The sequence below is a fragment of the Streptomyces sp. NPDC034111 genome (assembly GCF_055575375.1).
Genome location: NZ_JBVIST010000017.1, coordinates 1 through 57,671 on the forward strand (window position 1 = coordinate 1; position 57,671 = coordinate 57,671).

The window sequence follows — 57,671 nt, forward strand, 5'->3', positions numbered from 1 at the left end:
TTATCGGTTCTGATTGACTCAGTACCGGGCTCTCCGGGCGCTTCCCTTCGGTCTTGCGTTTCCGACTCTATCAGATCCTTGCGGTTCCGATTTTCACCGGTGCGATTCGGCCTTTCGGCTTCTTCGCGCTTCCGACTTTAGCAGATCCGATTCTTGCCGTATCCGGTTCGAATTCGGTCCGATTGCCCGTCGGAGGGGGTTTGCCTTTCGGCTGATCCGACTTTATCAGATTGCTCTGGGCCGGAATTCCGCCCGGCTTGGGAGGCGCCCCGTACGCACAGGCGTGCGGCGCTTCCCGTTCAGGCGGAGCCGTAAACGTACTGGAGCGGGGCGCCTGGATGCAAATCCGGGCGCCCCGCTCCGACTTGAGTACGTTCGTACGGCTCTGTGCGTCAGACCTCGACGACCACGGGGAGGATCATCGGGCGGCGGCGGTAGTTGTCCGACACCCACTTGCCGACCGATCGGCGGACCAGCTGCTGGAGCTGGTGAGGCTCCGCGATGCCGTCCTGGGCCGACTTGGCCAGCGCCTCTTCGATCTTCGGGGCCACGGCCGACAGGGCGGCGTCGTCGATGCCGGAGCCGCGGGCGTGCAGGTCCGGGCCGCCGACGATCTTGCCGGTGCTGGAGTCCACGACCACGAAGACCGAGATGATGCCCTCGTCGCCGAGGATGCGGCGGTCCTTGAGCGACGTCTCGGTGACATCGCCGACCGAGAGGCCGTCGACGTAGACGTAGCCGGCCTGGACCTTGCCGACGATCTTGGCGATGCCGTCGACCAGGTCGACCGCGACGCCGTCCTCGGCGATGACGATCCGGTCCTTCGGTACGCCCGTCAGGGCGCCCAGTTCGGCGTTGGCGCGCAGATGGCGCCATTCGCCGTGCACCGGCATCAGGTTCTTCGGCTTGCAGATGTTGTAGAAGTACAGCAGCTCGCCGGCCGAGGCATGGCCCGAGACATGGACCTTGGCGTTGCCCTTGTGGACGACGTTGGCACCCCAGCGGGTCAGTCCGTTGATCACGCGGTAGACCGCGTTCTCGTTGCCCGGGATGAGCGACGACGCCAGGATCACGGTGTCGCCCGGGACGATGCGGATCTGGTGGTCGCGGTTGGCCATGCGGGAGAGGGCCGCCATCGGCTCGCCCTGGGAACCCGTGCAGACCAGCACGACCTCGTCGTCGGGGAGGTCGTCGAGGGTCTTGACGTCGACGACCAGACCGGCCGGGACGTTCAGATAGCCCAGCTCGCGGGCGATGCCCATGTTGCGGACCATCGAGCGGCCGACGAACGCCACCCGGCGGCCGTACTCGTGCGCCGCGTCGAGGATCTGCTGGATGCGGTGCACATGGCTCGCGAAGCTGGCGACGATGATGCGCTTCTGGGCGCTCGCGAACACTCCGCGCAGGACGTTCGAGATGTCGCGCTCGGGCGGGACGAAGCCCGGGACCTCGGCGTTCGTGGAGTCGGAGAGGAGCAGGTCGATGCCTTCCTCGCCGAGCTTGGCGAACGCGGGAAGGTCGGTCAGGCGGCGGTCCAGCGGGAGCTGGTCCATCTTGAAGTCGCCGGTGTGCACGACCATGCCCGCGGGGGTGCGGATGGCGACGGCCAGGGCGTCCGGGATGGAGTGGTTGACCGCGATGAACTCGCAGTCGAAGGGCCCCAGCCGCTCGCGCTCGCCCTCGGCGACCTCCAGCGTGTACGGGCGGATCCGGTGCTCCTGGAGCTTCGCCTCGATCAGGGCGAGGGTCAGCTTCGAGCCGATGAGCGGGATGTCCGGCTTCTCGCGCAGGAGGTAGGGGACACCACCGATGTGGTCCTCGTGGCCGTGGGTCAGGACGATGCCGTCGATGTCGTCCAGGCGATCCCTGATGGACGAGAAGTCCGGCAGGATCAGGTCGATTCCGGGCTGCTCCTCCTCCGGGAAGAGCACTCCGCAGTCGACGATCAGCAACCGGCCGCCGTATTCGAAGACCGTCATGTTGCGGCCGATTTCACCCAGGCCGCCGAGGGGGGTGACGCGCAGGCCACCCTTGGGAAGCTTCGGCGGGGCGCCGAGCTCAGGATGCGGATGACTCAAAAGACTCTCCTCACCACACGCGCCACGCTGCCGTCGAGGCACGTGGCGCGCATGACATTCGTGCACTTGCTATGTGGCGGTTGTTGGTCCGTATTCATTTGTGAAGTCTCTGTTCAGAGCTGTACGCCGCCGGCCGCGAGGTCGCGCTTGAGCTGCTCGGTCTCCTCGGGGGAAAGCTCGACGAGCGGCAGGCGCAGCGGACCGGCGGGCAGGCCCTGGAGGCCGAGGGCGGCCTTGGTGGTGATCACGCCCTGGGTGCGGAACATGCCGGTGAAGACCGGCAGCAGCTTCTGGTGGATCTCGGTGGCCTTGGTGACGTCACCGTTGAGGTGGGCGTCCAGGAGGGCGCGCAGCTCGGGGGTGACGACATGGCCGACCACGGAGACGAAGCCGATGGCTCCGACCGAGAGCAGCGGCAGGTTGAGCATGTCGTCGCCGCTGTACCAGGCGAGACCGGAGCGGGCGATGGCCCAGCTGGCGCGGCCGAGGTCGCCCTTGGCGTCCTTGTTGGCCACGATCCGGGGGTGCTCGGCGAGCCGGACGATGGTCTCGGTGTTGATCGGGACGCCGCTTCGGCCAGGGATGTCGTAGAGCATCACGGGCAGGTCGGTGGCGTCCGCGATGGCCGTGAAGTGGCGCAGCAGGCCCTCCTGCGGGGGCTTGCTGTAGTACGGCGTCACCGCGAGCAGACCATGGGCGCCGGCGTCCTGGGCGGCGCGGGCGAGCTCGAGGCTGTGGTGGGTGTCGTTGGTGCCGGCTCCGGCGACGACAAAGGCGCGGTCTCCGACCGCATCGACCACGGCGCGGACCAGCTGGGCTTTCTCCGCATCGCTGGTGGTCGGGGACTCTCCAGTGGTGCCGTTGACGACGAGGCCGTCATTGCCGGCGTCCACCAGATGTGCGGCGAGCCGCTGCGCGCCGTCGAGGTCGAGAGCGCCATCCGCCGTGAATGGCGTGACCATGGCGGTCAGCACCCGCCCGAAGGGGGTCTGCGGTGTGGAAGTCGGAGCCATGGGTCCCACGCTACTCGTAGCTCACCGTGGGATGCGCCTCTGGGGAGCAGGGATGTGGACTCCGGCACTGCCTGCTCGGGGGTTCAAGCAGTGCCGGGTCCGTCTGTTCAGCGTAGATGAACTTCTCAAAATGCCGCAATCCGGACACTTCGCACGTCTGTCCTGCGCGCTCCCGGCATCCGGCCCGTGGCCTGGGCCTTACGGGGCGATCCGGCCGTTCGCATTGAATGCGCCGTACGTGAGCGGCATGAGCTTGGCCCAGTGGGCCTCCATCTGCTCGCCGACCATTTCGATCTCGCGCTGCGGGAAGGACGGCACCTTCGCCTGCTCGTGCTGCGTGCGCAGGCCGAGGAAGTGCATCAGCGAGCGAGCGTTGCAGGTCGCGTACATGGAGGAGTACAGACCGACCGGGAGCACCGCGCGGGCGACCTCGCGGGCGACGCCGGCGGCCAGCATCTCCTGATAGGCCTCGTAGGCCTGGCGGTAGGAGTCCTCCATGACCCGGCCGGTGAGCTCGTGCTGGGCCTGGGTGCCCTCGACGAACTCGTACTTGCCGGGGCGGCCCTGCTGGACGAGCTTGCGGGACTCACCGGGGACGTAGAAGACCGGCTCCAGCTGGCGGTAGCGGCCGGACTCCTCGTTGTACGACCAGCCGACACGGTGCCGCATGAACTCGCGGAAGACGAAGATCGGCGCGCTGATGAAGAAGGTCATGGAGTTGTGCTCGAACGGGCTGCCGTGCCGGTCCCGCATGAGGAAGTTGATCAGGCCCTTGGAGCGCTCCGGGTCCTTCTGGAGCTCCTCCAGGGACTGCTCGCCGGCCGTGGAGACCCGGGCCGCCCACAGGACGTCGCTGTCCGCGGCGCTGTGCTTGACCAGCTCGACCGTCACCTCGCTCCGGAAGCTGACGGCTGCACTGTCAGGGCTCTCAGTGCTGTCGGCGGGGGTGTGGGACACCGGCGGTTCCTTCCGTTCGATCCTCGTGCGCGACCAGCCTACGGCCCACCACTGACAGTCCAGTAAATGTGGTGTGATGCCGCGTTAGCCGCAAAACGGACGCTCTATAGCAGGGCGCGGCGCGGGAGTTGATATTTTTCACAGAAGTCTCGGAAAACGGGCACCAATCGGGCGGCGCAGACGTCTAACCCTGTGACAGTGCCCACTTCGAGGTTCCTAGGAGAGCCCCCTCATGTTCCGCCGGCGAGAGCCCGTCCCGTTCGCCTTCGTTGCCGAGGCAGACCGGTTCCGCAGCAATGTCACTCCCCCGCCGCGACAGCGCGCCTCCCGCGCGCAGCTCGTCGGCCAGTCACTGATCACGCTGACAGTAGTGGGCGGCCTGGCCGGCGCGCTGCTGTTCGGCGTTCCCGCACTGCAGCAGGACAGTTCCACCTCGAATCGGGTGCATCAGTCCGAGGCCGCCCACCGCTGAGTGGGCGGGGCACTCCCCGATCAGGGCCTGGCTCAAGGACACTCCCTGGCGGAGCGGACCGCAGAGTGGTTCCGCTCCGCAGGTCCCGATAGCCTCACCGGTCACAGCTTCCGTCAGCACGCCGGTGAGTGCTGAGCAGCCCTGAGTGAGGATCAGCCGTGCCCCTGCCCTTCCTGACGGCCGACCGCGACCTCGATGACCGTGTTACGGAATCAGCCGCGCTGCCGCATGACGAGCCCGACCACTGGCGCCGTCCCTACCGCCCCGGACCGTGGCGGGTGGGGGCGGCGGCGGTGTTTCTGCTGCTCGCCTCGTTCGTCCTGCTCTCCGCGATGATCATCGCGATGGCGGGCTCACTGCCCGGCGCCGGCGCCTGTGCCGCCCTTGGCGGGCTGCTGATCGCCCTCGCGCTGCGGCTGCTGCGGGTGGGCCTCTGGGTCAGCTCGCAGGGCCTGCGGCAGGTGAACCTGCTGCGTACGACGACCGAGCCGTGGAGCGCCATCGCCTCGGTACGGACGCTCCAGCAGCCGGTGCGCTGGCTGGGGCTGCCGCGGACGGTGCAGGGCCAGGCCCTGATCGTCCGGCGTACCCAGGGCGAGCCGCTGCGCGCCCTGGTCACCGACCACAACGGCGACTTCCTCGCCCGGCCGGAGGCGTTCGAGCACGCCACGGACGTGCTGGAGGCCTGGGCGGCGGAGTACCGCGCTTAGGGGATGGTCGAACAGATGCCGTAGGGGATCCGGGCGCCCCCTGCGGGACCACAACGTCGGGGGCTGAGGCGGTATTCCCGTGGGTCATCGGTCGCCAGGTGATCGCAAGGCCCACGTGATCGCAGGACCACGGGCAAGACCACGTGCTCGCAGGAGCACGGGCCGGATCAGATACACGACCACGTTGCCGCAGGCCCCGTGAGACAAGCCGTGACGACGAAGACCCCGCGACCGCGGAAATCACGTGATCGACAAGACGCCGAGACGCCGCGGCGCCAAGGTCCCGTGGCGCCGCGGCGTCTCGGCGTCTAGGCGGTCCGGGCGGGCTTTTCGTCGTGCAGGGCGATGGCGCGCTGCATCGCCTTGCGGGCGCGCGGGGTGTCCCGGGCGTCGTGGTAGGCGACCGCGAGCCGAAACCATGTGCGCCAGTCGCCCGGCGCCTCCTCCGTCTCGGCCTGGCGCCGGGCGAAGACCGCATCGGCCGCGTCCCGGTCGATCCTGCCGCCCGGAGTGCGCTGGAGCTCGTCGGCGGGCAGCCCGCCCTCGGCCTCCAGCGCATGGGCCAGCCGGTGGGCGTTCCGCGCGAAGCGGGTGTTGTGCCAGAGGAACCAGGCACCGATGCACGGCAGCGCGAAGGCCACCGCGCCCATCCCCATGGCCGCCGGCTCACCGGTCAGCAGGAGCAGTACGCCCTCCAGCGCCACCACGCCGAAGACGATCACCAGCACGGTGGCAAGGAAGAAGTACGTGATCTTTCCGCCCATGGCTGCCGGCCTCAGCCCAGGTCGAGGAAGTTTTCCAGGCCCACGGTCAGGCCCGGGGTGGACACCACGCGGCGCACCCCGAGCAGGATGCCCGGCATGAAGCTGCTGTGGTGGAGGGAGTCGTGCCGGATGGTGAGGGTTTCGCCCTCCCCGCCGAAGAGCACCTCCTGGTGGGCGAGCAGCCCGCGCAGCCGTACGGAGTGCACGGGGACGCCGTCCACGTCCGCACCACGGGCACCGTCCAGCGCGGTGGTGGTGGCGTCCGGCTGCGGGGCGCAGCCGGCCTCCTCGCGGGCCTTGGCGATCAGCTGCGCGGTACGGGCCGCGGTGCCCGAGGGGGCGTCCGCCTTCTTCGGGTGGTGCAGCTCGACGACCTCGACGGACTCGAAGAAGCGCGCCGCCTGCTGGGCGAACTGCATGGTCAGCACCGCACCGATGGAGAAGTTCGGCGCGATCAGCACCCCCGCCTGCGGTGCGGCGGCGAGCGAGGTGCGCAGCTGCGCCAGGCGCTCATCGGTCCAGCCGGTGGTCCCGACCACCGCATGGATGCCGTGTCGCACACAGAAGTCGAGGTTGCCCATGACCGCGCCCGGGTTGGTCAGCTCGACCACGACCTCGGCACCGGCCTCGACCAGCGTCTCCAGCTTGTCCCCGCGGCCGAGCCCGGCGACCAGCTCCATGTCCTCGGCGGCCTCGACGGCCCGTACGGCCTCGGAGCCGATGCGCCCCTGTGCTCCGAGTACGGCCACACGCAGCTTGCTCATCGTTTCCAGTCCTTCTCTCGGTGGTACGGCAATGGCCCGCCCACAGCCCTATGCGACGACGTCGTCGAGCCGGGCCGCCTGCCGGTCCTTCAGGGGGCCGATGACGGAGAGCGAGGGGCGCAGGCCCAGTACATCGCGGGCCACCTCGCGCACCTCGTCGGGGGTGACGGCCGCTATCCGGGCGAGCATCTCGTCGACCGACATCTGCTCGCCCCAGCACAGCTCGCTCTTGCCGAGGCGGTGCATCAGCGCGCCGGTGTCCTCCAGGCCGAGGACGGTGGATCCGCGCAGTTGGCCGATGGCGCGGTGGATCTCGTCGTCGCTGAGGCCGTGCGCCGCCACCTGGTCGAGTTCGTCGCGGCAGATCTTCAGCACATCGTGCACCTGGTTGGGGCGGCAGCCGGCGTAGACCCCGAAGAGGCCGCAGTCAGCGAAGCCCGAGGTGTACGAGTACACGCTGTAGGCCAGTCCGCGCTTCTCTCGGACCTCCTGGAAGAGCCGGGAGGACATCCCGCCGCCCAGTGCGGTGTTCAGCACGCCCATCGCCCAGCGCCGGTCGTCGGTGCGTGCCATGCCGGGCATCCCGAGGATGACATGGGCCTGCTCGGTCCGGCGGTTGAGCAGTTCGACGCGGCCGGCGGTGCGCAGCGCCCGGGTGCCCGAGCGCGGGGCCACGGGGGTGGCGTCGGTGCGGTCCAGGGCCCCGGCCTGCTCGAAGGCGCGGCGGACCTGGCGGACGACCTTGGCGTGGTCGACGTTGCCGGCCGCCGTGACGACGAGGTGGGTGGGGTCGTAGTGCTTCTTGTAGAAGCGGCGGATGCGCTCGGGGGTGAGGGCGTTGACGGTGTCGACGGTGCCCAGGACCGGGCGGCCGAGCGGGGTGTCGCCGAGCATGGTGTGCGCGAACAGGTCGTGCACGCAGTCGCCCGGGTCGTCCTCGGTCATCGCGATCTCTTCGAGGATGACGCCGCGCTCGGCGTCCACGTCCTCGGCCTCGATCAGCGAGCCGGTGAGCATGTCGCACACCACGTCGATGGCGAGCGGCAGATCGGTGTCGAGCACCCGCGCGTAGTAGCAGGTGTACTCCTTCGCGGTGAAGGCGTTCATCTCGCCGCCGACCGCGTCGATGCCGGCCGAGATGTCCAGTGCGCTGCGCCGCTCGGTGCCCTTGAAGAGCAGATGCTCCAGGTAGTGCGTGGCGCCGTTGAGGGACGGGGTCTCGTCTCGGGAGCCGACGTGTGCCCAGATCCCGAAGGTGACCGAGCGGACCGTGGGCAGCGTCTCGGTGACGATCCGCAGGCCGCCGGGGAGCGTGGTCCGGCGGACCGTGCCGGCGCCCGCGGTGCCCTTGAGAAGCGTTTGGGTACGGGCGACGGCCCGCCCCTCCGTAGAGGTGCGGGCCGTCGTCCTGTGCGTACGGGACGTCACTTGTCGGCGTCGTCCTTCTTGTCGGCCTCGGCGTCCTCTTCCTCGATCACGGGGATCAGGGAGAGCTTGCCGCGCTGGTCGATCTCGGCGATCTCGACCTGGACCTTGGCGCCCACCGCGAGCACGTCCTCGACGTTCTCGACGCGCTTGCCGCCGGCCAGCTTGCGGATCTGCGAGATGTGCAGCAGACCGTCCTTGCCGGGGAGCAGGGAGACGAACGCACCGAAGGTGGTGGTCTTGACGACCGTGCCCAGGTAGCGCTCGCCGACCTCCGGCATGGTCGGGTTGGCGATGCCGTTGATCGTGGCACGGGCGGCCTCGGCGGCCGGGCCGTCGGCGGCACCGATGTAGATGGTGCCGTCGTCCTCGATCGTGATGTCGGCGCCGGTGTCCTCCTGGATCTGGTTGATCATCTTGCCCTTGGGGCCGATGACCTCACCGATCTTGTCCACCGGGATCTTGACGGTGATGATCCGCGGGGCGTTCGGGGACATCTCGTCCGGGACGTCGATGGCCTCGGTCATGACGTCGAGGATGTGCAGACGCGCGTCGCGGGCCTGCTTGAGCGCCGCGGCCAGCACGGAGGCCGGGATGCCGTCCAGCTTGGTGTCCAGCTGAAGGGCGGTCACGAAGTTGCGGGTACCGGCGACCTTGAAGTCCATGTCACCGAACGCGTCCTCCGCACCGAGGATGTCGGTGAGGGCGACGTAGTGGGTCTGGCCGTCGATCTCCTGGGAGATCAGGCCCATGGCGATACCGGCGACCGGGGCCTTGAGCGGCACACCGGCGTTCAGCAGCGACATGGTCGAGGCGCAGACCGAGCCCATGGACGTCGAGCCGTTGGAGCCCAGCGCCTCGGAGACCTGGCGGATCGCGTACGGGAACTCCTCGCGGGTCGGCAGCACCGGCACGATGGCACGCTCGGCCAGCGCGCCGTGGCCGATCTCGCGGCGCTTGGGGGAGCCCACGCGGCCGGTCTCACCGACGGAGTACGGCGGGAAGTTGTAGTTGTGCATGTAGCGCTTGCGGGTCACCGGAGAGAGGGTGTCCAGCTGCTGCTCCATGCGGAGCATGTTGAGGGTGGTGACGCCCAGGATCTGGGTCTCGCCACGCTCGAACAGGGCGGAGCCGTGCACCCGCGGGATCGCCTCGACCTCGGCGGCGAGCGTACGGATGTCCGTGACGCCGCGGCCGTCGATGCGCTTCTTCTCCTTGATGACGCGCTCACGGACCAGGGTCTTGGTCAGCGAGCGGTACGCGGCGGAGATCTCCTTCTCGCGGCCCTCGAACTCCGGCAGCAGCTTCTCGGCGGCCAGGCCCTTGACGCGGTCCAGCTCTGCCTCGCGGTCCTGCTTGCCGGCGATGGTCAGCGCCTGGGTGAGCTCGTCCTTGACGGCCTTGGTCAGCGCCTCGAGGACGTCGTCCTGGTATTCCAGGAAGACCGGGAACTCGCCGGTCGGCTTGGCGGCCTTCGCGGCGAGGTCCGCCTGCGCCTTGCACAGCACCTTGATGAAGGGCTTGGCGGCCTCCAGACCGGCGGCGACGACCTCCTCGGTGGGGGCCTCGGCGCCGTCCTTGACGAGCTGGATGGTCTTCTCGGTGGCCTCGGCCTCGACCATCATGATCGCGACGTCGCCGTCCGGGAGGACGCGGCCGGCCACGACCATGTCGAAGACGGCGTCCTCGAGCTCGGTGTGGGTCGGGAAGGCGACCCACTGGCCCTTGATCAGGGCGACGCGGGTGCCGCCGATGGGGCCCGAGAAGGGCAGGCCGGCCAGCTGCGTGGAGCAGGAGGCGGCGTTGATGGCGACCACGTCGTAGAGGTGGTCGGGGTTGAGCGCCATGATCGTCTCGACGATCTGGATCTCGTTGCGCAGGCCCTTCTTGAAGGACGGGCGCAGCGGGCGGTCGATCAGGCGGCAGGTGAGGATCGCGTCCTCGGAGGGGCGGCCCTCACGGCGGAAGAAGGAGCCGGGGATCTTCCCGGCTGCGTACATCCGCTCCTCGACGTCGACGGTCAGCGGGAAGAAGTCCAGCTGGTCCTTAGGCGTCTTGGAGGCGGTGGTGGCCGACAGCACCATGGTGTCGTCGTCCAGGTACGCGACGGCGGAACCGGCGGCCTGCTTGGCCAGGCGGCCCGTCTCGAAGCGGATGGTGCGGGTGCCGAAGGAACCGTTGTCGATCACGGCTTCGGCGTAGTGGGTCTCGTTCTCCACCAGGAATATCTCCTCGTCTGCGTCTGCTGCCCGTATGGCGGCAGACCGTCTTCGGTGGAGCGCCGGTGCGGGCCGGTCTTCGATCGAAGCACCCGGAGTGATGATCATGCGTACATGGATCGTCCGGGGGCCACTACCGAGGACCGGCGGCCAGGAGGCGCTCCTACCGCGTTCACTTTTGCGATATGGCACCAGAGTACAAAGCTTCCGTCCACCATGAGATGGCGTGAGCATCCGGTGCGTATGGCAAAGGGAGCGGCCCCCGGTGGGAACCGCTCCCTTTACGGCGTCTTACTTGGCGCCCGCCGCGCCGCGGCGGATGCCCAGGCGCTCGACCAGCGCGCGGAAGCGCGTGATGTCCTTCTTCGCCAGGTACTGCAGCAGGCGGCGGCGCTGGCCGACGAGCAGCAGCAGACCACGGCGGGAGTGGTGGTCGTGCTTGTGGGTCTTGAGGTGCTCGGTCAGGTCCGAGATCCGGCGGGAGAGCAGCGCGACCTGGACCTCGGGGGAGCCGGTGTCACCCTCCTTGGTGGCGAACTCGGTCATGATCTGCTTCTTCGTAGCGGCGTCGAGCGACACGCGGTACTCCTTGGGTTCGTGGCCGTCGAGCGTCCCTGGTCTGCTTCACAGGGAATCCTTGGATGACTCGACCGAGCCGTCACACAGCGTACCAGCTGGGAAACGGCCCCCCGACCGGGTGGTCGGGGGGCCGCGGCCGGAGCGGGCGGTGGCTAGTTGCCGGTGAGGCCGCGCACCTTGTTGTAGACGTCCAGCACCGCCAGGCACAGCGGTACGAGGGACAGCAGGACCAGGCCGTCGAAGATGTCGAAGATCCGGCCCCAGAAGGGGGTGACACCCTTGCGCGGGACGACCAGGCCGACACCGACCAGGACGGCGGCGCCCAGCGCGATGCTGCTGGAGAACCAGACGGTGCGGATGTTGAGCGGCCCCGCGTCCTGGTACTGGATGAGGTCGACGAAGATGTCCGTCGGCGGGTGCAGCGTGATGCCCAGGATCAGCAGGACGATCGTCAGGATGCCGGCGACGGTCAGGCAGGCGACCTGCGCGGTGTAGTCGAAGAGCCGCGCACGGAGCATGATCGTGATGCCGGCGGCCATGGCCAGCAGCTGGGCCCACATGTTGTCGGAGAAGCCCAGGACCACACCGGCCGAGCCGACGACCAGGGCGGAGCAGCCGGCGACCAGGCCGAGCAGCAGCTCGTGGCCGCGCTTGGCCTGGTTGGCGATCTTGACGAAGTCGACGGACTCGGTCTCGCCGCCGTTGTCGAAGGAGCCCTTGGCGATCTGGTCGGGCGACTTGTAGCCGATGGGCAGCCGGGCGAAGCGGGCGGAGAGACCGGGCAGCCAGGCGACCATGGCGATGGCGACGACGGCGGTGACGGCGGCGACCTCGCGACCCTCGGCGTCGGTGAGGATCGCGGCGAACACCGCGAGGGTGCCGATGGCGGACAGGAACGCGGCCGCGACAAAGGGGGCGTCACCGCGCGGCAGCAGGACCACCAGGAGGACCGAGGCGATCAGCACGGTCACACAGCCGACGAGCAGGTGCAGCCGGCCGGGGCCGGCGCCGTCGTCGACCGGGAAGATGCCGGAACCGGCGATCAGCAGATGCGGCAGGGCGGACAGGCCCAGCGCGATCGAGGAGCCGTGGTCGTCGTAGACCCGGGCGCGGACGCCGGCCAGTGCGACCAGGACGATGCCGACGACGCCGGCGATGATGCCCGGCAGCCGGTGCATATCGCGGTCGGCGGGGTTCGAGAACCACAGGGCGAACGCCATCATGACGAGCAGCAGCACGCCGGCGGTGAGGCCGACGACATGCATCAGGTCGTCGCTCCAGCGGCTGCGGTTGCGCTTGACCGCGGAGGCGACGGCGTCGGAGACATCGTCGAAGACCGGGAGCGGCAGCGATTCGGCGAACGGCTTCAGCAGAAGCAGGTCGCCGTCGAGGATCTGCTGCTGCGCGAGCGACTGCCCGGCGTCGAGAACCGTGCCGTCGCGGCGAACGAGGTGATAGCCGGTCGGTGCGCCCTCTGCCTGGGACTGCCCCGAGAGCCTCAGGATCTCCGGATAGATGTCGACGAGTGCGACATCCTCCGGCAGAGCCACGTCGATCCGTGCGTCCGGCGCGGCGACTGTGACCCGGCAAAAGCCGGTGCCAGTGGTCGTGCTCACCTGGCGGTTCCCCCTATCCGTTGGGCGTTTTGTCGCTTCGCGCGCCGTATATATAGAGCCGTCACTTCGGGGCTGTTGGCACGCTCGCGAGGCGTCAGCGTACCGTCCAATTCGGCGACCGCCCCACCCACCCCGAGACTTGACGCTTAACAGTAGGATCAACGCCTGGTTCGGGCCAAGGACTTGGCTCGGGGGGACCGTCGAATCCAACGGGGGCGGTCCGAGACTGCGAGAGATGCATGAAGGACTGATGCCTCGGTGAGCGTTGTCATCGTCAAGCGCCCGCCCCGCGCGCTGCCACCCGAAGTCCCCTCTGAGGAGGTGACACTCGAGGCGCCTCCGGAGCTGCCGCGTGAAGGCGAATCAGAAAGCATGCTGATGACCCTTATGCCCATGATGGGTATGGCGTCATCGGCGGGTTTCTTGTTCATGGGCAATCAGCCGTTCATGAAAATCATGGGCGGCTTTATGGTGGCGTCCACCCTGGCAATGGCGATCGCCCAGATCGTCAAAGCGCGCCAAGGCCCTTCCGGGCAAATGGTCCAAGAGCGCCAGGATTACCTCAAGTACCTTACGCAGAAGCGGAAAGAGGTACGGCGGACCGCGCGCAAGCAGCGGGACGCACAGCTCTTCACGCACCCCGATCCGAGCCAGTTGTGGTCCATCGTGGCCGAGGGCAAACGGGTATGGGAACGCCGGGCGACCGACCCCGACTTCGGGCAGGTACGTCTCGGGCTGGGGCCGCAGCAGCTGGCCACCCCGCTGCGGGCTCCGGAGACCGCTCCGGTCGACGAGCTGGAGCCGCTCACCGCGCATGCGATGAAGGAGTTCCTCGACAAGCACGGGCAGTTGGACAACCTGCCGCTCGCGGTCTCGCTGCGCGCCTTCTACCACCTGACCGTCTCGGGTGACCCGGACACGGTCTACGGCGCCTCGCGCGCCATCATCGCCCAGCTGTGCACCCTGCACTCGCCCGAGGACCTGGTGGTGGCGGTCGTCGCCGCGCCCGGTGCGCAGGCGGAGTGGGAGTGGACGAAGTGGCTGCCGCAGGTGCAGGACAAGAGCACCGACGGCGCGGGCAGCCGCCGGCTGGTCGTCGGTGACCTCGGTGAGATCGAGGAGCTGCTGGCCGACGAGCTGGACGGCCGTGGGCGGTTCAACCCGCAGGGCACTCCGGTGACCGACTCCCCGCATGTGGTGATCGTGCTCGACGGCGGCGAGGTCCCGATGGACTCGGTGATCGCCGGGGCCGAGGGCCTCCAGGGCGTCACCATCCTCGAGGTCGTGCCGGGCGATCTGGACGAGATCCGCGGTGGTCTGGCCGTACAGGTGTGGCCGGGCAAGCTGGTGCTGGAGTCGGCCAGCGGCGCGGTCTACCACGGTGTCTGCGACACCCTGTCGATCGCCGAGTCGGAGTCGCTGGCGCGTCAGCTGGCCCCGCTGCGGGCGGGCTCCGGCGCCGACGGCGAGGAACCGCTGTTGTCCGCCCTGGACTTCACCGACCTGCTCAACATCGGCGACGCCGGTGCCCTGGACGTGTCGCGTACCTGGCGTCCCCGGACGCTGGCCGAGCGGCTGCGCGTCCCGATCGGTGTCGACCGCGACGGCCAGCCGGTCATGCTGGACATCAAGGAAGCCTCACAGCAGGGCATGGGCCCGCACGGTCTGTGTGTCGGTGCGACCGGTTCCGGTAAGTCCGAGGTGCTGCGCACCCTGGTGCTCGCCCTCGCGGTCACCCACTCCTCGGAGACGCTGAACTTCATCCTCGCGGACTTCAAGGGTGGCGCCACCTTCACCGGTATGTCGGAGATGCCGCACGTCGCGGCGGTCATCACCAACCTCGGTGAGGACGTCACCCTGATCGACCGCATGCGCGACTCGATCACCGGTGAACTCCAGCGCCGCCAGGAGCTGCTGCGCTCCGCGGGCAACTACGCGAACATCACCGACTACGAGAAGGCGCGTGCCGCGGGTGCCCCGCTGGACCCGCTGCCGTCGCTGGTGATGATCATCGACGAGTTCTCCGAGCTGCTCGCCGCCAAGCCCGACTTCATCGAGATGTTCATCCAGATCGGCCGGATCGGCCGTTCGATGGGTGTGCACATGCTGCTCGCCTCGCAGCGTCTGGAAGAGGGCAAGCTGCGCGGTCTGGACACCTTCCTGTCCTACCGGCTCGGTCTGCGCACCTTCTCCGCGGCCGAGTCGCGGACCGCGATCGGTGTGCCGGACGCCTACCACCTGCCGAACGTCCCCGGTTCCGGCATCCTGAAGTACGACACCGAGACGATGGTCCAGTTCAAGGCCGCGTATGTCTCCGGTACCTACCGCGGTCCGGGTGGCGGCGGTCGTGGCGGCGGCGGCGGCCGGTCCATGCGGATGCCGGTGCCGTTCACCGCGGCCCCGGTCGTCGAGCAGATCATCGAGGAGCCCGTCTCCGTCGAGGCGGCGGAGCCCGAGGTGGACGACGCGCTCGCCGACACCGTGCTGGACGTCATGGTCCAGCGCATGCAGGGCCAGGGCCCGCCGGCGCACCAGGTGTGGCTGCCGCCGCTGGAGGAGGCGCCCACCGTCAACCAGCTGCTCCCGACGCTGGCCGTCACCCCCGAACGGGGTGTGCACGCGGCGGAGTACACCGCGCTCGGCAAGCTCGTGGTGCCGGTCGCGCTGGTGGACAAGCCGTTCGAGCAGCGGCGTGACGTGATGTACCTGGACTTCTCCGCCGGTGCCGGTCACGGCCTGGTCGTGGGTGGTCCGCAGTCCGGCAAGTCGACCCTGATCCGCTCCGCCATTGCGGCGTTCGCGCTCACCCACACCCCGGCCGAGGTGCAGTTCTACTGCCTCGACTTCGGTGGCGGCGGCATGCTGACGATGGAGGGCCTGCCGCACGTCGGCGGTGTCGCCTCGCGTCTGGACGCGGAGAAGGTCCGCCGTACGGTCGCCGAGGTCGTCGGCATCCTCAACCAGCGTGAGGAGTTCTTCCGGGCCAACAACATCGACTCGATCGCGACCTACCGCCAGCGGCGGGCCGCGGGCGCCTTCCCCGACGAGAAGTGGGGCGACGTCTTCCTGATCATCGATGGCTGGGGAACCTTCAAGACCGACTACGAGCAGCTCGACCCGGTGATCCTGGACATCGCCGCCCGGGGTCTCGGTTTCGGTGTCCACCTGGTCCTCGGCGCCGCCCGCTACACCGAGGTCCGTCCGGCGCTGCGTGACCAGCTGCTCAACCGTGTCGAGCTGCGCCTGGGTGACCCGATGGAGTCGGAGTTCGACCGCAAGCGCGCGGAGAACGTCCCCATGGGCAAGCCCGGCCGCGGTCTGTCCCCGGAGAAGCTCGACTTCCTCTCGGCGCTGCCGCGTCTGGACGGAATGAGCGACCCGGAGACGATCAGCGACGGCATCGCGAACCTGGTGGCCACGGTCAAGGAGCACTGGCAGGGCGAGCCCGCCCCCAAGGTGCGGATGCTGCCGACGATGCTGCACGCCAACGAGCTGCCCAAGGGCAACGACTACCCGGAGCACGGGATCGCGATCGGTGTCGACGAGACCACGCTGTCGCCGGCGTTCATCGACTTCGAGACCGACCCGCTGCTGGTCATCTACGGCGAGAGCGAGTCCGGCAAGTCCTCGCTGCTGCGTCTGCTGACCAAGCAGATCGCCGAGCGGTACCCGTCCGACAAGGCGCTGATGGTGGTCTCCGACTACCGTCGCGCGCTGCTCGGCGAGGTCCCCGAGAGCCATCTGTACAAGTACTGCGCCGCGGGTCCGCAGCTTCAGGAGGTCATCAGCGGGCTGGCCGGTTCGCTGGGCCGCCGGATGCCCGGACCGGACGTCACGCCGGAGCAGCTGCGCAACCGCAGCTGGTACGACCTGCCGGACGCGTTCGTGATCGTGGACGACTACGACCTGGTGGCGACCAGCAGCGGCAACCCGCTGCAACCGCTGCTGGAGTACCTGCCGTTCGCCCGTGACCTGGGTCTGCGCCTGATCATCGCGCGCAGCTCCTCGGGCGCCGGACGGTCGTCGTTCGAGCCCGTGATGCAGCGTACGAAGGAGCTCGGCGCACAGGGTCTGATCCTCTCCGCCGACCCGGCGGAGGGCCCGCTGATGGGCAACATCAAGGGCCAGCCCCTCACGCCCGGCCGGGCGACGTTCATCACCCGCAAGCGCGGTGCGCAGCTGGTCCAGACGGGCTGGCTGCCGGCCCACGGCCAGTAACAGGCGGAACGCACAACGGCGGTGGGGCGTCCCTCTCAGGAGGGGCGCCCCACCGCCGTTTCGTGTGCGCGGTGCGCGGGTGCGCTCGGTGCCGGCACGTCCGCGCGGCCGACCGGGCTTGCGGAGCCGCGACGTCCGGGATCAGCCGAAGGCGCCGTGCTGGGTCGTGTCCGGTCCGGCCGCCCCCGCGCCCTTCTCCTCCGGCTTGGCCGCCTTCTCGGGCTTCCCGGGCTTCTCCGGCTTCGCCGCCGTCGCCGTCGCCGCCTTCGGGTCCCGTTCGGCACCCGGCGCCGGCTCCGGACCGGCCGGCTGGGTCCGTACGCCCTTGGCGATGCCCTCACCGCCGCGCGTCTTGGCCTCACCGGCCTTGGCCGGTCCGAACGGGTCGGGCCCCTGCGTGGCCGTGGACGTCTCCCACTGGTGACGCGCCTGCGGTACCGCGCTCTGGCCGCCGCCCCGTCCGCCGCGCTTGCCGAACGCGCCGCCCAGGCCGTTGGCGAGCTGACCCAGCGCCATGAAGCCGTAGGCGACCTCGGGGCCGGACGACGACTGCCCTCCGCCTGAGTTGTTCACCGGCGGTGCGCCGTGGTTCTCGCCGTCCTTCTCGTCGGGGTGCGCGGCCGCGGCGGTCTCCAGGTCCGCGGCGGCCAGTTCGAAGGCCGGCAGCGAGTCGTCGACGGACCGCTTGAGGCGGTGCCACTCCGCGGCGAACGCCTCGCCCGCCGGGCCGTGCCAGTTGGCCGCCGCGGCGGTGCCGACGTGCCGGTCCAGATCGCGGACCATCCCGTCGAGGTGCTTGCCCATCTCCCGCCAGCCGGCCGCCGCTTCGTGCAGCGCCTCGGGGTTGCGTCGCTCGCTCACTTGCCGCTCCGCATCATCTCGACGCTCCGTATGGTCTCGACCAGCTCGTCCTCGGTCGCCTGTGTCTGCGTGGCGGTCTCCTTGAGGCCGCCGGCGACCTCGGCGAGCCGCTGCTGAAGCTGGACGAGGGCGTGCTCGGCCTGCTCGTACAGCTCACGGAACGGCCGGGCCGCTTCCTGGCTGCCGAATCCGTCCCGCAGCGCCTCGGCATCCGCCCGCCGTCTGAATGCGGCCAGCTGCCGGCTCAGTTCTTCCGCGCGTATCTCGAAGGCCGCACCGAGCGTGTGCAACTCCTCCGTACTGAGCCGGACTTCGTCGGACATCATTTCTCCCCGAATTGAATGACAGCTACCTGCCAACATCGCCTCAGGTCTAGCACACCCGCAATAGCCCCGATGCCCTCTGCCGAGCGCCCGGCGGGCAGTACGCGGAATGCATAGGGAGCAATATGCGGCAATACCGACAACCCCCGCCTTGACGACCTGTTCACACCCGTCATTAGACTCTGGACGCCGGTGCAGCACATGCGGTTGCTGTGCCATGACGTTCAAGGGGGCAGGGATGAGCAACGAACGGCAGATCCAGGACGAGGACCTGATGGATGTCGCCCAGGATCCGGAGCAGGCGCACCGGCTGCGTAAGGCCCTGAAGGTCCTGGCGGAGAACCCCAACGTCGGCGGCAAGCTCCAGGAGATGGCCCAGGAAGTGCTCTCCGGCCGTATGGGCATGAAGGAGGCCATCCAGACGCCGGGGTACCTGGACGCCCTCGGCGACCGGCTCAACGAGATGCGACGGGCCGCGGAGAACCAGACCATGGCCGAGCGCGAGGAGTCGCGCGAGAAGTTCGCCGCCTGGCAGAAGGAGCAGGAGGCGAAGGAGGACGCGGAGCGCGCCGAGCGCGACGGCCCGTCCGGCAATATCGTCACCGCCCCGCGGCGCGGCGGCCGCAGCCACCGGGGCTGATACGGCCACCGGGGCGGATACGGCCGCCGGCGCTGCGCCGGTTGCCGCGGCTTTCTGTGGGTTTCCGGCGCATTCCGGGGCTTCCGGCGTTTTCCGGCTTTTCCGCGGTCTTCGGGTGCGCTCCGCCGCTCCAACGGATAGGCAAGATCAGCTGATTCGGTGGATCGGGCGGCTCAGCGCATTCGCCGGATGAGGCGGATTACGGCGGATTGGGCAACTGCGGCCGATTTGGACGGACGCCACGGCGAGCGTGGTTGCCACGACAGGTGCCGCCACTGCGGCAGATGCTGTCGTTACGGTAGATGCTGTCGTTACGGCAGTTACAGAAGAAGGCAGATCGCCGCCCGGAGAATGCGGACAGATCTGCTTCCTTTCCACACAACGCGATCTCGATTTCTCCACAACGGGCCACATGCGCTATACCCACGGCCCAGGAACACGCCACCGGGACAACCGGCGCCACGCTCACGCCACGAGCCACCGGCGCTCCTCCCCCACACCCGTCCCGGCCTGCGTGTTCCAGTTCCGGAACAGCCGCCCCGCACCGTGCCGTGCGCGCGGCCCCGGATCATAGGATCGAGCCGGTACACGCAAGAATCCACGACGGTGGACGGCGGGATTGATGGGGGACGAGGAAGCCATGAGCGCCTCAGACGGAGGAAATGCCCGAGCGGCCGGATACGCTCCGCATCCGTATATCGGCGGCCGCACCACCGTGCTCCGCGCACTCGCGGCCTGGCGTATGCGGTGGCCCGGTGCGCCACGCGTCATCGTGGTCACCGGAGATCCGGGCAGCGGGTGCTCGCGCCTGCTCACCGGCTTCCTGATGATGTGCGATCCGGGATACCGCAAGCAGCTGCCGCTGGACGAGATGGACCCGGCGACGGTGCCCCCGGATCTCCCGGCGCCCGCGGTGCCGGGCCCCGCCGGGCGCACCGCGGCACAGGTGCTGTGGCTGCTCGCCGATCACCTCGGGCTGCGCGCCGGCCGCACCGAAGACGTCTTCACCGAACTCGCCGCTCTCGACGAGCCGGTGACGATCGTGGTGCCGGATGTGGACCAGGCTGGTCCGGTACGTGCCGCGAACGAGCCGGCCCGCCTCGTACGGGACGTACTCAAGCCGCTCGCCGCCACCGAAACGGTTCAGCTGCTCGCCGAGGTGCCCCGCGAACTGGCCACGGAACTGGCCGGGTCGCTGCCCCAGGGCCAGGCTCAGATCATCGACCTCGACGCACCCGAGTGGTCCGACCCCAAGGGCCTGGTGCGGCATGCCGAGACCGCACTCAACCCCGCCACCGGGGCGCCGGAACTCCCGTACACCACCGACCCGGCCGCGCGCCGGGCACTCGCCGAGGCGATGGCCGCGCGCGCCGCGGGCAGCCGGCTCACCGTCCAGCTCGCCGTGCAGTCGCTGCTCATGCACCCCGACGGCTTCGACCCGGCGGATCCCGCGCAGCTGCCCGCGAGCATCGGCGAGGCGCTCGATCTGCACGCCCGCCGACTGGGCACCGATCCGCAGACCCTGCGGCTGATGCTGGCACCGCTCGCGTTCGCCGAGGGCGAGGGGCTGCCGCCCCAGCTGCTGGGGACGCTGGCGTCCGCGGTGGCCGGGCGCGATATGAGCCAGGAACTCGCCGACGGCATGCTGCTGGCGGCGCCGTTCGTCCAGCCGGTTGAGCCATCGGCCGCCGACGGCACGGAGGAGGGCGACGAGAGCGACACCGCACCGAGCGCCGGAGCCGAAACCGGCTCGGCCTCCGGCTCCGGCTCCGGCTCCGGCTCCGGCTCCGGCTCCGGCTCCGGCTCCGGCTCCGGCTCCGAGGGCAGCCGAACGCTGCTGCGCCTGATGCACCCCGCGCTCGCCGACGAGATCCGCTCCGGCCTCCCGGACGCCCGTGACGCCCAGACCAAGATCGCCATGGCGCTGCTGGAGGCCGTGCCCCAGCAGGACTGGTCACAGGCCGACCCCTACATCCGCGACCACCTCGCGGCGCACACCCTCGACGCCGGGCTGCTGCCCCAACTCCTCACCGACCCGGGCCTGTTCGCGCACGCCGACCCGGTGACGCTGCGGGCCGCCGTGGAGGCCGTACCGCTTGAGCAGTTGGGCGCGCCGGCCCGTACGTATCTGCGCATCGCGCCCCTGTTCACCCGCTCCCAGGCGCCGGCCGACATGCGGGCGGCGTTCCTGGAGTCCGCGTTCGTCGAGGACGGGCTGGGACCGTGGGCGGAGGCGCTGCACACCCGCGGCTTCAACCTGCCGTGGCGGACGCTGTGGAGCGTGCCGGTGACCGGTGTCCACGCGGTGACCACGGGATCCTTGTCCCCGGAGGACGAAGGCTCCGCCGCGGCGACGGCGGACCCGGCGGCCGAGGGCGCCCAGCCCCCTGCGCCCGCCCCGGCCGGCACCGCGGTCCCCCGCCCCGTCGCCGCCTTCCTCGTCCCCCAGGGCACCCCCGGTTCCCGTACGCCGGCGGGCGGCCCGGACGACGAGGCGCCCCAGGACGGCGGCTCGGCCCTCCTCCTCCACGACCTCTACGCTCCCGAGTACGTCGACGCCGACCCGTCGCGAGTGGTGCGGCCCTCGGAGGAGGCGCGGGCGGCTGCGCCGTTCGGCCTCAGCCGCGGCGCCGACTACCTGCGGGTCTGGACCCGGGCCGACCAGAAGGTCGTGGCCGCGCTGCTCTCCGACTCCCCGATCACCAGCGCCGATCTCTCGCCGGACGGTGTGCTGGTCGTCGCCACCGAGCGCGGTGTGACTGCCCGTCAGGTCCTCGCGGCCGTCCCCGCCACCACCCCGACCGTGCCGGCCCAGCGCACCGGCACCCCTGATGCCAACGCTTCCCACGGCCTCGAAGGAGACCACTCGTGATCACCCAGGCGCAGGCACACGCCACCGCCGCCCGCTGGCTCAACCCCGAAGGGCATCAGGGTCCGCCGCGTGAGGTGGCGATGCAGGAGTTCGACCTCGGCTGGGTGGTGTGGGCCGTACCGCCGCCCCCGGAGGTCGACCCGGAGACCGGGCAGCGCCGCCCGCCCGCCGAGATCGGCACCGCATGCGGTGTGGTCGACCGGGCCTCGGGCGAGCTGACGGTCTGGCCGTCCGTACCGGTCGAGGAGGTCGTGCGGATGTACCGGCAGAAGCACGGTGGCGGGGCGCCCGCCGCCCCGGCGGAGCCCGCCCGGCCGCCGGTCACCGGCCCCGGCAACACGGCCGTCGCGACCTACAACGACCCGGCAACGGGCGAGGAGACCAACCTCACCAAGCTCTCCGCCCCCGGCCAACCGCCCGTCGAGTACCAGCTGTACGACGAGCTGCGGCGGCTGGGCGTCAACGCGGCGGACGTCCGCGCGGTCCACACCGACCTGCGGCCGGCCCTGCTGCCCGGCGGCTACCCGGGCGACTTCATCCTCCGTGCGTTCCCCAACGCCAGCTTCTCCTGCACCGAGGGCTACGGCATGCGGCCCGAGGAGCGCGCCGAGGGTGTCGCCGGACTGCTGCGGCACGTCGAGATGATGCACCAGCTGGCGGGGCAGCAGCCGCCGCCGCGACCGCACCGGCTGCCGGTGCCGGAGCGCGTGGAGCCCGCGCCGCAGCTGCGCGATGTGGCCCTCGGGAAGCATCTCGTGGAGGTCTTCGGCCCCCAGGGCGTACGCCGCCCGGATGCCGACGACATCGCCGCGACCCAGCTCCCCGAGGCCACTCGGAACACCCTGCTCTGGGCCGGACTCCCCACCGAGGTGCCGTACTTCTTCACCTCGGACCGCCCCGACGCCCCGCCCGCCGGCGGCATGTTCACGGACGTGGCGACCCATCTGCGGGAAACCGGCACCCAGGCCCAGGAACAGACCCTGGAAACCCTCGCCGGCTACATCCGCCTCGGCACCGACGGCCTGTACACCCTCGCCGTCCAGTGCACCGCCCCGGAGAACAACCAGAACCTCATCGGCACCCTCTGGGCCGTCCAGCCCTCGTCGGGCGGCGGCCGTTTCGTCAACCGCACCCTCTCCGCCTACCTGCGCTCGCTCGCCCTCCTGGTCACCACGCGCACGCAGATGCAGGGCATGGACCCGCACACCGCAGGAGCAGCGGTCGCCACCTTCCAGGAACAGATCGCGGCCATTGATTCCTGGGCACTGGACGACCCCGGCAACTGGTGGTCACTGGTGATCGAGCAGATGTGGCACGGGTTGTTCTGAACCCTGAGGAGGGCGGTCGGCACAGCAGCTCATCGCTGCGCCGACCGCCCTTCTGTCTTTTGCGCCCACTGCCGCTGGGAAGGCGCCGGCTCACCGCGACGCGGCTGCCCGGACGGTCGGTCGCGTCGCCACGGACGGTCGGTCGCACGCGGCACAGCGGGGGCGCGTCAACTACCGCAGAAGCGCACTGCACACCACGCACTGCACACCGCACACCGCACACCGCACACCGCACACCGCAGTGGACACTCCCCCTACACGCGCGCCCGCCCCACCTATCTGCCCCGCCCCCGCTCCCGCCCGCCACCCTGCCCTCACCTCAGGGCAACAGCAACCAGTCCGCGGCCAGCGCCGCCGCCAGACCGATTCCGAGCATCCAGGTGCCGAGCCGGGTACGCCCGTGCCGGCTGAGCTCGATCACCACACCGCAGAGCACCAACGCCGCTCCGTACACCCCGACCACCAGTACCGACGTACGCGACGCCAGGCGCACCACGAGCACCACCGCCATCGCGGCCATCAGCACCGAGGCCAGGACGATACGTATTCGCCGAGCCTGACGCGGCGTCAGCCCCACCCGGCTCTCGGAAAGGGGCTCTTCATACTCGTCGCGGTCTTCGTGCTCTTCGCGCTCTTCATTGGCGGGTTCGTCCATGAGCGGAAATGCTACGGGACAGATGATCGTCCCCGCGTCGCACTTCCCCACCGACCACGCCCCGACTACCCCGACCGCATCAACCCACCCCCACACTCACCCACATGACCCAATTCCCCAGACACACGGTTGACGCCAAAGCCCCACCCGCCCGACCGCCCGCTCACCACCACACCGCACCACCCCCACCACCCACTTGACCATCACCACACCAATATTTAACCTGCACTTTCGAATTCGCGACCAAGCCAAGACCTCACGACCCCTGGCCCCGACCGCGCAACTCGTTGACGACCGGGTGATGAGTGAGGGAGGGCAAGACTCACCATTCCCCCCAAAGTCACAGGCAGGTCAATTCCCCAGAATCTCCCCGGAATTGAAGCCCCCGAACACCCACATACCCTCCACACCCTCGCCTTGACATGCCTGCGCTCATATCGCCTAATCTGGGACCGCTAGAATCGCGCCAAGAATCAGCGCGACACATGCCAGAAATCGGGGGCAATGGTGGCAGGCAAGGCATTTGACGTCGATCCGGATGTGCTGCGCGCGCAAGGCAACGCGTTCGTCCACATCGGCAGCGATTTCTCCAAGGCATCGAAGAAGTTGCAGGACGACCTTGAAGGCCTTGGCAGCCCCTGGGAGAACTGCGACTTCGGCGACATCTTCGAAACGATCTACACGCCGATCAGGGACGGGATGTTCGAGTCGATGGACTCCCTGGGCGAGCGCCTCGAGGGCATCGGCGACAAGCTCCAGAACATGGCCAGCTCCTACGCCGAATCCGACGAGCAGGGCATCCACACGATCAGCGCGGTCGGCCGTCCGGCCATCTGAGGCCCAGCCGCCGCACGAACTTCCGGCCGAGAACCGAGCTCCGCTCGGCTCCCCTCCGCCCTTCTCCACACCCCAATTCCCGCCCGCTCCATCATCTCCAGCCTCTCCATTCCCTTCAGGGATCGGCTACAACTGCACGGGGGACGATCACTGTGTCATTGACGCTGCCAAGCGAGGTAGCTTGGGTCCTGGACCTGCTCGGCTACAACTGGCCGGACGCCGACGAGGACAAGCTCCACGAATGTGCCCAGGTCTGGCGCAATTTCGCCGAGTCGGTCAACCAAGCCGCCTCCTCGGGCTCTTCGGCAGCCAATGAAGTCGTCTCCGCCAACTCCGGTGAAGCGATCGAGGGCTTCACCAACGAATGGGGGACGTTCTCCGGAGGCGGTGACAGCGGAGACAACTACCTCCGCGACGCCGCAGCAGCGGCCGAGATCATCGCCGTCGCCTTCGACGCTGCTGCCCTCGCCGTGCTCGCCGGCAAGGTCGCGGTCATCGTCCAACTCGTCATGCTGGCCGCCGAACTCATCGCCGCCCAGGCCGCCGCACCCTTCACCCTGGGCCTCTCCGAACTCGGTGCGGCCGGTGCCACCCAAGCCACCCGCCTGATCGTCCGCCAGATCCTCGACAAGATCAAACGCGAGGTCATGGAGGCGGCCACCAAGGCCATGGAGCACGCCACCATGGACGCCATCAAGAAGATGGCGAAGAAGGCCGTTTCCAAGGAAGCCCGCAAGCTGGCCCTGGACTACGCCAAGAAGACGGTCAAGGAGACGGTCAAGGACAAGGTCGTCGACCAGGCGAAGGAAATCGCCCGAGACAAGATCATCGAAGAGGGCAAGAACAAGGCCAAAGAGGCCGCCACAGAGATGGCCCAGAACGTCGCACAGCAAGGCATCGAAAGCCACTTCGGCGCCCGCGACGGTATCGACTGGGGCGAAACCGCCGACATCGGCAAGGACAAGGCCGGCGAATACGTCGACGGCATCAAGGAAGGCGCCCAGGAATACAAGGACGGCGTCACCAGCCTCGCCGACCCCAACACCTACATCGACCACGCCAAGCAGGACCTCACCAACCGCGGCCTCGACGCAACCCAACGCCACGTCGACCGCCGCACCGGCGGCGCCGCCACCCGCAACCAGGACGTCACGGACGAGGTACGGTCGGTCTTCGGCTGAGCAACAGCGCTCATCGCCCAACGGGCCGACCGTGATGCCCAGGTAGCCCGGCCCCCAACGCCGACACATACACCGTCGAGCCGTGGACACGCCCGAGCCCCAACTCGGCAGGCTCCCACGGCCGATGGCGTGCTCCCGGCTGGTGGGAGCAACGTGTCGGCCAAATCCCGTTGCGTTCCCGACAAGCCATGAGCTGGCACCAGTCGAGTCCCGCGAGTCAGTACGGACCGCCGCCGTGCAGGACAACAGGCAGCAAGTCGCGTGTGAAGACCTTGCAGCCCAAGATCCTTCTGTCGGCGAGCAAATGACGCACTTGTAAAGTACGCGTAAGCAGTAACGGGGGAACTGGTCAGGCTCACCCTCGTCGCGCATGGCCAATGGCATGTCAGCGACGTTGGGGCGCGCCACCCATCGCATGCGCCGTCATCGGTCGGCCATCGTCTCCGGCACCCCCGGCCCGGCCGAGGGACTCCACCGAAGACATTCTCCACGTCTGCCTGCGAGCGCGGCAGCTCAGCGCCGCGCCATTTTCCGTGTCCGAAAGGAAGCACATGTCGTACCCTCCGCAGCCTGGAGGGCCGGGCGGCAGCAACGCGTACGGACAGGCGAACCCACCTTCCCAGTCCGCCGGCGCGCCCCCTGCAGTCCAAGGCCACATCCCCTCAGCACCGTATGCACCTCCGGGGCAAGGTCCCGCCCCTCAGGGCGCCCCCTATGCCGCGCAGTCCTGGCCATCGCAGGCCGGCGGGCCGCCGCCTCCTCCTCCCCCACCGTCCGGTGGGGAGAACAAGGGGCTCAAGCGGGCCGTGATCGGCGTTGTCGTCATCGCCGTGCTGGCGCTCCTCGGGGTCGGCGGGGTGGCCATCTCGAAGAGCCTCGGCGGCGATGACCTGCCCTCCGCCGCCGGCGGAGACGGGAGCGGGGAGCAGCTGCTCAGTGAGGCCGACATCTCCCGCCTGCTGCAAGGGCGGACCCAGGCGTTGAAGAGCGGGGACGAGGATGCCTTCCTCTCCCCGTTCTCGGGCACCGCGAAGACAGCCCAGAAGAAGATCTACCAGAACCTGCGCAAGGTGCCGTTCGCACAGGCCGAGTACCGCGTCCTGAAGCAGACCGGCACAGGCGACAACGACTACGGCGACGGTGCGACGGTCGCGCTCGACGTGGCCTTCGTCCACAAGATCAAGGGCGTGGACCTCCAGCCGGTCGCCGAGTGGTACCGATGGGTCGTCAAGCGGGAGTCGAAGGACGAGCAGCCGGCCATCACGAAGGTGGGCGGATCACCGTCCGCCTACGGGGAGAAGGGGTACGTCTACTACCCCGCCCCCTGGGACGTCTATGACGACATGTACGTCCAGCGGCAGGCGCACACGATCGTCATCGCCGACAAGAAGAACGCGGCGCAGGCTCGTCGCTATGCCCCGCTGATCGAGAAGGGGGCCGCGGACGACCTCGCGTTCTGGGGGCGGCACGTGAATTCCAACGGGCAGACGCCTCAGGCGTTCCTCGTCAACGTGGAGTCCGACCGGAAGACGTACGCGACGCTGTACACGAGTTCGTTGAAGGATCCCGGCTGGGACGCGGGAACGAGCGTGGGAATGCCGGCGTTCTCCACGGCCTACGAGGACGTGAGCAACAAACCGCAGTTCGGCGGCTCCCGCATCAAGCTGGACGCCAGCTCGAACTACTTCACCAAGGACTGGCAGCGTGGGGTGAAGCAGATATCCCACCACGAGATGGCGCACGCGATCACTCAGACGCTGGACCGCGGCAACTACAGCGCCCTCGCGAAGGACGGCGGCCCGCGACCATGGGTGGTCGAAGGGTTCGCCGAGTACGTCTCCGCCCAGTTCGAACCACAGAAGATCTCGCAGAAGATGCGCGCGGGCTTTTCGGACGGCCAGTTCGACGGCAAGCTGCCGGACGCCGAGTTCGGCTCCACACCGGGCCACAGCGTCTCCATGGACTACGCCCTGAGCTATCTCGCCATCAAGTACATCGAGAAGCAGGGTGGCCGGGCAAAGATGATGCAGTTCGTCGTGGACCACTACGTGAGCCCGAAGAAACTGGACCAGCAGTTGCAGGCTGCCGTGGGCAAGAGCGGCACAGCGTTCGAGAGTGACTGGGCCAAGTACGTGAGGAGCCAGGTCCGATGACGGCCGACAGCACACCCGGCACGACGGGCCCCGCCGGTCAGCAGCCTCCCGCACAGCCCGCTGGGTCCGGGCCGGTGTCATGGCAGAAAGGTACGCCGCAGCAGGGCTACGGCCATCCGCCGCAGGCCCCGCCGTCGCCCCAGGGACACGGCTCGATCCCGCCGGGGCAGCCGCCGTACGGCGCTCCGCACCAGCCGCCTGCTCCGCCCATGACGGGTATGCCGCCGGCGTCCGGCACCGGCTACCCCCCGTCCCCGGTAGTCGGCGGTCCCCCACCCGGCCACCCGACAGCTCCCACACCTCAGCAGACGCCGCCCGCAGCTTTCTCGCCGCAGACCCCGTATCCGGCCCAGGCACCATACGGCGCTGCCGCCCCGGCTCCGGCTCCGGCTCCTGCTCCTGCTCCTGCTCCGGCCAAGAAGAGCAAGGCCGGTCTGATCGTGCTGCTGGTCGTGGCCCTGGTGGTGCTGGCCGGGGCCGGCGGAGGCGCCTGGCTCCTGTTCTCCGGGTCCTCGGACGACACGGTGTTGTGGTCCCAGCCCGGCTACAAGGGCAAGATGCCCCCGGGCGAGTCCGTCCAGCAGTTGGAGGGCACCTGGATCACCGACAAGGCCGTCATTCAAACCCTCCCCGACGGTGTGAAGGCGTACGACGTCGCCACGGGCAAACGCCTGTGGGCGACGCCGCTTCCAGGTGACAGCAACACCGCCTGTTCCGCGCCGCCCCAGTCGGACGGTGGCATCGGCCTCGTCGCGTACGGTGACACCAAGGCCTGCAACCACCTCGCTGCGTATGACCTCAACAACGGCAAGCAGCTGTGGACCAAGGAGTTCAAGCCGCGCAAGGCCAAGCCCAAGACGGGGGCCGACGACCGGTTCACTCCCGGTGAAGCCGGCCCGCCCGGAAAGGTGGCGTCCTTCGCCCGCTCCGGGGACGTCGTCGTCGTGACGGGGCTCGGGGAACCACAGGCACTGAACGTCTCCGACGGTTCCCCGGCGTGGACTCCGGAGAGCCCCGCAAGGTGCGACAACGCCGGAACGTTCACCGGCGGCAAGGCCCTGATCCGCGTACGCGCCTGCGACACCAAGCCGGTGGGCGGGGTGGCGTACGACGAGGTCTCCCTGATCGATCCCGCGACGGGCAAGGCCAAGTGGACCTACACCTTCCGTCCCGAGAAGGGTGAGTACGAGCCCGGGATGACCGTGGGCGGCGACGTCATCAGCACGGATCCCGTCGTGCTGTACCCGGACCGCGCAGACATGGGCCTCGTCGCCCTGGACAACGAGACGGGCAAGCTCCGCAGCCGCTTCGCACCCAAGACACCGGCCAAGTACGTCCAGACCCACGGCGCCGAGGGAACACCGTGGAGGGAAGCCGGCGCCTTCGGCAACACCTTCGTCGTGAGCGCGGGCGACGGCAACAACAAGCTGCTCGCCGCATACGACCTCGACAGCGGCAAACTGCTGTGGAAGACCAAGGCCGACAAATCCACCGACTACTATCCGCTTCCTGGGGCGGACGGCCGGAAGATACTCGTCTACGCACACATCTTCAGCAATGACAAGGGCCCCCAGCTCGTCGAGTACGACCCCAAGACCGGTACCCCGCACACCCTTGTCGAGTACCCGGTCAAGGTCGCCAAGGGCACGAACCTCTCGGCCAAGCCATACTGGCGCGACGGCCGCCTGTTCCTGACAGCCATCAGCGACCGGACCTTCAACCCGAAGGAGTCGTACGGCCTCGTCGCTCTGAAAACGTCTCAGTAGCTCCGCTCGGCACACCCCGAGCCGGGGCACGCAATACGCCTCCGCGCCCACCTCTGTGGCGGGCGCGGAGGCGTTCGTCCTACGGCCGACTCCTGCAACGTCAGACAAACACGAAGGAAGGTGCAGAAGGGCGAGTTGAGCGTTCGGGCCAGCCGGGGAACATCGCAGAACGTGCCAAGGCAGCAGCAGTGGGGCCACGTCGAGCCACACACCATTCCGTAGAAGGAATTCCCTCCAACACATTGGGGCCCGCAACCCGAAGGCCGCGGACCCCAATGCCGTGTCTCCCTACGGGAAGCGTTAACGGCCCGGCGGCTGAGTGGGCGGCGCCGACGGGTACGAACCGGGCGCGCCGGCCTGCTGCTGCGGGCCGGGCGGGTGCGGCACAAAGCCACCCGGTCCACCCGGACCGCCGTAGCCACCGGGACCGCCCGGGGGCGGTCCGTTACGACGGTTCTTCTTGGCCAGCATGACCACAACCAGGATGACCGCGAGCACGACGACAACACCGGCAACGATGCCGATGATGGCACCGGTACTCATGCCCTTGTCACTGTCGATCTTTGCTCCCGGCTCGGTTTCGCCGTCCTTGCCGGGCGCCTTGGACGAGTTGGGAGAAGAATCCCCGCCGAGCGCCAGCAACGGCCCGTTCTTCGAACCAGCGGGAATGTCCTTGGTCAGCGCGCTGTAGGGCTTGATGAAGCCGTAGCCGTAACGGGGGTCGGGAAGCTTCTTCCCCTTCATCTCATCCGGCAGACCGGCGGACTTCACCAGACGATTCGCGATCTGGCCCGCGGTCAGGTCCGGGAACTTGGCGCGGAGAAGGGCGGCGGCGGCGGATACGTAGGCTGCGGAGTCAGACGTACCGTTGGCCAGCCGATACGGGTCCTCGACGCCAGCCGAGCGGACGTGAACTCCTGGGGCCAGGAGTTTGATGTGAGGCCCAGTGTTGGAGTACTTCCAGACCTTAAGGTCGATGTCCACGGCTCCCACGGCTAGGACACCGGGCACCGCTGAGGGATTGCGAGGGGTGGTGGAGTGAGAGTTTCCGGATGCCGCGACTACCAGCACGTCGTGCTTCCGGGCGTAGTCAACAGCTGCCTTTTCAGCAGGTGTCGGCTCCCCATAAACCTCGAACGACATGTTGACAACCTTCGCACCGTGATCTACGGCGTACCTCAGTGCTTCGACGTAAGAATCTTCCCGGTTGTCCTCGAAATCGGCAGGCTTGTCAGGGTCTGCGAGCTTAATGCCAACAGGGAGGATCTTGGCGTCAGGAGCCAGCCCCTTTACGCCTGCGGACCCTCCAGGCCCATGCCCGTGCCCAGCGATGAGCGAGGCCATGGCCGTGCCATGCTCCTTTTTCCCATCCGGCCGATCTGCCGTCACTCCTCCCCCCGCGTAGAAGCTCTTTCCGGGAAGCACGTTTCCCTTGAGGTCAGGATGATTGCCGTCCACCGGGTCATCGATGACCGCAACCGTGACGCCCTTGCCTGTTGACACCTTCCAGATATCTTCAACACCGAAGGCCGTCAACGGCCACTGGTCTTTCCTGATCTGATCTGCCGAAGCAACCGGCGCGGTGCCGAAGAGCAGTGCCCCCGCCACCACCGCGCCGCCCACCGCACGCAGCGTCCGCGTGAAGCTCATGCCGTAAAACACCTTCCCTACGGAGTTGGGCCCGCAGCCCGAGGGCTGCGGGCCCCAAGCACGTTGTCGATTGCTTGTCCCGGCCGTTCCTACTCGATGACCCGAGGCGCCACATTACGCTGCGGCGTCCAGGTCTCCTCGTCCTCTACAAGGTAATCGGGACGGCTCGTGTCGTTCCCCTTACCTTCGCCCTTGGCGCCGGGCGCACCGTGCGCACCGCCCATCATGCCTGCCGGGCGACGTCCGCTACCGGAGTTGGCGCCTGCTGCTGTACCCCCTCGGCTACGGTGCAGACCAGATCCGCCCTGGCCTCCGCCACTCGCTTTCCCGCCAGGAGAGGCGATGGCTCCGCCCTTCTGACGCGCCTGCGCACCGCCGGTGCCAACGCCTGGTCGGCCACCGCCCGCACCCTTCCCTGCTGCACCACCATGCATGCCACCCATACCGGGCATGCCTGCACGGCCGGATCGAGCACCCGCTCCGCCGGTACCGGCAGCACCGCCCTTCACTCCGGCAGCACCGCCCTTCATCCCGGCGGCGCCGCTCTTCGCCCCACCAGCACCGGCCATACCGCCCATTCCGCCCGGCACGTTGATGCCACCGCCGCCAGCGCCACCACCGGGGAGCTTGACCCCGGCGCCAGCACCACCGCCGAGACCGTCAAGGCCGCTGCCAGCACCACCGGGGACCTTGACCCCGCTCCCGGAACCGCCGCCGAGACCGTCAAGGCCAGTCCCCACCTGGGGCCCCTTGGGCTTCATCGCACCCACACCGCCGCTGATACCCGGCTGCTTGATGTCGGGAGACGTGGGCATCTTCGGAGTGGTGCTGGCCTTCATGCCCCGCGTCGGAAGCTTGACGCCACCAGCGCCACCCTTCGGTCCGCCGGTCGGCATCATGGGGGTGTTGATGGCGCCTACCCCATCGCCGTTCGTCGGGTCCTTGTGCTCGGGGATCTTGTCGTCGCGACCGGCCTGCGGCGGCTTCAGCGACGTCGACCGCACCATGAAGGCCGTGCCCAAGTTCTCCATGGCAATAGCGGCCTCAAGCCGCTTCTTCTGGTGACCGGAAAGGTTGTCCTTGTTCGCCTCCAGGACTCCCTGCGTGCTCACGCCCTTCGCGAGTACAGCGTTGAGATCGTCGTCGTCGATCTGGTCCGACCACGGCATCTCGCCCCAGACGTCATCGCTCCAGTTCCAGCCGTCCTCGACCGGCACGACCTTGTCGATGGCCTTCTGGAGGTCGTCGGCCGTCTGGCCCATGACCTTCGCCGTGTGACTTGCGTAAGGCGCGCCGTTCTTGAAGTTGTCGATGATCTGATCGGCCCTGCTGCGAAAGCGATCAGCCGATTCGCCGTGCCAGTTCTCCAACACCTTGTCGACGGCCTTGGAGAACTTCTCCTTCAGATCCACCAGGTCGTCGTGAAGGGTGTTCCAGTGCCGAGCGACAGTCCGAACCGTCTCGACATCGGCACCGTCCAGCATGCCCTTCAGAGTGTCGAAGTCATGCTTGTTGAAATGGGTCTGGAACCGAGTGTCCACATACCCATCTGTGCGCGCGCTGTCCTTTTCCCGACTCACCTGTCGGCCCCCTTCTCCTTCAGCTGACGATCAGTCGCACCGCTGCCGATCAATGCATCTTGTTCTTGTGCTCGGCGTCGTCGTAGGCTTCTTTCGTCTTCTTCGTCTTGTTGCCGAAATCATCGACCAGCTTCTCAATCATGCCGACGATGTCGTTCTCGATGAACTGCTTCATCTCTTCGTGAGACTGATGCATCTTGTCCCGCTCGGTGAAGTTCTTCCCCAAAGCGCTAGACGGCAGGTAAGTGCGGTTCTTGGCGTTGCCCTTCGCCCCACCCATGTCCTTCAGGAGGCCATTGAGCTCCTTGACGACCTGGTCCAGAGCGTCAAGATCGACGCGATATTCCTTAGCCATGACTGGCCTCCCCGTTAGATACGAGAACCTGCTTACGACGCCAGTCGCGGATCGCGATGGCGCTGCCAACTACCGTGCCGACGGCGAGCAGTCCGCCGCCGACGATGTAGATCGAAATGCGAGCTCGTCGGTCCTCGGCGCTTTCGCCGATGGTGACGGCTGCCGGGTGGATATTGGAGCCGTCAGCCACTTCGGAGGGCTTGTCCGGCTTGGGTGGGGCGGTGGGCTCGGTGTTGTCGTTGAGAGCCGCCACCGGGTCGACCACGCCCCAGCCGATGAAGTCGTTTCGGTCCCGGTGCACGCGCTCGGCGGTCTGCTCCAGGTGCCAGATGAGCTGCTGCGGACTCCAGTCCTTGTGCTTCGCCTTCAGGAGGGCCGCGGCTCCCGTGACATAGGGGGCGGCGAAGCTGGTGCCCTGGTCGACGCAGTTGCCGCCGTCGGGGACCGTGGAGACCATGTCGACGCCCGGTGCGGCGATCTGGACGAATTCCCCGGACTGGGAGAAGGGCGCGCGCTCGTTGTTGCGGTCCGAGGCGGCCACCGCCAGGACGTTGGAGTAGTTGTCCGAGTAGGCGGCGGGGTACATGCTCTTCTCGCCGCCGTCGGCACCGCCGTTGCCGGCCGAGGCGACGATGAGGACGTTGTTCTTCTCGGCGTAGCTGACCGCTTGTTCGAGGGTGGGCAGCAGGCGCCGGTCGGCGCCGGTTCCCTGGGAGATGTTGATGATGCTGACGCGCTCGTCGACGGCCTTCCTAATGGCCTTGGCGAGACTGTCGGCAGTGCCGGCCTTTTCTTCCGAAGTCTGCTGGTACGGAATGACCTTTGCGTCCGGTGCGATCCCGTGGAACCCGGAACCCGGAATTTCCTGGGCCGCGATAATGCCTGCCACCTTGGTGCCGTGGCCGACCTTGTCGTCGGTCTTCTTGCCGTTGACGAGAGATATACCGCCGCTGCCGATCGCGCCTTGGAGCTGCTTGTTGCCCGCATCGATACCCGTGTCGATGACGCCGACGCGGATGCCCTTGCCCTTACCGGAAGCCCACAGCTGATTGGTCAGAAGCCGCTGCAGCGACCAGGGGGTCTCTTTGATGTTGTCGGTGCCGAACTTGCATTCACCGCTGTTGAGCGGCACATTCTCGTCCGCGACCGCCGGCGCGGCGGCGACGCTCGACAGGCCGACAATGCACGCCGCCGTAACCACTGCGCCCGTCGCTCGGCGACGGTGCCCGGTTCGATGACCAATGGCGCGAGATCCCACGGGTTGTCTGCTCTCCATGTGTGGCGGAATAGGCGGGGCGAGGGGTGAGGAGTGAGAAGGGGACTTGCGAAGTGCGAAGCGCGGAAGTGAAGAGAAGGCGGAAGGGGAGTGGACGGGGTGGAAGGTGTGGCAGGGCGGTGGTGGTGGACGGCAGAAGGGCGAGCGCACTGATGCAGCGCGCTCGCCCTCATTGACCACTGTGCGAGCCGTGGGGCTGCTCAGCCGATCGCCATCCATGCTGACGCAGGGTCAGCCGCCCCAGATACCAGCGTTCTTGTGCTCGGTGGACTGGTAGTTCTGGGCCGCGGTGTCCAGAGCCTTGGCGATGGCCTCCAGCGTGGAGTGCAGGGAGGCGGCGCGCTGGTCCCACTCGCGCTGGCGGGCCTGGTAGCCCTCCTGCGCCGCACCTTCCCAGCTGGCGGCAATCTTCTTGACGCCCGCCTCGAGGTCGTCGAGCTGCTGGCGGATGTTGTTGGCCGTACCGCGCACGTCGGAGCTGGCCTGCTGGATCGTCGCGAAATTAACGAGGATCTGGCCTGACATGGTGTCTCCTCAGGAGTTGATGAAGCTGGTCGAATCGCATGCCACAGCGGGCCGGCGGAACTGGCCGGCCCGGGCTGCGGCCCATGGGCCGTGCGCCGCGGTCAGCGACGCGGCCGCATCATCCGAACGGGGAAGCCGAGGCGGAGATGTGCGAGATCGACTGCGCCTGCTCCTCTTCGGAGGCGGAGTAGTTCTTCGTGGTCTCGTCGATCGCTTCCTTGATCTCACCCAGAAGCTGGTTGAGACGGTTGGCGTCCTCGTTCACCTGCGACTGCAGCTGGTTGTACGAGGAGGCCGCAGCACCCTTCCACCCGGACGTGATGGTGTCGACGACCGTGTTCAGGCGGGAGATTTCACCCTGGATCGACTGGTTGACCGAGGAGATCTTGCCGCTGAACGCGACCATCTCCTCCTCGGTGGTTGTGTACTGCTGACCAGCCATAGTCAACGTCCCCCATGAGACTTGTACGTTGTCCCGCGCCGCGCCGGCTAGCCGGCTCGCGTGGTCGGCATCTCCTGCTGACGCCTTGGACTACTTTAACCACTCCGCACTGCCAGCCCCAACACGGGGGCGGGGACTTGTGACGGGATCACAACATTGTCAACTACCCGCCCCGGAACCGCCGTTCGGTGAATTCGGGCAGATGTGTCGCTATCGGTCAGAGCAGGAAAGGCGAGCGGGAAAGAGAAGATCACAGTGAGATGGCGGCCGCCTTACGGCAAGAGGCCGCGCCGAAACCCCTGAACGGATTTCGGCGCGGCCTCGGCCAATCACGACGCCTGCGGCTTTTTGGCGCTGTTGACGTCCAGCGACGGACCCGCGGAGAGCAGCTCGGACCAGGTCTTCAGGATCAGCGGCGGGTGCGCTCCCTTGTACCCGAGGTGGAGCTGCGACTTGCCCTGCTCCTGGTCCGCCTTGCCGGCCTTGTTGCCGCCGTCGTTGTTCTCCGGGATGGCATAGCGAAGGCCGGTGTCGGTGACCAGGAAGAGGCTTCCGGACGTGGCGGTGGGGGTGGACACCTGCCGGTACAGCAGGCCGCTGCCCGGGGTGACGTACGAGGCGGCGCCGGGGGCGATCTTCGCCGGGTAGTCCTTGCCGACCCAGGTCTGCATGTTCGGCACACCATTCGGGTAGCCGAGCTGCTTGTTGGCGTCACCGGGCAGCTTGGTGCTGGTCCCCTTGTAGACGCTGCACGACACACCGTTGCCCGTGGGGCTGGTCAGACCACCCGTCTGCGAGCCCTCCTTGAAGTTGTTCGCGGCGGACACGACCTCGCTGGGCCATGGCATGTCCACGTCGGTTCCCGGGATCTTGCCCAAGAAGGTCATCGCATGGCCCGCGTCGTCCTTCTTCGGGTCGATGCTGGTGGTGGAGACGCTCTCCGGCTTGAGCGCCGTGCCGTCCTTGTTCACCGCCTGCGCGTTGTGGCCTTCGAGCAGCAGCTTTCCGACGAAGTTCGAGACCTTCATGACGCCGTCCGCGACCACGACGTACTTCTGCTGGCTGTCGTTGGCCTGCAGCACCGTACCGATCGTCCGGAACTTCTCCGGGACGCTCAGGGCGGAGGTCCGCTGGCCCGCGTTCGGGACGCGGGGCATGGCGATCGGGACCGGGCTCTTGATGAGGGTGTCCATGAACTCCGCGGTGACCACCTGCGGTTCGGCGTTGTCGCCGAAGATGATGCGCTGCAGGTCACTGTTGGTCTTCTCCGCGCCCTGCAGCGGCCGCTGGGTCCCGTTCACGGTGGAGTCGAACTTGAAGGCGATGCCGTACTGGTCGACCAGCCAGCGCTGGCCCTTGGGGTCCTCGATGTACAGCGCCTGATGCAGGTCGAGCTTGCCCTTGTCCTCGACGAGCTGCTTGTCCTTGCCGCCCAGGACGAACACGGCCTGCTGGGGCTTGCTGTTCTGACCGCTGCCGGGCCGGTCGCAGACCGCCCAGACCTTCGGCGCATCCGCGTCCTTGGCGGTGGGAAGCCGGTCGGGCGCATACGGGATGCCGACGGCCGGGCCGTGCGCAAGCTTGCCGTCCAGCTCGGCTTCCTTGACCTTGACGACATTGAACTTGTCGGGGTTGAGAAGGAGTTTTGCCGATGCCAGGTTCAGGATCGGGTGCAGCAGCTTCTGCTTGTTGCCGTTCTTGTCGGTGTTGGTGAGAACCACATATCGCGTGGTGGATTCGTCCCCGACGATGACATTCTTTCCGACTTCGTCCCACCCCTGCGGAGCAACCGGCTTGAGGATGCCGCAAGCGCCAAATCCCACCAGAATCAGGACGCCGACCACGATGCTGGGCACCACCGCTTTCAACGGCTTGGGGGCGCTCTCGATCGATCCGTTCGGCAGCGGCTTCAGAAATGCCGCATTCGTGCGCTTTCGAGCGAACGAATACGCATTCAGCTCGTCCCGACGTGATGCCATTGTTGCTTTCTCTCCCCGCCTGTTGGATCCACATCGAACCGCCCCCGGCACTCACGCCGTAGCGCCCTCTACTATGCCGTGTGTCGATCGACCCGTACGGTACGGGTGCCACCTTCCAACGCACCAGTCTCAGCGGCGGCCCATACGCCCAGAGGCCCATCATCACCAGTAGAGGAGCAGGCCGGGGGATGTCCAGCGCCACCAGGGCTCGACGCCGCAATGGGCGGCAACAGCAGCAACAGCCTTCTGCTGCACCGCAATACGCGGGAAATGCTGACCAAAACGGTACAGCTCCGGGCAATAGAGGAAATGGCCGCCGGAGTTCTTCGGCCCGCCCGGCCGGTCCGGTGGCACCGCGGTTGCGCCAGCAGGCCGGAACGATCGGCGGGGTGCGCGTACAGCAGCTGGCCATCATCGAACTCGCCGCCGCACTGGTGCTGGTGGGCTGGACGATCCACCCCGCCGCGCTCACCGCGGCGGCCGTCGTGGCGGTCCTGCTGGTCATCTTCGCGCTCGGCCGGCGGCGCAAGATTCCGCTGCCGGAGTGGATCACCACCGTGCGCGCGATGAAGCGCCGCGGCAAGAACAGCGCCTCCGCCCTCGCCGCCACGCAGGGCGTCGACCCGGCCCTCGCGCCTGTCGTGGAGTGCGAACCGGCCCTGCGCACCTTCGAGTACACGACCGAAGCGGATCAGCGGGCCATCGGGTTCGTCGGCGACGGGACGTTCCTGACGGCCATCGTCCAGGTGGACGCCCGTGACGAACCGCTGCGGCCGCAGCGCGGCAGCCACATGCTGCCGCTCGACGTGCTGCACACCGCCCTCGACATCGAGGACATCCACCTCGAGTCGGTGCAGTTCGTGCAGTACACCCAGCCCGCACCGGCGCCGCACCTTCCCGAACAGGCCGTCGCGGCCCGCTCGTACGCCCCGTTGCAGGCGCAGGCCCAGACCCCGGCCGTCCAGCTGACCTGGATCGCGCTCAAGCTCGACCCGGAGCTGTGCTCGGAGGCCATCGAGGCCCGGGGCGGCGGGATGGACGGCGCCAAGCGTTCCCTGCTGCGCGCCGCCGACCAGCTCGTCAGCCGGCTGACCGCGCACGGTGTGCGGGCGCGGGTGCTCAACGAGCGCGAGGTCGTGGCCGCGATCGGTACCGCGGTGTGCGTCAGCCCGCGGGCCGCCAACGGCGCGATGGGGCGCGACGGGCGGGCTGCCCGGCGCACCCAGGAGACGACCCGGGCGATGCGCTGTGACGACCGCTGGCACTCCACGTACTGGATCGGCCGGTGGCCCCAACTGGGCCCCGGTGGTGCCCCGTTGGCGGCCGTCACCCAGCTGCTGACCAGCACCAGGGCGATGGCCAGTACCTTCGCGCTGACCGCCACGCACGGCGGCGGGCGCGCCCCGGCCATCTCGGGTTACGTCCGTCTTTCCACCCGCAGTGAGAACGAACTCTCCGCCGCGCAGAGCGAGTTGGAGCGCCGTTCCGGTTCCGTGAAGGTCGGGCTGGTACGCCTCGACCGCGAACAGCTGCCCGGCCTGCTGGCCACGCTTCCCCTCGGAGGTACCCGCTGATGGCCTCTCCCACCTATCAGCCCCGCGTCAACACCAGCAGTGACGGCTGGCGCAATCCCCCGTTGGCGGGCGGCGGTCGCAGGCTCTCGCACCAACCGCGTCCGGAGGAGGGGCAGTCGGGCCCGACCGGCCCGAAGCCCCGGCCCGGTTTCGGCCTGCGCGGGCCGCGGCGCCGCCCGCACGTCCTGACGGCCGAGTCGCTCGGTGCGCTGACCCTGCCGGTCGGCGACGACGGCGTGATCATCGGCATCGACCCGCAGAACCAGCCCGCGGTGCTCAGCATGCTGCGCCCCGCTCCGCTGGAGATCGCGCTGGTCGGCAGCATGTGGATGGCACAGGTGCTGGCGCTGCGTACGGTCGCCACCGGTGCCCGGGTCGCCGTCGAGACGGCGCGTCCGCCGGCCTGGGCCCAGATGGCGCAGAACGCGGGCGGTGGACAGCAGTGTGTGTCGGTCCACGAGGTACGTCAGATCGCGCCGCAGGGACCGTCGGTTTCCAGCCCCGTGCTGGTCATCCGGGACATGGGCGCACGGCCGCCGCGCAATCAGCTCGCCCCGAGCCCCTGGCAGTCGGTGCTGACCGTGCTGCCGTTCCTCGGGCCGCGCTCGCCGCAGATGCTCAGCCGGGCCGATCTGGTCGGTCTCCAGCGGCTTTCGCCCGAGGAGGCGGAGGTTGTGACGCGAATCATGCGGCTGCCGGAGCAGGTCGGCGCGGTGCTGCCGACGCTCAGCGACAACGCCATGCTGTGGTGCCGGCGGGACGGCGGCCACCAGTTCGTCATGACCCAGCCCACGGAGGCGGAGACCAATCTGCTCGGCGGGCCGCGCCGTATGGACTGAGCGGCAGCGCGGGCCGGTTGCCCGCGGGGTGGCAGGCCCCACCTCGTACGCAACCGGCCTCTGGCACACTTCACGGGCGCATCCTCGGGTGCGCCCGTAGGCGTGCCGAAGGGGCTTGAAGACGACATGGCATCGACTGCCGTTATGTGCCGACTCTTGACTAGGCTGTAGGGGACAGCCGCAGGAGCACCGCACGACGGCAGTCGACACGGGGATGGAGACAGTTAGTGTTGGCGCAACCCCGGGTGGTGTGTTCCGACTTCCGCTACACCCGAACGATCCGCCTGTATCCGGTCCTGCCGTTCAGGTGCGTTGCAGTACACCAGGAGGCACAGTGAACGAGCAGGAGGCTTTCCGTCCGGACGGAAACGATCCTGACGACGACCAGTCCGAGTTCGACCTGACCGGTGAGTTCAAGATCGACTTTGCCGCACCGGCCTGGTACGCGAGCAACGACACCAGCGGTGGCGGCGCAAGTGCCGCGGCCGCGCCCACGGCTCCTCCTGCGCCTTCGCCCACCACTCCGCCGGCCGTGGCGCAGCCCCCGGGTCCGTCCACGGGCCAGTCGTCGGTGCCCCCTCAGGGCGCCCCGGTGCCCGGAGTTCCGCAGCAGGGCGCTCCGGCCGTGCCGCCGCCCGCGGACGCCGCTCCGCCCGGGTTCCCGACGCTGCGCCCGCAGGACACGGGTGGCGCCGCACCGGCCGCCGCTCCCCCGGTTGCGCCGGAGGCCTCTGCCGACACCGCCGCACCGTCCGCGAACGACACTGCCGGTTCCGGCAATCAGCGCTCCGGTACGGGTGTCGACCCGTCGGCCTCCCTCTGGGACGACGACGAGGACGACGCGGAGCCGGAGGCGGACGCGGCAACGGACGCGGATGCGGATGCGGATGCGGATGCGTCGAAGGTCGCCGGACCGGAGGCCGTAGCGCCCAACTCCGCTGCCGAGGGCGCGGCTCCGGCGGCCGAGGCCGCTGCGCCCGTCCAGCCGGCACCCGAGGTCGCTCCGCAGGCTCCTGAGGTCGCTCAGCAGGCCCCTGAGACCGCTCCGCAGACTGCACCGCCCGTACACGCACCGCAGGCTGCCCAGGCCGTCCAGGGTCAGCAGCCGCAGCAGCAGGGCGTTCCGCAGCAGCAGGCCGCGCCGCAGGGCATGCCACAGCACGCTCCCCAGCAGGGGGCGCCGCAGCAGGGCGCTCCTTGGGGTGCCGCGGCATCGGGTCAGCAGCAGGGTGTGCCGGGGCAGGCCGGTCTGCCGCCGCTGCCGGCCGAGTTCCAGCCCGCGGACCCGCGGATGGCACAGGCCCAACAGCAGGCCGGTCAGCACCCGCAGGCCGGTCAGCACCCACAGTCCGGGCAGCACGCGCAGGCGGGTCAGTACCCGCAAGCCGGTCAGCAGCAGGCCGGTTACGCGCAGGCCGGTCATCCTCAGGCGGGTCAGCAGCCGCAGCAGGGCCAGCAGATGCCGGCCCAACAGCACGCACACGCACAGGCACAGGCACAGGCACAGGCACAGCAGGGTGTCCCGCAGCAGCAGGCCGCCTATCCGCAGGCCCAGGCCCAACAGCAGGCCGGCTATCCGCAGCAGCAGGGTGCGCCCGCGCAGCAGCAGCCTGCCTACGGCTATCCGCAGCCTGCGTACGGCTACCCCCAGCAGGCCCAGCAGCAGCCGCAACAGGCTGCACAGCACCCCAACGCGGCCGCGCAGCAGTCTGCTTACGGCTACCCGCAGACGGCTGCCCAGGGCTACCCGCAGCAGGGCCAGCAGGCACAGCCCGGCTACGACCAGCAGGCGGCCCAGCAGGCAGCAGCAGCACAGGCCGCCCAGCAAGCACAACAGGCCCAGCAGGCCGAGCAAGCACAACAGGCCCAGCAAGCTCAGCAGGCACAGCAGTACCAGCCGCTCCCCGGACAGCAGGCCGGCGACCCCAACGCGGCGGCGAACTACGCGTCGTACTCGCAGCCGGGCCAGCAGCAGCCGCAGCGGGCCGCTCCGGGCGCCCCGCTCGGCTACAGCGCCGCCGTCGAGCTGACCTCCGACCGGCTGCTGCGCAACCAGCCCAAGAAGCGCAAGCCGGGCGCCAACGCCCAGCCGTCCAAGTTCAAGCTGGGCGCGAAGAAGGAGCAGGAGGAGCGGCAGCGCAAGCTGGAGCTGATCCGTACGCCGGTGATGTCCTGCTACCGGATCGCGGTGATCAGCCTCAAGGGCGGTGTCGGCAAGACCACGACCACGACCGCACTGGGCGCCACCCTGGCCTCCGAGCGGCAGGACAAGATCCTGGCGATCGACGCCAACCCGGACGCCGGCACGCTCGGCCGACGGGTGCGCCGTGAGACCGGTGCGACCATCCGTGACCTGGTGCAGGCGATCCCGCAGCTGCACAGCTACATGGACATTCGCCGGTTCACCTCGCAGGCCCCCTCGGGTCTGGAGATCCTCGCCAACGACGTCGACCCGGCCGTCTCGACGACCTTCAACGACGACGACTACCGGCGGGCGATCGACGTCCTGGGCAGGCAGTACCCGATCATCCTCACCGACTCGGGTACCGGTCTGCTCTACAGCGCGATGCGTGGGGTCCTCGACCTCGCCGATCAGTTGATCATCATCTCCACCCCGTCCGTGGACGGTGCGAGCAGCGCCAGCACCACCCTGGACTGGCTCTCCGCACACGGCTACGCAGACCTGGTGCAGCGGGGCATCACGGTCATCTCCGGTGTCCGTGAGACCGGCAAGATGATCAAGATCGAGGACATCGTGTCGCACTTCGAGACCCGCTGCCGCGGTGTGGTGGTCGTCCCGTTCGACGAGCACCTCGCCGCCGGTGCCGAGGTGGACCTCGACATGATGCGGCCCAAGACCCGCGAGGCGTACTTCAACCTCTCGGCCCTGGTTGCCGAGGACTTCGCGCGGGCGCAGCAGGCGCAGGGGATGTATCCGCAGCAGCAGATGGGCGGCGACCCGTACGCCCAGCAGCAGTACGCCCAGCAGGCTCAGGGTCAGCCCCAGCAGCAGGCGCAGGGGCAGCCGCAGCACGGGCAGCAGCAGGGCCAGCCCCAGCAGGGACAGCCGCCGGCCGGTTACCCGCCGCAGCAGGGCGGCTGGACCCAGCAGCCCGCCCAGCCGCCGGCCCACTGGCAGCAGCAACAGCCCGCCCCGGACGCCCCGCAGCAGGAGCAGCCGGGTCTGGCACCGGGCTGGCAGCAGCAGCCTCCGCAGTGAGGCGCGCCTAGGGCGGTACCGGGCGCGGTACTGCGCGTGAATACGGGGCGGGGCCCGGCACAGATGATGTGCCGGGCCCCGCCCCGTATCGCGTCGCAGCACGTCCTGCGACGTAGCACGTCCTACCTCGGATGAGTGAACTGTTCTCGGCCGAACTCCATCTGGAACCAGCCGAGTTGGCGGTGGACGGCCGCACCACCACACTTTCGCGGGAAGCCTGCTGCCGCTGGGCTCTGCGAGTGGGCTCTGCGAGGCGCTACGGGGCGCCGGGTGGCACTGCTGGGTCGCGGGCTGCCGGGGTGCCGCGGGGCACTGCTGGGTGCCCACGGGGGCACTACGGGGCGCCGCTGAAAGCGCGTACCGCACCACTACACCCGCCCACCCCCCGAAGGGGGGGTGGGCGGCGGGGAAAAAACTGGTCAGGTGACTTCGACAAAAGCGGTCAGGCAAAAGCGGTCAGGCCACCCCGACAAAGGTCGCCAGGCCACCGCACGCGAAACTGACTCAGCGCCCAACTCACCCCGACGCCAACTCACCTCAGCGCTCAACTCACCACAGCGCTCAACCGGCCCCGACGCTCAACCCACCCCAGCGCTCAACCCGCCCCAGCAATCAGCCCCCGCGCCAGCTTCACATCGACCGCCATCCGCTCCAGCAGCGCGTCGAGGGTGTCGAACTTCTCCTGGCCGCGGATGTAGGCGAGGAAGTCCACCCCGACGTGCAGGCCGTACAGGTCCAGTCCGACACGGTCGATCGCGTACGCCTCGACCGTGCGCACCTTGCCGTCGAACTGCGGGTTGGTGCCGACCGAGATGGCCGCCGGCATCGCCTCGCCCTCGACGTGCAACAGACCGGCGTAGACACCGTCGGCGGGGATCGCGGTGTGCGGCAGGGTCTCCACGTTGGCCGTCGGGAACCCCAGCTCGCGGCCGCGCTGGGCACCACGTACGACGACGCCCTCGACACGGTGCGGCCGCCCCAGAACCTCCATCGCGCCGGCCACATCGCCCTCGGCCACCAGCCGGCGCGCGAGCGTGGAGGAGAACGGCTCGCCGCCGCCCGCCGTACCGCGCTCATAGAGGTCGATGACCTCCACCGTGTAGTCGTAGGTCTTCCCGAGTTCGGCGAGGGTGGCGACATTGCCGGTCGCCTTGTGCCCGAAGCGGAAGTTGGGGCCTTCGACGACGACCTGGGCGTGCAGCTTGTCGACCAGCACCTTGACCACGAAGTCGGCCGGCGCCAGCTTCGAGAACTCCTTGGTGAACGGGAGGACCAGCACCGCGTCCACCCCCAGCTCGGTCATCAGCTCCGCACGCCGGTGGTGCGGCGCCAGCAGCGGCGGGTGGGTGCCGGGGCGTACGACCTCGCTCGGGTGCGGGTCGAAGGTGACGACGACCGCCGGGATCCCCAGCTCACGGGCGCGCTCGACGGCCTTCCCGATGATCAGTTGGTGGCCGCGGTGCACTCCGTCGTACGAGCCGATGGTGACGACGCTGCGTCCCCAGCCCTCGGGGATGTCCTCCAAGCCACGCCAGCGCTGCACTGTGCCCGCTCCTCGCCCGAACTCTTGTCAGTCCACTGCGCCACGTCAGCATGGCGCAGGTCTAAGACTGCCATGCCCGGGGCGGTGCTTCGTGCGAAGGGGGGTACAGGGAGGGGCCGCGGGCTCCCCGGGCTCCCCGTCCTCAGCACCCTGCGGGCGTCGCCCGGGCGCCGGGGCCCACCATGGCCGCCCACCCTGCCGGGTCGGCCGCGGCCCAGGCCTGGACGCGGCGGGCGAAGCCGGGCACCCGGCGTCCCAGCTCCGCCAGGTGCCGGTCGAAGCAGACCGCGCCCTCGCGGGTACGGGCCAGCAGCATGCCGGTGCGGTGCACCAGCTCGCGGGTGCGCTCCTCGGGCCGGCGCCCGGCGCCCTCGGCGGCGGCGCACAGCAGCGCTTCCAGGACGCGGGTGTCGCGGCCGGCGCCCGCGTCCACGGCCCGCCGCGCGGTGTCCGCGTACCACTCCTCCCGTGCCAGCAGCACCTCCAGCAGCTCGCGGCGCAGCGGGGCCGACCCGGCGGAGCCCGGCTCGGCGAGTACGGCGGCGAGCGCGGACCGGACCGGTGGCGGGTATCCGGTCAGCAGCTCCAGGGCGAGCGGGCGGAGCGCGGTGCGGGCGGCGGGGCCGCGCTCCAGCCGGTGGGCGAGGAACGCGGCGACCGGGTGCGCGGCGCGCTCCGGGCAGTGGCCGGCGTAGGCGCGGACGAGGCCGGCGGTACGGGCGGCGAGCTCGGGGGCGTCGAGGCCGGCGAGCATCCGCAGCAGCGCGGCCGCCACCGGCGGGCCCTCGTCGCCGAGCAGCCGGGCCCGGAAAGCGGCCAGTACCGCTTCGGGGTCGTCGGTGAGCGCGCCCGTGAAGGCCGTCGGGGGCAGCTGGGGGTCGCCGACGACGAAGCGGGCCAGCGCCCGGTCGAGGAAGCGCGGACGGCTGGCCGGATCGTGGACCAGCAGCGCGAGCGCGGAGCCGTGGTGGGCCTCGTCCTCGGTGCACGCGAGGATCCGGAGGGCGGCCTGGCGCAGCAGCGCGCGGTCGGTGGCGGTGGCGGCGTACGGGGCGGCCCGCCGCCCGTAGGTGACGGCGGCGAGCCGGCGCTGGGGGCAGGTGCCGTGGGCCCAGCGGTCGACGGCCCGGCAGACCGCCGACGGCTCGTCCTCGGCGAGCGCCTCCAGCAGCTCATCGCCCTTGGGGTGGGCGGCCGCCACCAGCGTCTCCATGAGGTCGTCCATGGCCCGCCTCCGATGGGTGTGCAGCAGGGCCTGGGCGGCGGCCGCGACGGTGATCTCACCGGGTAAGGGGGCTACGGGGCGGGCCGGTTCCCCGGCGTGTGCGGCGGGGCGTTGCAGGGGGCGGGTGTCGTCGAACCAGGTGCACAGCAGGGGCTGGATCCGCTTGGGGTCCATGCGCAGCAGGGTGGCCACGGAGTCGAGGAAGCGTGGCGGGTGGGAGGTGGCGGCGGGTGCGGGGACGGCCCGCTGAGCGGTCTGCACGGCTCCGGCGGTCTCCCCCGGCGTGGTGCCCCGGTCGTCGGTCTCCGGGGCCGTCACGGTCGCCGTGGCGCTCTTCCCGGGGGCCGCGTGGACACGGACCCTGGGGGGCTCGGCGAAGGGGTGGTGGCCGGGGTGCGGTGCCGTGCGGTCCGGGCGTCGCGCGACGGCCGGCGGGCCGTCGGCCGGCAGCAGCCGGCGCAGCAGATCCATCCGGTCCTCGTCGGCCAAAGACAGCCGCTCCCAGAACCACGGCCCGAACGCGTCCAGGCCGGTGTGTGCGAAGCCGCCCGCCCGCAAGGACCGTTCGGTGATCCGGTCGGCGAGCAGCCGCAGCACACCGGTGTAGGGCCCGGCGTCGGGCACCCGGAGCAGGACCCCGGCCAGGAGCTGGACGGCCCACCGGCGGGCGTCCTCGGCCGGCGCGGCCGAGGGCCCGTAGGCGGGGGTGCACGCCATCGGCACCAACTCGGCCAGCCGGAAGGTCAGTTGCACCGTTCCGTGCCGCCTGGCGAGCAGCAGCAGCCCCTGGATGGCCGGGCCGACGCGGTGCCCGCCGGGGACGGGCAGCAGATCGACGTCGACGTGGGCGCCCTGGAGCCACTCCGCCAACTCCTCGTGGGCGAAGCGGTATCCGGGGCCGGCCGGCACCAGCAGCCCTTCTGCGAGCACCGCGGCGGCCCAGCCGGGCCCGGGCGGAAAGACCTCCTCGAAGGACGTACGGTCCAGGGTGCCCGGCCCGGAGTCCAGGCAGCGGCGGGCGGCCTCGTGCACCTGACCGGCGACCTGCGCGGCCAGCCGGCGTACGGCGCTGCCGCGTGGGACGGGCCGGTGCCCGTCCGCGATCCGTAGGGCGATGCGCAGACAGAGCAGGTCCAGATAGGCGTCGAAGATCTGGTGCCGGTCGGGGGTGCCGAGGGAGGGCGGTCCGTCGGTGCCGCGCCCGGCCGCCTCGCCCTTGGGCAGCGCCTCCCGGACCTCCGCGAGCAGACGCAGCGCCAGCGGATGGCGGGCGTCCGGTCCGGCCGGGGCGCCGCCGGAGGGCAGGTCGTAGCGTCTGCGGGCGCGCAGGGCCGATGCCTCGGGGAGGTCTTCGATCGCCACGCAGGGGGGCAGCGCGGGCAGCGGATGGCGTGGACGGTGCAGGAGCCCGGGCGGGAGGAGCGCACCGGCCCGCTCCCAGTACGCCGGGCGGCAGGCGATGACCAGGCGCGCACCGGCCGCCCGCAGCCAGTCCGCGGTCGCGGCCATCCAGGCGGCCAGCCGCTCGTGCCGGGCCAGCTCCGCCGGCATCTCCTCGGGTCCGTCGAGGAGCACCAGCAGCGGACGGCCGGCCGCGGTGGCGAGGCGGGCCGCCGCCTCGGGCGTGATGTCGGCCGGGTCGCCGGCCGTGCCGCCCGCGGCGGCCAGGGTCCGGCCCGCGGCGTGCAGCGCCCGCTCGACCGCGGTGCGTACGCCGTCGTCGTCGGCCCGCAGCTCGGCGCCGCGCAGCCGGACGGCCGGCGCCGGGGCCGGGCCCGTCGCGCGGCGCGCCGCCAGTTGTGCCAGCTCCGTGCTCCGCCCGGTCCCGGGCTCCCCCACCAGGGCGAGCACCAGCGGTGCGGTGGGCTCCTCGGCCTCCGCGAAGCGCGTGAACTCCGCCGTGATCTCGGGCCGTTCGACCGGTTCCCCGTACCGTGGCGGGTGCTCGGCGGAGCCCCCGGTGAACGCGCCCAGCCGCACGGCGCCGGCCAGGTTCAGCTCGCTGCCGTACGCGGGGACGGTGGCCGCATTGCGTGCCAGCAGGTCGGTGAGCGCGCTCCCGGGTGCGGTCCCGGCGCCCGTGCGCAGCGCGATGGCGAAGCCGCCCGCCCGGCGCCCGTTGTGCAGCGTGGGACCGAGTACGCCGAGCACCACACCGGTGCGGGCGTCCAGCACCGGTCCGCCGACCGCCGGGCCGCCCAGCCGCAGCGCCTCCCGGCCGCCCGCGCACAGCCCCAACTCCAGGGTCTCGTCGAGGAGGTGGACGCGGCCCCGGGCCGTGTACGCCACTCCGCAGCCGGGGCCGACGACCGTGCCGTCGATCCAGCCGCCCGCCCAGAGCCGTGCGGCGGTGCCGGCGGCCGGGCGGCCCGTGGTGAGGGGCAGCGGGACGAGGCCGTGCGGGCGCAGGCTCTCGGTCCGTACGAGGGCGAGTCCGGCCTCCGGTAGGCGGGTGATGGCCTCCGGCTCCACGGGGCGGATCCATGCTGTGGCGTCCTGGCCCGCGGCCATCGACTGCACCATGGGCTGGAGCACCAGGCGCTCCGCGCCGTCCACCGCCTCATGGCTGGTGACGACCGTCCCGTCGTGGTCGGCGAGGAACCCCGTGCCACGCGTCCGGCCTGTCAGGTCGCGGATGCGCACCAGTGCCGCGTCCGCCTCGGCATCCAGCAACGCCATTTGCTGCATCCTCCCCACCGGTCCCGTGACTCCGACGGTAGGCAGGCGGTGATCGTCACGACAGGGCGCGCGGGGAAAGCGCCCCCCTCCGCGCCTTGATTCACTCCGCGCGCCTCATCGATTGAGTGAAAGGCCCGGGCGGGGTGGATAGAGATCAGGCGGAGGGGGATGGTGGAGCGCGGGCCGGAGCTCCGTGTCTGTCCGGGCGGCCCGCGTTCCACCACATGCAGTGGCGCTCAGATCGCGAAGACCGCCAGGCTCTTGGCCTTCCCGCCCTGGTTCTCCACGAGCGCAAGGAAGCCGCCGTCCGGCCCGAAGGCCGCGACCGGGCCGCCGCCCTCGAAGCGCGGCATGGCGATCCGCGCGCCGTTCAGCAGCAGCCGTGCCTGTGCCTCGGTGACGTCCCAGCGGGTGAAGGCCGCATCGGCCGCCTCCGCGATCGGCATGACCGGCAGCCCGCCGCTCTCAGGATCGTCCACCGCGGCCTGCAACTGCTCCAGCGTGCGCGCCTGGTCCAGCTTGTACGGGCCGACGCGGGTGCGGCGCAGCGCGGTCAGATGGCCGCCGACGCCGAGCCCGGCGCCCAGGTCGCGGGCCAGGGCGCGGATGTACGTACCGGACGAGCACTCGACGGAGACCAGCAGATCGGTCACCGGGGTGCCGTCCTCGGCCTCGGTCTCGTGCGCGGAGTGCACCACGAACGAGGAGACGGTGACCGGACGGGCCGGGATCTCCACGTCCTCGCCCTCGCGGACCCGGGAGTAGGACCGCTTGCCGTCGATCTTGATGGCGCTGACCTTCGACGGGACCTGCATGATCGCGCCGGACAGCTGCGCGACCCCGGCGTCGATGTCCTCGCGGGCGAGGCCGTGCGCCGCCTTGGACGCGGTGATCTCGCCCTCGGCGTCATCGGTGAGGGTGGTCTGCCCGAGCCGGATCGTGCCGACGTACTCCTTCTCCGTCAGCGCGAGGTGGCCCAGCAGCTTGGTGGCCCGCTCCAGGCCCAGGACGAGCACGCCCGTGGCCATCGGATCGAGGGTGCCGGCGTGCCCGACCCGGCGGGTGCGGGCCATCCCACGCATCTTCGCCACCACGTCGTGCGAAGTGAAGCCGGACGGCTTGTCGACGATGACCAGACCGCCCGGCTTGTTGCTCTGGCGCTTCATTCTGCCGCGGTGCCCTCGTCGTCCTCGTCGTCGCCCGGCTTACGGTACGGATCGGCCTCACCGGCGTACTGGGCGCCCGAGGAGACCTCCCGCACCTTGGCGTCCGAGGCCCGCGCCTTGTCGAGCAGGTCCTCGATCGTCTTGGCGTTCTCGGGCAGGGCGTCCGCCACGAACGCCAGCGTCGGCGTGAACTTCGTGCCGGCCGCGGCGCCGACCGCGGAGCGCAGGATGCCCTTGGCGCTCTCCAGTCCGGCGGCGGCGCTGGCGCGGTCCTCGTCATCGCCGTAGACCGTGTAGAAGACCGTAGCCTCCCGCAGGTCGCCGGTGACCCGGGTGTCCGTGATGGTCACATGCGAGCCGAGCCGCGGGTCCTTGATTCCGCGCTGGAGCTTCTGGGCGACCACCTCCCGGATGAGGTCCGCCAGCTTCTTCGCCCGCGCATTGTCGGCCACTGGTCCGTCTCCTTCTTCTTTCCACAATTGTGCTTCCACCGGCGGCGACGTGCCCCGTCATCGGGTCAGTCGTCGTCGCCGTGCAGCCGCCGGCGTACCGACAGCAGCTCCACTTCGGGCCGTGCGGCGACCATGCGCTCGCAGCGGTCCATGACATCGTTGAGGTGCCCCGTGTCCCCGGACACCACCGCCAGGCCGATCCTGACCCTGCGGTACAGATCCTGGTCCCCGACCTCCGCGACGCTCACCGCGAACTTGCGGTGCAGCTCGGCGACGATCGGACGGACGACGGAGCGCTTCTCCTTGAGCGACCGGACGTCGCCGAGAAGCAGGTCGAAGGACAGCGTCCCTACGTACATGCAAGACGGGTCAAGCCACCCGTGGGGCCTTAGGTGTACGAGTCATTTCGAACCGTACACGCAACGGCCGGGGCCGATCGACGGAGTTTCCGCTCCGCCGACCGGCCCCATGCTGTCGCTGCGTGATCAGCCGCGCGGCTTCTCGCGCATCTCGTAGGTCGCGATGACGTCGTCGACCTTGATGTCGTTGAAGTTTCCGAGGTTGATACCGCCCTCGAAGCCTTCGCGGATCTCGGTGACGTCGTCCTTGAAGCGACGCAGACCCTCGATGTTGAGGTTCTCCGCGACCACCTTGCCGTCGCGGATGAGGCGCGCCTTGGTGTTGCGCTTGACCTCGCCGGAGCGGATGAGCACACCCGCGATGTTGCCCAGCTTGGACGACTTGAAGACCTCGCGGATCTCCGCCGTACCGAGCTCGACCTCCTCGTACTCCGGCTTGAGCATGCCCTTGAGGGCCGCCTCGATCTCCTCGATCGCCTGGTAGATGACCGAGTAGTACCGGACGTCGACGCCCTCGCGCTCGGCCATCTGCGTGGCGCGGCCCTCGGCCCGCACGTTGAAGCCGATGACGATCGCGTCGGAGCCGGACGCCAGGTTGATGTCCGTCTCGGTGACCGCACCGACGCCGCGGTGCAGCACCCGGATGTCGACCTCCTCGCCGACGTCGAGCTGGAGCAGCGAGGACTCCAGGGCCTCGACGGAACCAGAAGCGTCACCCTTGATGATGAGGTTGAGCTGCTGGACCTCGCCGGCCTTGAGCACCTTGTCCAGGTCCTCCAGGGACACCCGGCGGGTGCGCTTGGCGAAGGCGGCGTTGCGCTCGCGCGCCGCGCGCTTTTCGGCGATCTGACGGGCCGTACGGTCCTCGTCGACGACCAGGAAGTTGTCGCCGGCGCCCGGGACGTTGGTCAGACCCAGGACCAGGACGGGGGTCGACGGACCCGCTTCCTCGACGTTGTTGCCCTTGTCGTCGAACATCGCACGGACACGGCCGTACGCGTCACCGGCGACCATCGTGTCACCGACGCGGAGGGTACCGCGCTGGACGAGCACGGTGGCCACGGCGCCGCGGCCACGGTCGAGGTGCGCCTCGATCGCGATGCCCTGTGCGTCCTGCTCCGCGTTGGCCCGCAGGTCGAGCGCGGCGTCCGCGGTCAGGACCACGGCCTCCAGCAGGGATTCGATGTTCAGACCCTGCTTGGCGGAGATGTCGACGAACATGGTGTCGCCGCCGTACTCCTCGGCCACCAGGCCGTACTCGGTCAGCTGACCGCGCACCTTGGTCGGGTCGGCGCCCTCGACGTCGATCTTGTTGACCGCGACCACGATCGGCACATCGGCCGCCTTGGCGTGGTTCAGGGCCTCGATCGTCTGCGGCATCACACCGTCGTTGGCCGCCACCACGAGGATCGCGATGTCGGTCGACTTGGCACCACGGGCACGCATGGCGGTGAACGCCTCGTGACCCGGGGTGTCGATGAAGGTGATGCGCCGCTCTTCCTCGTTGACCTCGGTCGCGACCTGGTAGGCACCGATGTGCTGGGTGATGCCGCCGGCCTCGCCCGCGATGACGTTGGTCTTGCGGATGGCGTCGAGCAGGCGGGTCTTACCGTGGTCGACGTGACCCATGACGGTCACCACCGGCGGACGGGAGACCAGCATCTCCTCGCCGCCCTCGTTCTCGCCGAACTCGATGTCGAAGGACTCGAGCAGCTCGCGGTCCTCCTCCTCCGGGCTGACGATCTCGACGACGTAGTTCATCTCGTCGGCGAGCAGCTGAAGCGTCTCGTCGGAGACCGACTGGGTCGCGGTGACCATCTCGCCCAGGTTCAGCATGACCTGGACCAGCGACGCCGGGTTGGCGTTGATCTTCTCCGCGAAGTCCGTCAGCGAGGCACCGCGCGACAGACGAACCGTCGCACCGTTGCCGCGCGGCAGCATGATGCCGCCGACCGACGGGGCCTGCATGGCCTCGTACTCCTGACGGCGCTGCCGCTTCGACTTACGCCCACGACGCGCCGGACCGCCGGGACGGCCGAACGCACCCTGCGTGCCACCACGGCCACCGGGGCCGCCGGGACGACCGCCGAAGCCGGGACGACCGCCGCCGAAGCCGCCGCCACCACCGGGACCGCCGCCACCGGGACGACCGGCGAAACCGCCGCCGGCACCCGGACGACCGCCGCCGCCACCGGGACGACCGGCGAAGCCGCCGCCGCCACCCGGACGACCGCCGCCGCCACCGGGACGACCGGCACCGCCGGGACCGCGACCGCCGCCACCGGGACCCGGACGCGGGCCGGCAGCCGGACGCTGCGGCATCATGCCGGGGTTCGGACGGTTACCACCGCCGCCGCCGGGACGCGGACCGGCACCGCCGGGAGCCGCACCCTGCGGACGGGGCATACCACCGGGGGTCGGACGCGCGCCGCCCTGGCCCTGGGGACGGGGGCCACCCTGGCCGCCGCCCTGCGGACGCGGACCGCCGGGACCGCCCTGGCCACCGGGACGCGGGGCGCCGCCGGGACGGGGGGCCTGCGGACGGGCCATGCCCGTCGAGCCACCGGAGGTGAAGGGGTTGTTGCCCGGACGCGGACCCGAGGGACGCGCGCCGGGACGGGCACCCGGACGCTCGGCGCCGGGGCGCGGAGCACCGCCACGGCCCTGACCGCCCTGACCGCCACCGGGGGCCGGACGGGACGGGCGCGGACCGGGCGCACCGGGACGGGGGGCCGACTGGCCGGCGGCGGGAGCGGCCGGCGCGGACGGCGGAGCCTGGAACTCGGGCTGCGCGGGGGCGGCCGGAGCGGGCTTGGGTGCCGCGGGGCGCGCCGGGGTGGGGCGCGGGCCCGGAGTGGGGCCCGCGGCGGGAGTGCTCTTGGGAGCCACCGGGGCCTCGGGGGCCTTCGGTGCCTCGGGGGCTGCCGGAGCCGCGGGGCCCGGCTTGGGGGCGCCCGGCTTCGGGGCAGCAGGACGCGCCGCCTGCGCCGGAGAGGGCGCCGACGGCTTCGCGGGGGCCGACTTCCGCGGCGCCGCGGGCTTACCGGCGGCGCGGCCATTGCCGCTGCCTGCCTGGAAAGCGTCGGTCAACTTGCGAACAACCGGCGCCTCGATCGTCGAGGACGCCGAACGGACGAATTCACCAAGTTCTTGGAGCTTGGCCATGACGACCTTGCTCTCAACGCCGAACTCCTTGGCGAGTTCGTATACCCGGACCTTAGCCACTTCGCTCCTTCTAGGTCCGGGTTGTCCACCGGACCGTCGCTACTTCATGGGCGTACTCATCGCGTACTCATCGAGTGCTCATCGCAATCTCGACCTACTTCCGACTCGCGAGGTACCTGACCGCACGGTTTTCCGTGCGCTGTGCGTTCTTGCTGTGCGTTATTGCAATGGGCGGCTTCAACCGGCGCCCCGTTCGAGGAACCGACGCAACTCCGTCGTGTCGAACGGTCCCCGGCCCCGAAAGGCCCGGGGGAACGCCCGGCGGCGAACCGCCAGGTCGAGGCAGACCAATGTCGGGTGCACGTAAGCACCCCGGCCGGGCAGCGTACCGCGAGGATCGGGAGCACACTCACCCTCGATCTCCACGATGCGCAGCAAATCGCCCTTGGCCGCTCGCTCCCGGCATCCCAGACACGTGCGCTCAGGGCATGCGCGGGCATGCGTCCGGCCAGACACTGCTTAAGTCTACCTCCCCGCACCGACCCGGCCCCGATGGGGTACAGGCCGGAGCGCTGCTCAGAATTCCCGGCGAACCGCCGCGGCACCACCGATTTTCCGGTGACCGCGGCGGACGACGGCTACTGCGGGTGATCTCAGTCCTGCGGTGCGTGCTGCTCGGTGTCCGGGCGGATGTCGATCCGCCAGCCCGTGAGCCGCGCCGCAAGCCGGGCGTTCTGCCCTTCCTTGCCGATGGCCAGTGACAGCTGGTAATCGGGGACGGTGACCCGGGCGGACCGCGCCGCCAGATCCACGACCTCGACCTTGCTGACCCGGGCCGGCGACAGCGCATTGGCGACCAGCTCGGCCGGGTCGTCCGACCAGTCCACGATGTCGATCTTCTCGCCCTGGAGCTCGGCCATCACGGCCCGCACCCGGCCGCCCATGGGGCCGATGCAGGCACCCTTGGCGTTGAGCCCCGAGCGGGTGGACCGCACGGCGATCTTCGTACGGTGGCCGGCCTCGCGGGCGATGGCGGCGATCTCCACCGACCCGTCCGCGATCTCCGGCACCTCCATGGCGAAGAGCTTCTTCACCAGATTGGGGTGCGTACGGGACAGCGTCACGGACGGCCCGCGGACGCCCTTGACCACCCGGACGACGTACGACCGCAGCCGCGTGCCGTGGGTGTAGTCCTCACCGGGGACCTGCTCCTGCACCGGCAGGATGGCCTCCAGCCGGCCGATGTCGACCAGGACGTTCTTGGGGTCTTTGCCCTGCTGGACGACGCCGGTGACGACATCGCCCTCCCGGCCGGCGTACTCACCGAAGGTGATCTCCTCCTCGGCGTCCCGCAGCCGCTGAAGGATGACCTGCTTGGCGGTGGTCGCCGCGATCCGCCCGAAGCCGGACGGGGTGTCGTCGAACTCGCGCGGCTCGGCCCCCTCCTCCAGGTCCTCGGGGTCCTCCTTCGCCCACACCGTCACATGGCCGGTGTTGCGGTCCAGCTCCACCCGCGCCCGCCGGCGGCTGCCCTCGGTGCGGTGGTACGCGATGAGGAGGGCCGACTCGATCGCCTCGACCAGCAGGTCGAACGAGATCTCCTTCTCCCGCACCAGTCCCCGCAGGGCACTCATGTCGATATCCACGGCTACGCCTCCTCCTTGTTCTCGTCGATCTTCTCGTCGCTCTGCGCGTCGCGCTTGTCGGCCTTCTCGGGCTTGCGGCTGAACTCCAGCTCGACGCGCGCTTTGGCGATCTCGTCGAAGGAGACGCGGCGGGCGGTGGGCTTGCGGCCCTTCACACCCGGCACTTCAAGATCCAGACCGTCGTCGTCGACGGCGGTGATCCGGGCCACCAGCTCCCCGGCCCCTGCTGCGTCGGTCAGTTGGGCCTTGATGAGGCGGCCGACGGCGCGGCGGTAGTGCCGCAGCTCGGTCAGCGGCCGGTCGGCGCCCGGTGACGTCACTTCGAGGGTGTAGGGCGCGCCGCCCATCACCTCGGTGTCGTCCAGGACCTGGGAGGCCTCGCGGCTCAGCTCGGCGCACTCGTCCAGCTGGACGCCCGCATCGGAATCGACCACGATCCTCAGCACCCGCCGCTTGCCTGCCGGTGTCACCTCGATCTCTTCCAGATCCAGGTCTCGGGCGGCGACGAGCGGTTCAAGCAGTCCGCGCAGCCTCTCGCTCTGGGTGGTGCTCATCCGGGTGACTCCTCGGCCGCGTGTGCTGTTGTGGGTGGGTCGCGTGTCGGGTCAAAGCCTATCGGTTCCGGCGGGGTACTGACGATTCGGTGGGTGGTCACGGATACTCTCGCCTGCGGCGATCACAACGAAAGACCCCGGGAAGTGCAACGTGCCGAAAGCCGCGCTCACGCGCAGAAGGACCCTGCTGGCCGGTGCCGCCCTGGGGGGCGCGGCGCTGCTCGCCGGCTGCTCCGAGGACGGCGGCCCCGACCAGGCCGAACACTCCTCCGCCGCCGAACGGCTGCGCGAGCGCTCCGCCCGCGACAGCACGACCCTGCTGGCGCGCTACGACGCGACGCTGGCCGCCCACCCCGCCCTGGAGGAGCGGCTGCGCCCGCTGCGCTCCGAAGTGGCCCGGCACGCCCAGGCGTTCACCGACCGCCGCGCCGCCCCCTCCCCCAGCAGCACCGCCAAGAGCCGGACGCACAAGGCCGCCGCGCCCCCGGTGCCCGAGGACGAGCAGGCCGCCCGCGGCGCACTGGCCGAAGCGGAGCGCAAGCTCGCCGACACCCGGACCCAGGAGCTGCTGGCCGCGCCCCCCGAGCTGGCCCGGCTGCTCGCCTCGGTGGCCGCGTCCGGCGCGGCGCATGCGTACCTGCTCGCGGAGCCGGCCCGATGACCGGACACGGCAGGGCGGCACGGACGGCAAGGACCAGCAAAGGGGCCCAGGGATGAGCGCGAAGACGGCACGCGAGGCGAAGCGGCACCGCGACGACGACGGCGACCGGGACGAGCTGACAGCGGTACAGGCGGCCCTGGCCGCCGAGCACGCCACGGTGTACGGCTACGGTGTGGTCGGCGGCCGGATCTCCGCCGACCGGCGCAAGGAGGCGCTGGCGGCCTACGACGCCCATCGCGCGCGCCGCGATGCGCTGCGCCGCGAGGTGCGCGACCTGGGCGGCACCCCGGAGGCCGCGGCCGCCGCCTACGAGCTGCCGTTCCCGGTACCGGACGCGGCCGCCGCGACCCGCCTGGCGGCGGAGCTGGAGGACCGGCTGGCCGCCGTCTACGCGGACCTCGTCCGGGCCGGCGGCCGGACCAGGCGGCGGGAGGCGGCGGCCGCGCTGCGCGAGGCGGCGGTGCGGGCGGTGCGCTGGCGCGGCAGCGGCGTAGCCTTCCCTGGGCTCGTGGAGCGGGCCGCGGCCGCCGCTCCGTCCGGCTCCGCGAGCGCGTCCGCGGGCGCGCTCTGAACGACCGGCAGGCCTCCGCCCCAGGATGACGTGCCGGGCATGTGCGGAATTCCGCGGTGCCCGGCTTGAAGGGACAGCTCGAGCATGGCAACGGCACCCATCGAACCGCCACAGCGGTTGGTGAGTTCGCTGAGCGGCGATCCGGACAGCACCGTACGGGAGTGGCTGCACACGCTTCCGACGCTGGTTCAGCAGCGCCTGGAGGCCTGGGAGCTGACGCTGGAGCGGGTGCTCGCCCCCGGGGGCCGCAGCAGCCTGCTGGCGCTCGTACGGCAGCCGGACGGCACCCCCGCGGCGCTGAAGCTGCCTATGCCCGGCCGGCGGTCCGCGCGCGAGGCGGCCGCGCTGGGGATCTGGGACGGCTGGGGCGCGGTGCGGCTGCTGCGCTCCGACGACACCAGCGGCGCACTGCTGCTGGAGCGGCTTCAGAGCGCGGTCTCGCTGCGCTCGCTGCCGGAGGCCAAGGCGCTGCTGGAGGCGGCCGGCACGGTGCGCCGGCTGTGGGTGCCGCCGGGCGAGGGGCACCCCTTCGAGACCCTGGCCGGCCGTGCGGAGGAGGCGGCCGAAGCGCTGCGTACGGCCGGGGCGCACACCCCGGCCGCCGGGCCCCTGGTGGACGAGGCGCTGGAGCTGCGGCGCGCCCTGCCGGCCGGGTCCGGGGACGAGTTCCTGCTGCACGGCGCGTTCCGGCAGGGCAAGGTGCTGGCCGGCGAGCGGGCGCCGTGGCTGGCGATCGGCCCGTCGCCGGTGGTCGGCGAGCGCGCGTACGACCTGGCGGC

At 69.9% G+C, this 57,671-nt stretch carries 45 protein-coding genes (1 of these 45 running past the window's edge); 16 read left to right on the top strand and 29 right to left on the bottom strand.

Features of this window, described 5'->3' with window-relative positions; translation table 11 throughout:
• Positions 1–392 precede the first annotated feature (392 nt).
• The 3 genes from ACZ55A_RS28720 to thyX form a co-directional block, all read right to left on the bottom strand.
• Positions 393–2,078, bottom strand: a complete 1,686-nt coding sequence (locus tag ACZ55A_RS28720; RefSeq protein ID WP_468845937.1) for a ribonuclease J — start codon at positions 2,076–2,078, stop codon at positions 393–395.
• A 113-nt stretch (positions 2,079–2,191) separates the two neighbouring features.
• Complete coding sequence (gene dapA, locus ACZ55A_RS28725; protein WP_033269511.1) at positions 2,192–3,091, bottom strand: 4-hydroxy-tetrahydrodipicolinate synthase; 900 nt, start codon at positions 3,089–3,091, stop codon at positions 2,192–2,194.
• Positions 3,092–3,289: 198 nt separating this feature from the next.
• The gene (thyX, locus tag ACZ55A_RS28730; protein ID WP_468845940.1) at positions 3,290–4,048 is read right to left on the bottom strand and encodes an FAD-dependent thymidylate synthase; all 759 of its coding nucleotides are present in this window, start codon (positions 4,046–4,048) and stop codon (positions 3,290–3,292) included.
• Positions 4,049–4,280: 232 nt separating this feature from the next.
• On the opposite strand from thyX, the gene ACZ55A_RS28735 reads away from it, so the two are divergent.
• Together ACZ55A_RS28735 and ACZ55A_RS28740 are read left to right on the top strand one after the other, a co-directional pair.
• On the top strand, positions 4,281–4,520 hold the full coding sequence (locus tag ACZ55A_RS28735) for a hypothetical protein (protein ID WP_468845942.1): 240 nt from the start codon (positions 4,281–4,283) through the stop codon (positions 4,518–4,520).
• Positions 4,521–4,678: 158 nt separating this feature from the next.
• The gene (locus ACZ55A_RS28740; protein ID WP_468845943.1) at positions 4,679–5,230 is read left to right on the top strand and encodes a PH domain-containing protein; all 552 of its coding nucleotides are present in this window, start codon (positions 4,679–4,681) and stop codon (positions 5,228–5,230) included.
• A 308-nt stretch (positions 5,231–5,538) separates the two neighbouring features.
• Here the strand turns inward: ACZ55A_RS28740 and ACZ55A_RS28745 are convergent, their stop codons facing one another.
• From ACZ55A_RS28745 to eccD, 6 genes are all read right to left on the bottom strand, one after another.
• Positions 5,539–5,994, bottom strand: coding sequence for a tetratricopeptide repeat protein (locus ACZ55A_RS28745; RefSeq protein ID WP_468845945.1), 456 nt, complete (start codon positions 5,992–5,994; stop codon positions 5,539–5,541).
• 11 nt (positions 5,995–6,005) lie between these two features.
• A complete protein-coding gene (gene dapB / locus ACZ55A_RS28750; protein WP_468845948.1) occupies positions 6,006–6,758 on the bottom strand; it encodes a 4-hydroxy-tetrahydrodipicolinate reductase in 753 nt (250 codons plus the stop codon).
• A 48-nt stretch (positions 6,759–6,806) separates the two neighbouring features.
• The gene (locus ACZ55A_RS28755) at positions 6,807–8,186 is read right to left on the bottom strand and encodes a M16 family metallopeptidase (protein ID WP_468845950.1); all 1,380 of its coding nucleotides are present in this window, start codon (positions 8,184–8,186) and stop codon (positions 6,807–6,809) included.
• Positions 8,183–10,402, bottom strand: coding sequence for a polyribonucleotide nucleotidyltransferase (locus ACZ55A_RS28760; RefSeq protein ID WP_468845953.1), 2,220 nt, complete (start codon positions 10,400–10,402; stop codon positions 8,183–8,185). The genes ACZ55A_RS28755 and ACZ55A_RS28760 overlap by 4 nt, the downstream gene beginning before the upstream one ends.
• A gap of 291 nt (positions 10,403–10,693) precedes the next feature.
• Positions 10,694–10,981 (bottom strand): 30S ribosomal protein S15, encoded by a 288-nt coding sequence (rpsO, locus tag ACZ55A_RS28765; protein ID WP_009714645.1) that lies wholly within the window; start codon positions 10,979–10,981, stop codon positions 10,694–10,696.
• Between the two features lie 152 nt (positions 10,982–11,133).
• The gene (eccD, locus tag ACZ55A_RS28770) at positions 11,134–12,597 is read right to left on the bottom strand and encodes a type VII secretion integral membrane protein EccD (RefSeq protein ID WP_468845955.1); all 1,464 of its coding nucleotides are present in this window, start codon (positions 12,595–12,597) and stop codon (positions 11,134–11,136) included.
• Positions 12,598–12,855: 258 nt separating this feature from the next.
• On the opposite strand from eccD, the gene eccCa reads away from it, so the two are divergent.
• Positions 12,856–16,815 (top strand): type VII secretion protein EccCa, encoded by a 3,960-nt coding sequence (gene eccCa / locus ACZ55A_RS28775; RefSeq protein WP_468845957.1) that lies wholly within the window; start codon positions 12,856–12,858, stop codon positions 16,813–16,815.
• Between the two features lie 141 nt (positions 16,816–16,956).
• Here the strand turns inward: eccCa and ACZ55A_RS28780 are convergent, their stop codons facing one another.
• Entirely contained in the window at positions 16,957–17,676 is a 720-nt protein-coding gene (locus tag ACZ55A_RS28780; RefSeq protein WP_468845961.1) for a WXG100 family type VII secretion target, read from the bottom strand.
• A complete protein-coding gene (locus ACZ55A_RS28785) occupies positions 17,673–17,999 on the bottom strand; it encodes a type VII secretion target (protein WP_468845964.1) in 327 nt (108 codons plus the stop codon). The genes ACZ55A_RS28780 and ACZ55A_RS28785 overlap by 4 nt, the downstream gene beginning before the upstream one ends.
• 238 nt (positions 18,000–18,237) lie before the next feature.
• On the opposite strand from ACZ55A_RS28785, the gene ACZ55A_RS28790 reads away from it, so the two are divergent.
• The 3 genes from ACZ55A_RS28790 to ACZ55A_RS28800 all read left to right on the top strand — a co-directional run bounded on the left by ACZ55A_RS28790 (position 18,238) and on the right by ACZ55A_RS28800 (position 22,839).
• A complete protein-coding gene (locus ACZ55A_RS28790; protein WP_468845965.1) occupies positions 18,238–18,639 on the top strand; it encodes a hypothetical protein in 402 nt (133 codons plus the stop codon).
• Between the two features lie 640 nt (positions 18,640–19,279).
• On the top strand, positions 19,280–21,511 hold the full coding sequence (locus tag ACZ55A_RS28795; protein ID WP_468845968.1) for an ATP-binding protein: 2,232 nt from the start codon (positions 19,280–19,282) through the stop codon (positions 21,509–21,511).
• Positions 21,508–22,839, top strand: coding sequence for an SUKH-4 family immunity protein (locus ACZ55A_RS28800; protein WP_468845971.1), 1,332 nt, complete (start codon positions 21,508–21,510; stop codon positions 22,837–22,839). The genes ACZ55A_RS28795 and ACZ55A_RS28800 overlap by 4 nt, the downstream gene beginning before the upstream one ends.
• A gap of 319 nt (positions 22,840–23,158) precedes the next feature.
• Here ACZ55A_RS28800 and ACZ55A_RS28805 read toward each other — a convergent pair whose 3' ends face one another.
• On the bottom strand, positions 23,159–23,494 hold the full coding sequence (locus tag ACZ55A_RS28805; protein WP_468845973.1) for a hypothetical protein: 336 nt from the start codon (positions 23,492–23,494) through the stop codon (positions 23,159–23,161).
• A gap of 504 nt (positions 23,495–23,998) precedes the next feature.
• On the opposite strand from ACZ55A_RS28805, the gene ACZ55A_RS28810 reads away from it, so the two are divergent.
• The 4 genes from ACZ55A_RS28810 (at position 23,999) to ACZ55A_RS28825 (ending at position 29,431) form a co-directional block, all read left to right on the top strand.
• Complete coding sequence (locus ACZ55A_RS28810) at positions 23,999–24,331, top strand: WXG100 family type VII secretion target (protein ID WP_468845976.1); 333 nt, start codon at positions 23,999–24,001, stop codon at positions 24,329–24,331.
• Between the two features lie 152 nt (positions 24,332–24,483).
• Complete coding sequence (locus tag ACZ55A_RS28815) at positions 24,484–25,512, top strand: WXG100-like domain-containing protein (RefSeq protein ID WP_468845979.1); 1,029 nt, start codon at positions 24,484–24,486, stop codon at positions 25,510–25,512.
• Positions 25,513–26,318: 806 nt separating this feature from the next.
• A complete protein-coding gene (locus tag ACZ55A_RS28820; protein WP_468845981.1) occupies positions 26,319–27,665 on the top strand; it encodes a hypothetical protein in 1,347 nt (448 codons plus the stop codon).
• Positions 27,666–28,105: 440 nt separating this feature from the next.
• Entirely contained in the window at positions 28,106–29,431 is a 1,326-nt protein-coding gene (locus ACZ55A_RS28825; RefSeq protein WP_468845983.1) for an outer membrane protein assembly factor BamB family protein, read from the top strand.
• Between the two features lie 300 nt (positions 29,432–29,731).
• Here the strand turns inward: ACZ55A_RS28825 and ACZ55A_RS28830 are convergent, their stop codons facing one another.
• From ACZ55A_RS28830 to ACZ55A_RS28865, 8 genes are all read right to left on the bottom strand, one after another.
• Complete coding sequence (locus ACZ55A_RS28830; RefSeq protein WP_468845985.1) at positions 29,732–31,081, bottom strand: S8 family serine peptidase; 1,350 nt, start codon at positions 31,079–31,081, stop codon at positions 29,732–29,734.
• Between the two features lie 89 nt (positions 31,082–31,170).
• Positions 31,171–32,661, bottom strand: a complete 1,491-nt coding sequence (locus ACZ55A_RS28835; protein WP_468845986.1) for a WXG100 family type VII secretion target — start codon at positions 32,659–32,661, stop codon at positions 31,171–31,173.
• Between the two features lie 49 nt (positions 32,662–32,710).
• Positions 32,711–33,016: a hypothetical protein gene (locus tag ACZ55A_RS28840; protein ID WP_468845989.1), complete on the bottom strand. Its 306-nt coding sequence runs from the start codon at positions 33,014–33,016 to the stop codon at positions 32,711–32,713.
• Positions 33,009–34,292 carry a type VII secretion-associated serine protease mycosin gene (mycP, locus tag ACZ55A_RS28845; protein ID WP_468845992.1) on the bottom strand — a complete coding sequence of 428 codons (1,284 nt, stop codon included), beginning with the start codon at positions 34,290–34,292 and terminating at the stop codon, positions 33,009–33,011. The genes ACZ55A_RS28840 and mycP overlap by 8 nt, the downstream gene beginning before the upstream one ends.
• A 231-nt stretch (positions 34,293–34,523) precedes the next feature.
• Positions 34,524–34,817 carry a WXG100 family type VII secretion target gene (locus tag ACZ55A_RS28850; RefSeq protein ID WP_030414182.1) on the bottom strand — a complete coding sequence of 98 codons (294 nt, stop codon included), beginning with the start codon at positions 34,815–34,817 and terminating at the stop codon, positions 34,524–34,526.
• 118 nt (positions 34,818–34,935) lie between these two features.
• The gene (locus ACZ55A_RS28855; RefSeq protein WP_033269492.1) at positions 34,936–35,259 is read right to left on the bottom strand and encodes a WXG100 family type VII secretion target; all 324 of its coding nucleotides are present in this window, start codon (positions 35,257–35,259) and stop codon (positions 34,936–34,938) included.
• A 329-nt stretch (positions 35,260–35,588) separates the two neighbouring features.
• A complete protein-coding gene (locus ACZ55A_RS28860; protein ID WP_468845995.1) occupies positions 35,589–37,238 on the bottom strand; it encodes a type VII secretion protein EccB in 1,650 nt (549 codons plus the stop codon).
• Between the two features lie 162 nt (positions 37,239–37,400).
• Positions 37,401–37,592, bottom strand: coding sequence for a hypothetical protein (locus ACZ55A_RS28865; RefSeq protein WP_468846288.1), 192 nt, complete (start codon positions 37,590–37,592; stop codon positions 37,401–37,403).
• On the opposite strand from ACZ55A_RS28865, the gene eccE reads away from it, so the two are divergent.
• The 3 genes from eccE to ACZ55A_RS28880 all read left to right on the top strand — a co-directional run bounded on the left by eccE (position 37,586) and on the right by ACZ55A_RS28880 (position 42,871).
• On the top strand, positions 37,586–38,812 hold the full coding sequence (gene eccE / locus ACZ55A_RS28870) for a type VII secretion protein EccE (protein WP_468845998.1): 1,227 nt from the start codon (positions 37,586–37,588) through the stop codon (positions 38,810–38,812). The two genes, ACZ55A_RS28865 and eccE, sit on opposite strands and share 7 nt — an antisense overlap.
• Positions 38,812–39,651: a hypothetical protein gene (locus ACZ55A_RS28875; RefSeq protein WP_468846000.1), complete on the top strand. Its 840-nt coding sequence runs from the start codon at positions 38,812–38,814 to the stop codon at positions 39,649–39,651. The genes eccE and ACZ55A_RS28875 overlap by 1 nt, the downstream gene beginning before the upstream one ends.
• Before the next feature lie 334 nt (positions 39,652–39,985).
• Entirely contained in the window at positions 39,986–42,871 is a 2,886-nt protein-coding gene (locus ACZ55A_RS28880; RefSeq protein ID WP_468846002.1) for an SCO5717 family growth-regulating ATPase, read from the top strand.
• A gap of 595 nt (positions 42,872–43,466) precedes the next feature.
• Here the strand turns inward: ACZ55A_RS28880 and ACZ55A_RS28885 are convergent.
• From ACZ55A_RS28885 to rimP, 9 genes are all read right to left on the bottom strand, one after another.
• Positions 43,467–44,414 (bottom strand): bifunctional riboflavin kinase/FAD synthetase, encoded by a 948-nt coding sequence (locus tag ACZ55A_RS28885; protein ID WP_468846004.1) that lies wholly within the window; start codon positions 44,412–44,414, stop codon positions 43,467–43,469.
• A 142-nt stretch (positions 44,415–44,556) separates the two neighbouring features.
• The gene (locus ACZ55A_RS28890; RefSeq protein ID WP_468846006.1) at positions 44,557–48,318 is read right to left on the bottom strand and encodes a hypothetical protein; all 3,762 of its coding nucleotides are present in this window, start codon (positions 48,316–48,318) and stop codon (positions 44,557–44,559) included.
• A 236-nt stretch (positions 48,319–48,554) separates the two neighbouring features.
• Positions 48,555–49,484, bottom strand: a complete 930-nt coding sequence (gene truB, locus ACZ55A_RS28895) for a tRNA pseudouridine(55) synthase TruB (RefSeq protein WP_468846009.1) — start codon at positions 49,482–49,484, stop codon at positions 48,555–48,557.
• Complete coding sequence (rbfA, locus tag ACZ55A_RS28900; RefSeq protein WP_069571620.1) at positions 49,481–49,936, bottom strand: 30S ribosome-binding factor RbfA; 456 nt, start codon at positions 49,934–49,936, stop codon at positions 49,481–49,483. The genes truB and rbfA overlap by 4 nt, the downstream gene beginning before the upstream one ends.
• Before the next feature lie 65 nt (positions 49,937–50,001).
• On the bottom strand, positions 50,002–50,295 hold the full coding sequence (locus tag ACZ55A_RS28905) for a DUF503 domain-containing protein (RefSeq protein WP_468846011.1): 294 nt from the start codon (positions 50,293–50,295) through the stop codon (positions 50,002–50,004).
• Positions 50,296–50,421: 126 nt separating this feature from the next.
• Positions 50,422–53,520 carry a translation initiation factor IF-2 gene (infB, locus tag ACZ55A_RS28910; RefSeq protein ID WP_468846014.1) on the bottom strand — a complete coding sequence of 1,033 codons (3,099 nt, stop codon included), beginning with the start codon at positions 53,518–53,520 and terminating at the stop codon, positions 50,422–50,424.
• A gap of 177 nt (positions 53,521–53,697) precedes the next feature.
• Positions 53,698–53,976, bottom strand: a complete 279-nt coding sequence (locus tag ACZ55A_RS28915; RefSeq protein WP_468846017.1) for a YlxR family protein — start codon at positions 53,974–53,976, stop codon at positions 53,698–53,700.
• A gap of 137 nt (positions 53,977–54,113) precedes the next feature.
• Complete coding sequence (gene nusA / locus ACZ55A_RS28920; RefSeq protein WP_468846019.1) at positions 54,114–55,106, bottom strand: transcription termination factor NusA; 993 nt, start codon at positions 55,104–55,106, stop codon at positions 54,114–54,116.
• Between the two features lie 2 nt (positions 55,107–55,108).
• On the bottom strand, positions 55,109–55,660 hold the full coding sequence (rimP, locus tag ACZ55A_RS28925) for a ribosome maturation factor RimP (protein ID WP_468846022.1): 552 nt from the start codon (positions 55,658–55,660) through the stop codon (positions 55,109–55,111).
• Between the two features lie 151 nt (positions 55,661–55,811).
• Between rimP and ACZ55A_RS28930 the strand changes: the two genes are divergently transcribed.
• From ACZ55A_RS28930 to ACZ55A_RS28940, 3 genes are all read left to right on the top strand, one after another.
• Positions 55,812–56,321, top strand: a complete 510-nt coding sequence (locus tag ACZ55A_RS28930; protein WP_468846024.1) for a hypothetical protein — start codon at positions 55,812–55,814, stop codon at positions 56,319–56,321.
• Between the two features lie 52 nt (positions 56,322–56,373).
• Positions 56,374–56,892 carry a ferritin-like domain-containing protein gene (locus ACZ55A_RS28935; RefSeq protein ID WP_468846026.1) on the top strand — a complete coding sequence of 173 codons (519 nt, stop codon included), beginning with the start codon at positions 56,374–56,376 and terminating at the stop codon, positions 56,890–56,892.
• Between the two features lie 84 nt (positions 56,893–56,976).
• Positions 56,977–57,671: the 5' portion of an aminoglycoside phosphotransferase family protein gene (locus ACZ55A_RS28940; protein ID WP_468846028.1), read on the top strand. It continues 217 nt past the right edge of the window; only the first 695 of its 912 coding nucleotides appear in the window; it begins with the start codon at positions 56,977–56,979; the stop codon falls past the right edge of the window.

Coding starts and splice junctions, on each gene's coding strand:
- dapA (WP_033269511.1), bottom strand. CDS start 3,091: ATGGCTCCGACTTCCACACCGCAGACCCCCTTCGGGCGGGTGCTGACC.
- ACZ55A_RS28735 (WP_468845942.1), top strand. CDS start 4,281: ATGTTCCGCCGGCGAGAGCCCGTCCCGTTCGCCTTCGTTGCCGAGGCA.
- ACZ55A_RS28745 (WP_468845945.1), bottom strand. CDS start 5,994: ATGGGCGGAAAGATCACGTACTTCTTCCTTGCCACCGTGCTGGTGATC.
- dapB (WP_468845948.1), bottom strand. CDS start 6,758: ATGAGCAAGCTGCGTGTGGCCGTACTCGGAGCACAGGGGCGCATCGGC.
- ACZ55A_RS28785 (WP_468845964.1), bottom strand. CDS start 17,999: ATGTCCGACGAAGTCCGGCTCAGTACGGAGGAGTTGCACACGCTCGGT.
- ACZ55A_RS28790 (WP_468845965.1), top strand. CDS start 18,238: ATGAGCAACGAACGGCAGATCCAGGACGAGGACCTGATGGATGTCGCC.
- ACZ55A_RS28795 (WP_468845968.1), top strand. CDS start 19,280: ATGAGCGCCTCAGACGGAGGAAATGCCCGAGCGGCCGGATACGCTCCG.
- ACZ55A_RS28805 (WP_468845973.1), bottom strand. CDS start 23,494: ATGGACGAACCCGCCAATGAAGAGCGCGAAGAGCACGAAGACCGCGAC.
- ACZ55A_RS28810 (WP_468845976.1), top strand. CDS start 23,999: ATGGTGGCAGGCAAGGCATTTGACGTCGATCCGGATGTGCTGCGCGCG.
- ACZ55A_RS28830 (WP_468845985.1), bottom strand. CDS start 31,081: ATGAGCTTCACGCGGACGCTGCGTGCGGTGGGCGGCGCGGTGGTGGCG.
- ACZ55A_RS28840 (WP_468845989.1), bottom strand. CDS start 33,016: ATGGCTAAGGAATATCGCGTCGATCTTGACGCTCTGGACCAGGTCGTC.
- mycP (WP_468845992.1), bottom strand. CDS start 34,292: ATGGAGAGCAGACAACCCGTGGGATCTCGCGCCATTGGTCATCGAACC.
- ACZ55A_RS28850 (WP_030414182.1), bottom strand. CDS start 34,817: ATGTCAGGCCAGATCCTCGTTAATTTCGCGACGATCCAGCAGGCCAGC.
- ACZ55A_RS28855 (WP_033269492.1), bottom strand. CDS start 35,259: ATGGCTGGTCAGCAGTACACAACCACCGAGGAGGAGATGGTCGCGTTC.
- ACZ55A_RS28860 (WP_468845995.1), bottom strand. CDS start 37,238: ATGGCATCACGTCGGGACGAGCTGAATGCGTATTCGTTCGCTCGAAAG.
- ACZ55A_RS28875 (WP_468846000.1), top strand. CDS start 38,812: ATGGCCTCTCCCACCTATCAGCCCCGCGTCAACACCAGCAGTGACGGC.
- ACZ55A_RS28890 (WP_468846006.1), bottom strand. CDS start 48,318: ATGGCGTTGCTGGATGCCGAGGCGGACGCGGCACTGGTGCGCATCCGC.
- truB (WP_468846009.1), bottom strand. CDS start 49,484: ATGAAGCGCCAGAGCAACAAGCCGGGCGGTCTGGTCATCGTCGACAAG.
- ACZ55A_RS28905 (WP_468846011.1), bottom strand. CDS start 50,295: ATGTACGTAGGGACGCTGTCCTTCGACCTGCTTCTCGGCGACGTCCGG.
- rimP (WP_468846022.1), bottom strand. CDS start 55,660: ATGAGCACCACCCAGAGCGAGAGGCTGCGCGGACTGCTTGAACCGCTC.
- ACZ55A_RS28935 (WP_468846026.1), top strand. CDS start 56,374: ATGAGCGCGAAGACGGCACGCGAGGCGAAGCGGCACCGCGACGACGAC.